This window comes from Aeromonas sp. 600948 (assembly GCF_049174875.1).
GTDB classification, from domain to species: Bacteria; Pseudomonadota; Gammaproteobacteria; order Enterobacterales; family Aeromonadaceae; genus Aeromonas; species Aeromonas veronii_A.
The window spans coordinates 1-46568 of sequence record NZ_JAAKTY010000030.1; the positions used below are offsets into that span (position 1 = coordinate 1).

The window sequence follows — 46568 nt, forward strand, 5'->3', positions numbered from 1 at the left end:
GGAATAGCTCAGTTGGTAGAGCACGACCTTGCCAAGGTCGGGGTCGCGAGTTCGAGTCTCGTTTCCCGCTCCAATCTCTCTTCGAAGCTTTCATAATCCCTCTGAATTGCCCTTCACATCGCGTTGCGATGCTTTGTCGTATCTGGCGTTTACTCAGCGAGTCTCCGCCGCCTTCTGCGAACAGGAAGGTGGTACGGGTTCATTGTGCGGGTTTTACGAGGGAAAGGTGGTTGGCAGGAAGAATTGCGGGCAAAAAAGAGGAGGGGCCTTGGCTCCTCCTGCATGATTCACTGGCGCGGGCTTAGACCAGAGTAACGTTCTCAGCCTGAGGGCCTTTTTTGCCCTGGGTCACAGTGAACTGGACTTTTTGACCTTCAGCCAGGGTTTTGAAACCGGTGCTCTGGATGGAGGAGAAGTGAACGAATACGTCCGGACCCTGGGATTGTTCAATAAAGCCAAAACCCTTGGTTTCGTTGAACCATTTTACTTGGCCGGTGCGAATGTCAGACATGTGCTAAATCCTATCAATAACAAAATGAAACTAAGCCCGTGCTGGGCTGCATTTGCCTTGCAAGCAGGGGTTGGCTCATGACTGACCACGTCTCTTTGTCCCAGTAGCACGTAGAACAATCCCTGTCTAAAGCACAAACGATTGTACGTTAGCGCCGGTCCTTGTCAATTTGACCCCTTTCGTTTTTTGAACAAGCTAAAAATATTGTGAAGTCAGTAGCTTATTTGAAGATATTTGACTGAAAAAAAACGGGAGGCCAGCGCCTCCCGTGTTGTTATTCCTTGAGGGCGAACCCTTCGCCCTGCCGGTCGTAGCGGTAAACCGCCTGACCGTAGGAGCGGATCTCCACCCGCTGGATGCGGCGGGTGTCGTCCACCAAGATGAAGATAGAGCGGCCCGATTGCAGGCGGGTCAGGGGGCGATCCGGCCCCTCGATGGCGATCAGGCGGCTCAACTCGGCACCGGGTAACTCGAATTTACGCCAGATGGAGTAGAGGGTCTCACCCGCCTGCACATCGTGTTGCAGCCAGGTACCGTTGACCTTCTCTTCGACCGGCTTGGCTGCCGCGGGGGCACTGCCTGCCGCGCCATTACCGACAGTTAGAGCTTGAGCAGGCACGGCCAGCGGCACTTCCAGCGAGCCGGAAGGGGCGGCTTTGGGGGCGGATGGTGCCGGCTCCCAGGCCAGCACCAGCAACCAGAGCGGGATCAGGATCAGCAGACCTATGGTGTTTTTGCGGGGCAGCGGGCTGGACAGCTTGAATTTGCCTGCTTTGGCATCCTGGCGGCGTTGACCGAGGTTGCTCATCCCTTGGCCAAAACGTTGGCGCAGGGACAGGGTCGCGGCATTGATGCGATGGAGCAGGGATCCTTGTGATTCGTCTTGGCGACGCTGCTGGGCTCGTCTGTTATGGCCTCGTGGGCGACGGTCCGGGGTGGGCACGGCATTTACCTCTCACTACATTGCCTGCCATCAGGCAAATTCGCCGCCTATGGTAAACGGACTCGCCCCCGAGGGGGAGAGTCCTGAGGCGGAAAATTATCAGCTGAGACGAAATTGACCCAGTAATTGCTGCAATTTGTCGGCCGCCTGACGCAATGCCTGACTGGCTTTGGCCGTTTCGGTCGCATCCTGAGCAATGTCGTTGGCCAGTGCGTTGGTTTTTGACAGGTTGCCGGAGACGGTTTCTGAGACCGAGCTCTGCTCTTCGGCGGCGGAGGCGATCTGATAGGTCATGTCGTTGATGGTGGAGATGGCCTGGTAGATGCTGCCGAGCGCCTCTTCCGCCAGATCCGCTTCGCTCACTGCCTGATGGGTCAACTGCTGGCTCTGGGTGATGGCGTTGACTGCATTGGTGGAGCTGAGGCGGATCTTCTCGATCAACTCCTGGGTATTCTGCACCGCCTGCTGGGTATTGCCTGCCAGTTTGCGCACCTCGTCGGCCACCACCGCAAAGCCGCGGCCTTGTTCGCCAGCCCGTGCAGCCTCGATGGCGGCGTTGAGGGCCAGCAGGTTGGTCTGATCGGCAATCCCCTGAATGACGGTGAGGATGCTGGTGATCTGGGCGCTGTCGTGGGCCAGCCCTTCCACCACTTCGGCCCCTTTGCCGGCTTCTGCTGCGACCTTGTGCATCGACTGGATCACCTGCTGGAAGCGCTCCTTGCCCTGATCGGCTGCGCCTTGCGCCTGTTTGGCCGAGTCGGCGGTGTTGTTGGCGTGGGTGGCGACCTCCTGACTGACGTAGGACATCTCCTGCACCGCGGTCAGCATCTGCTCCATTTCCGCCTGATGGTGCTGCAGGTTGTTGTCGGTCTGACCGGCGATGCGGTCGGTATCACCGGCATAACGGTTCACCTCGCTGGCAGTCTTGAGCACATCCCCGAGCAGCCCTTGCAGCTTGTCGATAAAGCGGTTGATCCCCTTGGCGAGATCCCCCAGCTCGTCGACAGATCGGGTTGCGAGGCGCTTGGTGAGATCCCCTTCCCCATCGGCGATGTCATCCACCAGGCTGACCATCTGACGGATGGGGCCAGTGATGCTGCGGGCAATCACCAGCATGGTGGCCAGCGCCAGCACCAGTACGATAACGGCGCCCACCAATTGCTGGGTCACTGCGGCCCGGTTCATCTCATTGAGCTGGCTCTCCAGCTGATCGGCCCCCGCCAGTACCACCTTGTAGGGCAGGGTGACGATGATGGCCCAGTTGCGGCTCATTCCCGGCACCATGATGGGGACGGAAATACGGAATGAGTCGTCCAGCTCCTGACGCTGAACTTCCGGTTTCAGGTACTGCTGCCACTGGTCGCCCAGCACCTTACTTGCGCTGCTACCGAGCAGGCTGGCATCACCGCTGGTGCCGGTGATGACACCGGCGGCGCTGACGATCAGGGTTTCGCCCTTGCCGTCATAGATGTTGCTGTTGAGGCTCTTGGCCTGACGGCTGATGGAGTCCACCGCCAGATCCAGCGCGGCGATCCCCTTGAACTGACCATCCACCATGATGGGGGTGGTGATAGTGCTCACCAGCACCTGCTGACCGTTGATATCCACCTTGAAGGGATCGATCAGACAAGAGCGCCCTTCCCGTTTCGGGCAGGCGTAGTAGTCGTTGGCGGGATTGCCGAATTCGTCCGGGTCGGTTTTTTCGATGGAGAGCAGCAGATCGGTACCGATTTGATCTTTGTCGCGATAGAAGTAGGGCACGAAGCGCCCTTTGTCGTCACTGCCCAGCGCACTCTGGCCAGCAAAGCTGGCATCCTGACCGTCGAAACCGTTGGGCTCGAAGCCGGCAAAGGCGCCATAGAGCTGGGGCTCCAACGCCAATTGTGCCTTGAGCAGGTCGGTGGCCTGCTGGCGATCCAGCGGCAGTTTGCCCTGTTGTTGCAGGGCGAGGGCGCTGGCCATCTGCTGGGTGTAGGAGAGCCCTTTTTGCAGCAGTTGGGTGATGGTGGCCGCCTCGGCGCGGGCATTGGCGCTGACCTTCTGCCATGCCTCCTGTTGCAGCGCTTCACGGCTGGAGCTGATGGTCAGTTGTTGGGTCTGTTGGCCGGAGTATTGGTTGAGCAGGATCAGGATGACCAGGGCTGCGGTCATGGCGATCCCGGCCATCACTAGAATGCGATTCTGGATAGAACGGAACTGCATCGTCTCTTCCTTGTTCGTGAGAAGTGTGGTGAGCGTTATTTGGGTATCGACCGGAGGAGGCAGCTCTCCAGCATTGTGCATAGCAAATCGGAAACGGGGCTTCTGTTTTGCGATCCTCTTCAAATATCGGGCTACAGATGCAAATGGCGACAGATTTACCCCCCTACTTTAGCCCGCAATGGCGTCATGGTTTTCCCATCCGTGATTGTCGGTGCTAAAATGCGACGGTTTTTTTTAACGAATTGGCCCAAGGCCCTCTACACAAGGCTTAAAGATGAAAGTCAAAACCCGTTTTGCTCCCAGCCCGACCGGCTTTTTGCATGTCGGCGGTGCCCGTACCGCACTCTATTCTTGGTTGTTTGCAAAGAACCAGGGCGGTGAGTTCGTGCTGCGTATTGAGGATACCGATCTGGAACGTTCCACTCAGGAGGCGATCGACGCCATCATTGAGGGCATGGAATGGCTGGAGCTGAACTGGGATGAGGGCCCCTACTACCAGACCAAGCGCTTCGATCGCTACAACGGTCTGATCGACGAGATGCTGGCCGATGGCCGCGCCTACAAGTGCTACTGCTCCAAAGAGCGTCTGGAAGCACTGCGCGAAGGCCAGATGGCCAACGGCGAGAAGCCCCGTTACGACGGCAAGTGCCGCGACCACGCCCACGATCACCCTGCCGATGCGCCGCACGTGATCCGCTTCCGCAACCCGACCGAAGGTTCCGTGGTGTTCGATGACCACGTCCGTGGCCGCATCGAGTTCGCCAACACCGAGCTAGACGATCTGATCATCCGCCGTACCGACGGCGCGCCGACCTACAACTTCTGTGTTGTAGTCGATGACTGGGATATGGAGATCACCCACGTGGTGCGTGGTGAAGACCACATCAACAACACCCCGCGCCAGATCAACATCTACAAGGCGCTGAACGCGCCGGTGCCGGAGTTTGCCCACGTCTCCATGATCCTGGGTGACGACGGTGCCAAGCTCTCCAAGCGCCACGGTGCCGTTTCTGTGATGCAGTACCGCGACGACGGCTACCTGCCGGAAGCGCTGCTGAACTATCTGGTACGTCTGGGCTGGTCCCACGGCGATCAGGAGATCTTCAGCCTGGAAGAGATGATCAAGCTGTTCAGCCTGGATGCCATCTCCAAGTCCGCCTCTGCCTTCAATACCGACAAGCTGCTGTGGCTGAACAACCACTACATGCGCAGCCTGGATCCTGCTTATGTGGCCAAGCATCTGGCATGGCACATGGAAAACCAGAAGATCGACACCAGCAATGGCCCGGCGCTGGCCGAGGTTGTCACCCTGCTGGCCGAGCGCTGCAACACCCTGGTTGAGATGGCTGCCCAGAGCCGCTATCTGTTCGAAGAGTACGAAGCCATTGACGAGGCGGCCGCCAAGAAGCACCTGCGTGGCGTCGCTGCCGAGCCGCTCACCTTGGCCAAAACCAAGCTGGCTGCACTGGATAGCTGGACCACCGAAGCGCTGCACGAGCTGATTGAAGCGACCGCCGCCGAACTGGGTCAGGGTATGGGCAAGGTTGGTATGCCGCTGCGCGTAGCCGTCACCGGTCTGGGTCAGTCTCCTGCTATCGACGCGGTAATGGCGTTGGTAGGTAAAGAGCGTGTTCTCGCTCGTATCGACCGCGCACTGGCTTACATCGAAGCCCGCATGGCTGCCGAGTAAGTGCTGCCGAGGTGGCAGGCGAGGGGATAACCTCGCTCTGCCATATGCTGAATAGCAAAAATCCGAAACCACTGGTTTCGGATTTTTTTATGGTCGGGAGCGGCGGCAGGGCACAACGCGGTCATGCCCGACCAGGGCGAGCAGTCAGGCGAGCTTGAAGGAGTGGATCTGGCTGTCGAGCTCCTTGCTGTGCTGTTCGACCAGCTCGGAGGCCTCTTGCAGCTCGCGCAGCACCACGACGGAGCCTTCGGCGATCTGCTTGACCTGTTCCAGATTGCCGCGCATCTCTTCGGCGACCGAGCTCTGCTGCTCGGAGGCGGCTGCGATGTGGCGGTTCATGTCGGCGACACCTTGTACCCGCTGCACTATGGTGGCGAGCTGGGTTCCGGCCTGGGTCACCTGTTCCACCCCCTTGTCGGCCTGGCGCACGCTCTGGGCCATCAGTTCGGCGGCCTGACCGGCATTGCCCTGCAGTTGTTCGATCATCTTCTGAATTTCGACGGTGGCAGCTTGAGCCCGGTTGGCCAGCTCGCGCACTTCGGAGGCCACCACGGCAAAGCCACGACCCGCTTCACCGGCGCGGGCCGCCTCGATGGCCGCGTTAAGTGCCAGCAGGTTGGTCTGCTCCGAGATGCCGCGAATGGTGTCGACCACAGATCCAATGCGCTCGACCCCTTGCTCCACCTGATTGACCACGGTGGCGGAGCGCTGGATGTTGTCGGAGAGGGTGTCGATGGTGCTGACGGTATCGGCGACGCAGCGGCTCCCCGCTTCTGCCAGCTGGCTGGTTTCGGCGGTGGCGTGAGAGGCCTGATCCGCATGGGCAGCCACTTCGCGAATGGCGCCGACCATCTGGCTCATGGCGCTCGCCAGCTGTTCGATCTGGGTGAACTCTTCGTTGATCGCTTCGTTGGCCTCCTCCATGCAGAGGGTGACCTGAGAGGCGATGTCGTTGAGCTCCTTGCAGGCGGCGCGCTGGTTGTTAAACACTGCTTTGAGGTTCTCCTGCGAGTGGGAGACCGCCTTGGCGATGTCACCGAATTCATCCCGAGATTTGAGCAACACCTTGTGACTGAGATCCCGCTTGGCGAAGCGCTCCAGCAGATCCACCAGATAGTGCACCTGCTTGACCATCAGGCGGGAACCGGTCATCAGCAGGATCACGAACAGCAGCCCCATGATGGTGGTCTCCATCAGGCCGCTCCAGAGCAGGCGGTCGGCAATGGCGTTGGCTTTGTCCGGATCAAGCCCCTCGCTGAGCAGGGTGGTCTCCAGATTGTTGGTATCAAACCAGAGTTTGGTCAGTAGCAAAATGGTACTCACCACCATCAGCAACACCACTTTCGGCACCAGCCGAATGTTGCTCATCCGCTTCTCCAGCAGGTTCAACTGCATCGTAAAATCTCCTTTGAATATCGCTTTTCCTTTGCCCTCAAGGCTATCGGCATTATCTTCTCTTTTATTAATTCGCACTGTGCTTAAAGTTGGAAAATGTATGCGACATCACTTAACTCATCTACGGGCGATGGATCTGCTGATGGCATTTCTGTCGATTGTCTCGGTTCTGCTGGTGACGGCCCGCTGGTGGGGCCACGAAACCCTGACTCCCCAGACCCTGCAGCTCTTCTATGACCTGGACAGTCTGATCTGCTACTTCTTCCTCGCGCATTTTGCTTATGGCTGGATCCGTGCTCCAGACCGCAAAGCCTACTTCAAGGCAAACTGGTTCTATCTGCCGGGTAGTCTGCCGATGGTGGAGCAGCTGCGTTGGGCCCGACTGCTCCAGTTGTGGCGGGTCTATCAACTGTTCAAGGAGCACCCGGATCTCTGGGCCATGTTCCGTCGCGAGCGCAACGAGACCACCCTCTCCGGCATCCTCTTCCTCTTCGTCCTGCTGCTGGGATTGGGCTCCGGCGTCATGTACTGGATTGAGTCGGGCCAGCCCGGCAGCCAGATTGAGACCCCCTATGACGCCTTCTGGTGGACGCTGGTGACCCTGTCGACCGTGGGCTATGGCGATCTGGTACCCAAGACCGAGGAGGGGCGTTTTGTCGCCAGCCTGCTGATCCTGTTCGGGGTCGGTCTGTTTGGTGCCATAAGCGGTTTTATGGCCAGCATCTTTTTGCAGCCTGCCAAGGAGAGCGAGACCGACAAGTGGCGTCATCACTACAACAACCAGCAAGAGGAGTTGCTGCGAGAGATCCGCGCCCTGCGCAGCGAGGTGCGGGAGCTGAAAAACAAGTGAGGCCAAGGGCGGGCAAGTTGCGAGGTGACTCGCAACTCCGCGCTTTATATCCGGGGGGAGCTGCTTTTTCTTTGCTTGTCCTTTAGCCTGCTGGCGGCTTAACATTCAACCTCTTGTCCACACCAGAAAAAGAGAACCGATCGACCATGCGCGCCCTTCTCGGGATTTTGATCTGCTTGTGTGCCCAACAGGCACTGGCCGATACCCGTTATGTTTCAGACAACATCTTTACCTATATCCACAATGGCCCGGGTACCCAGTACCGGATCCTTGGCAGCGTCAAGGCTGGTGAACCGCTGGAGGTAAAGGCGGTGAACAGCGAGGCCGGTTTCACCCAGGTGGTGGACGGTCGCGGCCGCGAGGGGTGGATCAAGAACAGCGAACTGCAGAGCCAGATCAGCCTGCGCGAGCGTCTGCCCCAGGTGGAAAAAGAGCGCGATGAGCTTAAAGATCGCCTGCAGAACCTCAACGGTGACAACGAGAAACGCTTCACCGAGAAGGATGGTCAGATCGCTGCCCAGAGCAAGGAGATCGCCGCCCTCAAGGCTCAGCTGGTCAGTCAGGGTGAGGAGATGAGCAATCTCAAAGAGCAGAATGATGCCCTGACCCAGAGCTACGACAACCAGGAGCACGACATGCAGATGGACTGGTTTATCCGTGGTGGTGCCATGGTGGGGGCCGGTATTCTGCTTGGCATCCTGCTGCCGATGCTGCCCCGTCGTCGCAGCCGCGGCGATCGCTGGATGAACTGACAGCATCTGGCTGAATGAATTGCTGAGAAGGGTCGCCGTGGCGGCCCTTCTTTTTTGGGGCGCATTGGAGACATCCACTATTGGACGGAATGCGTGACTGCTTTGCGACAGGGTGGTGGCAGATCGTATACAAAATGAAGTCAGATGACCCTCACGCTTGCTGGCGTATTGGCTTCAAAAGGGAGTTCATGGGGGGAATGAGCGATCTTTGTTAAAGATTGGCAACAAATTCATTTCATATAGGGTGCAATATTGTATACATTATCGGCGTTTCGGCGGCGCGTCCGCCTTTGTCGATATCAGCCCTAGGGCGTACAGGAAGACCCCATATGTTCAAAGCTACTCAAGTGCTTGCCGCTGACTATATCCCCTCCGATCTGGCCGCCCTGCGCGAAGCCATCACCCAAAACTACGTGGTGGATGAAAATGCCTATCTGGCCGAACTGTCGGCCATGCTGCCGGGGGATGGCGCCTCGCTGGAGCAGGTGACCCAGCGTGCCCGTACTCTGGTGACCAAGGTGCGCAAGGAGAGCGGCTCCGGTGACGGTATCGACGCCTTCCTGCAGGAGTACAGCCTCGATACCCAGGAGGGGATCATCCTGATGTGTCTGGCCGAGGCGCTGCTGCGCATTCCCGATGCCGAGACCGCCGACGCCCTGATCAAGGACAAGCTCTCCGGCGCCAACTGGTCCTCCCATTTCCGCAAGAGCGACTCTACTCTGGTCAACGCCTCCACCTGGGGGCTGATGCTGACCGGCAAGATCATCAAGCTGGACAAGAAGCTCGACGGCAACCCGGCCAACCTGCTGGGGCGCATGGTCAACAAGCTGGGCGAGCCGGTGGTGCGCTCCGCCATGTACGCCGCCATGAAGATCATGGGCAAGCAGTTCGTGCTGGGGCGCGACATGAAAGAGGCGCTCAAGGCGAGCCGCAAATCCCGCGAGCTGGGTTACACCCACACCTACGACATGCTGGGTGAGTCGGCACTGACCATGCAGGATGCCGACAAGTATCTGACCGATTACCGCAACGCCATCGAGGCGGTCGGCAACGAGCGGATCAGCGACGGCGGCCCGGCCCCCTCCATCTCCATCAAGCTCTCGGCACTCCATCCACGCTATGACGTGGCCAACCGCGAACGGGTGCTCGGCGAGATGTGCGAGCGGCTGGTGGGGCTGGTGCGTCTGGCCCGCGACAAGGATGTGGCCATCAGCATCGACGCCGAGGAGATGGACAGACTCGAGCTGTCGCTGGATCTGTTCGAGCAGCTTTATCGCTCCGACGCCAACCGTGGCTGGGGCAAGCTCGGCATGGTGGTGCAGGCTTACTCCAAACGCGCCCTGCCGGTACTCTGCTGGCTCACCGCGCTGGCCCGCGAGCAGGGTGACCTCATTCCGGTTCGCTTGGTAAAAGGCGCCTACTGGGACAGCGAACTGAAATATGCCCAGCAGGCGGGTCTGCCCGGCTACCCGCTATTTACCCGCAAGGCGGGCACCGATATCTCCTACCTCGCCTGCGCCCGCTACCTGCTGAGCGAGTCGACCCGTGGCTTTATCGCCCCCCAGTTTGCCACCCACAATGCCAATACCGTGGTCAGCATTCTGGAGATGGCCGGTGATCGCCAGTTTGAATTCCAGCGTCTGCACGGCATGGGGGAGGAGCTGCACAACGCCGTGCTGAACGACAATCCCGGCCTGCACTGCCGCATCTATGCGCCGGTCGGCGCCCACAAGGACTTGCTGCCCTATCTGGTACGCCGCCTGCTGGAGAACGGGGCCAACACCTCCTTCGTTCACAAGCTGGTGGATCCCAACACCCCGGTGGACTCGCTGGCCGAGCACCCGCTGCGTACTCTCAAGCGCTACTCCGGTTTTGCCAACGACCGCATTCCCCAGCCGGTGAACCTCTTCATCGACCGCAAGAACTCCAGCGGCGTCAACATGAACATCCTCTCCATCCAGCGCCCCTTCTTCGCCCGCTTGAAAGAGCTGGAGAGCAAGCAGTGGCTGGCGGGCCCCATCGTCGATGGCGAGACCCTCAAGCGCAGCGAGGCACGCACCGTGCTGAGCCCGCAGGATGTGAGCCTGACTGTCGGCAAGATCCACTGGGCCGACGAGCAGGCGGTGGAACAGGCTTTGGCATCTGCCCACGCTGCCTTCCCGCGCTGGCGTGAAACCCCGGTGAGCGAGCGTGCTGCCGCGCTGGAGAAGCTGGCGGATCTGTTGGAAGCGAACCGCGAGCAGTTCGTCTCCCTCTGTACCCGCGAGGCGGGCAAGTTGCTGCAAGATGGCATCGACGAGGTGCGTGAAGCGGTCGATTTCTGCCGCTACTACGCGGTGCAGGCCCGCGGCCTGATGGGGCAGGCAACCCTGTTGCCCGGTTATACCGGCGAGCAGAACGAGCTGTTCCTGCAGGGGCGCGGTGTCTTTGTCTGCATCAGCCCGTGGAACTTCCCGCTGGCGATCTTCCTCGGCCAAATTGCTGCTGCGCTGGCCACCGGCAACACCGTCATCGCCAAACCGGCGGAGCAGACCGGCCTTATAGCCCATCTGGCGGTGACTCTGGCCCATCAGGCCGGTATTCCGGGCGACGTGCTGCAACTGCTGCCCGGTGACGGTGCCACCGTGGGTGCCAAGTTGACAGCCGATCCGCGCATCGGCGGCGTCTGCTTCACCGGCTCCACCGAGACTGCCAAGCTCATCAACATGACCCTGGCCCAGCGCGATGGCGCCATCCTGCCGCTTATCGCCGAAACCGGCGGCCAGAACGCTATGATCGTCGACTCCACCGCCCTGCCGGAGCAGGTGGTGCGCGACGTGGTGAGCGCCGCCTTCCAGAGCGCCGGTCAGCGCTGCTCGGCCCTGCGGGTGCTCTACCTGCAGGAGGAGATCGCCGAGCGGGTGCTGGAGATCCTCACCGGCGCCATGCAGGAGCTGAAAGTGGGCAACCCGACCGAGCACAACACCGACGTCGGCCCGGTGATCGATGCCGATGCCAAGGCCGGTCTCGATGCTCACCTCGCCTACATGATCCCGCGTGCTCGCCTGATTGCCCAGGCGCCGATGCCCGCCGCGACCATGGAGGGACACTTCGTCCAGCCGACCGCGCTGGAGATCGGCTCCATCCGCGAGCTGGTGAAGGAGCAGTTCGGTCCCATCCTGCACGTGGTGCGCTACGCCACCCGGGATCTGGACAAGGTGATCAGCGACATCAACGGCACCGGCTATGGCCTGACGCTCGGGATCCACAGTCGCAACGAATCCCACGCCGAGGAGCTGGCAAGCCGCATCAATGTGGGTAACGTCTACATCAACCGTAACCAGATCGGCGCCATGGTCGGGGTGCAACCGTTCGGCGGCCAGGGGCTCTCCGGCACCGGCCCCAAGGCGGGTGGCCCCCACTATCTCGGGCGGTTTGTTACCGAGAAGACCCGCACCATCAACACCACTGCAGTGGGCGGCAACGCTTCCCTGTTGGCGATGGGCGATGCCTGATCTGCGTCGATAGAGGCCGGATACGGGATACCGGATAACAGCGGGCCGCCTTCGGGCGGCCTCTTTGTTGGTATGCTCCTCTTGCTCGCCAGTTTTGGCCCCGGCGGGGAGAAGATCGGAGACGATTTTGTTGTGGCGGCGGGGTCGTCAGTGGCGCTTGCCAGTCGTAAGATGGGGCCCATTCGCGCTATTTTGCCCCTGCTGCAGCCTGCTGTGACCGTGGCGTTGTTTAATCTGACTTAACGAGAGTGTTTATCCGATGTCATTAACCGAACAAGCCTGCTGGTTCGTGCTGGGGGGCGATCATCTGGTACTGCTCGATCAGCAGGGAGAGGTGCCACAAGGAAGTAAAGCGTGCCTGCCCACAGCGCTGGCTGACGCCCATTTCGAGCGTTTTGACGAGTGGCAGGGGCTGCCCTGCTATCTGCTCGATCTGGGTGATGAGGCTGACACGAGCGCTATGAGCCCCCTGCGCCAGTTGATGGTAGCGGGGGATGAAGAGGGGTTTCGTCTCGCGGGCCGTGCCTGGCAGCTCGTTACCTTCCGCCGTACCCACCGTTTCTGTGGTGAGTGCGGCGCCCCCATGACCCCGAAGGCGGGGGAGTGGGCGCAGGTGTGCCACCACGGCCACACGGCCTATCCGCGCATTTCACCCTGCATTATCGTGGCGGTGCGCAAGGGGGCGGAGATCCTGCTGGCGGCCCATCGCCGTCACTATCAGGCGGACGATCCCATGTATACCGTGCTGGCCGGCTTTGTGGAGGCGGGAGAGGACCTTGAGCAGTGCGTGGCACGGGAGGTGTTTGAGGAGAGCGGCATCCGGGTGCGCAATGTGCGCTATGTGGCGAGCCAGCCCTGGCCATTCCCCCACAGCCTGATGATGGGCTTTACCGCCGACTACGAGAGCGGCGAGATAATGGTGCAGGATGACGAACTGGTTGCCGCCGCTTTCTTTGTCGCCGACCGGCTGCCGCGTTTGCCGCCCCACGGCACCATTGCCCGGCGGCTGATCGAGTTGTCACTGGCGGGCGAGGGGTAACGAGGCGCTTATCTTTTCGCCAATCCTTTTGTACTTCTTGTTACAAGCGGGGCGGTCAGGTTTGCGCCCCTTCACATCTTTGCAACCGCGCGTCCATTTGCCACGTTTTGGGCAGTCCGATCCGGTGGGCAAAGTGGTATTATGGCCGCCATTTTATGCGTGATACGAACTCAGGAACTGGGATGAAAGAGCTGAAGAACGATCGATACCTGCGCGCCCTGCTGCGTCAGGACGTGGATATGACCCCGGTATGGATGATGCGCCAGGCTGGCCGTTATCTGCCGGAATACAAGGCGACTCGCGCCCAGGCGGGGGATTTCATGTCCCTGTGCCGCAACGCCGAGCTGGCCTGTGAAGTCACCCTGCAGCCGCTGCGCCGCTACCCGCTCGATGCCGCCATCCTCTTCTCCGACATCCTCACCGTGCCCGATGCCATGGGGCTGGGTCTCTACTTCGAGCAGGGTGAAGGCCCGCGTTTCGAGCGTCCGATCACCTCCATGGCCGACGTGCAGGCGCTGCCCATTCCGGATCCGGAAGATGAGCTGGGCTACGTGATGAACGCGGTGCGCACCATCCGCCGCGAGCTGAAGGGCGAAGTGCCGCTCATCGGTTTCTCCGGCAGCCCATGGACTTTGGCCACCTACATGGTGGAGGGGGGCAGCTCCAAGGCATTCACCAAGATCAAGCAGATGATGTACGCAGAGCCGCAAACTCTGCACCTGCTGCTCGACAAGCTGGCCGACAGCGTGATTGCCTATCTCAACGCCCAGATCAAGGCGGGTGCCCAGGCGGTCATGGTGTTCGACACCTGGGGCGGCGTGCTCACCCCGCGCGATTACCGCGACTTCTCCCTGCAGTACATGCACAAGATTGTCGATGGCCTGATCCGCGAGCACGACGGTCGCCGTGTGCCGGTCACCCTGTTCACCAAGAACGGTGGTCAGTGGCTGGAGCAGATTGCCGCCACCGGTTGCGATGCGCTGGGTCTGGACTGGACCACCGACATTGCCGACGCCAAGCGTCGGGTCGGCGACAAGGTGGCGCTGCAGGGCAACATGGATCCCTCCATGCTCTACGCTACCCCGGCTCGCATCCGTGAAGAGGTCGCCTCCATTCTGGCCGGTTTCGGTCACGGCAATGGCCACGTCTTCAACTTGGGACACGGCATCCATCAGGATGTGAACCCGGAACATGCCGGTGTGTTCGTCAACGCGGTACACGAGCTCTCCGCCCAGTACCACGGTCGCTAAGGCCGGGGCGAGAGAAGAAGAGTTTGCTTGATATCCGGGGCCGTCAGGCCCCGTTTTACATTTAAAAATGGCGCTGCGACGACGAGCGCGTGGCGTCCGTGCAGGAGGCAAGATGAGCAGCAAGTCACTGGATTGGGGTATCGATCTTGGCGGTACCAAGTGTGAATGCGTGGTGCTGGATGGCGACGAGGTGCTGCTGCGCCACCGCATCCCCACCGAGCGGGCGGGCGGTTATGACCATATGATCGGCCAGATCGCCAAGCTGGTAGCTGAGTGCGCCGAGAAGATTGGCCAGCGCCCGACCGTCATTGGCATGGGCACGCCGGGGGCGCGGGATCCGCAGACCGGTCTGATGAAGAACTGCAACACCACCGAGCTCAATGGCAAGCCGTTCAAGGAGGATCTGGAGCGCCGGCTCGGCGTGCCGGTGCTGATCGCCAACGATGCCAACTGCTTTGCGCTGGCAGAAACCCATCTTGGTGCGGTGCGCCAGCACCATCCCGATGCGAAAGTGGTGTTCGGCATCATCATGGGCACCGGAGTTGGCTCCGGCATCGTCATCAACGGCCGCATTCTCAATGGTCATCACGGTATCGCCGGTGAGTGGGGCCACAACGTGCTCTCTCCCGACGGCCCCGAGTGCTACTGCGGCAAGCATGGCTGCGTCGAGACCCTGATCAGCGGCCCGGCGCTGGAGGCCTGGTACGAGGCCAAGGCCAAACGTCGCCTCTCGCTGGCGCAAATCGCGGCTGCCACCGCCCACGATCATGTGGCCAGGCTCACCATCGACCGGCTGCATCTGCTGTTTGGTCAGGCGCTGGCCAACGTGGTCAACATTCTCGACCCGGATGTTATTGTCATCGGCGGCGGGGTAGGCAACGTGCAGAGCCTCTACAGCGTGGGACGGCAGACTATTTTGCCCTTCCTCTTTAATCCCCGTTTCAGTGCCCCCATTATTGCTCCAGCCCTTGGCGACAGTGCCGGGGTGTTCGGGGCGGCCCTGCTGGCCCGCGGTGAATTCAAGGAGGCCCTGCTGTCGTAGCCGGGGCTCCCGGGCGGCCGGTGTGCCGTCCTGTTGCTGGTTCAAGGAAACGGATTCTCGATGATCAAGATTGCCATCAATGGTTACGGGCGGATCGGTCGCAACGTGTTGCGAGCCCTCTATGAAAGCGGGCGCGACAAGACCATCAAGATAGTGGCCATCAACGAGCTGGCGGCCCCCGAGGCCATGGTGCACCTGACCCGTTACGATACCAGTCACGGTCGCTTCCACCATCCGGTGCAACTGGCGGGTAACAGCATGCTGGTGGGCGAGGATCTCATCTCCCTGTTTGCCGAGCGGGATCCGTCAAAGCTGCCGTGGCGGGCGCTGGGAGTCGATGTGGTGCTGGATTGCACCGGGGTATTCGGCTCGCGGGCCGATGCCGAGCTGCATCTGACTGCGGGGGCGGGCAAGGTGCTCTTCTCCCACCCGGCGGATGCCGATGTGGATGCCACCGTGGTCTACGGGGTCAACCATCATACCCTCACCGGAGCGGAGCGGATCGTCTCCAACGCCTCCTGTACCACCAACTGCGTGGTGCCGGTGATTGAAACATTGCATCGAGAATTCGAGATAAATTGTGGTACTATTACGACAATTCATTCGGCCATGCATGATCAGCAAGTCATCGATGCCTACCATAGTGACTTGCGCCGAACCCGCGCTGCCAGTCAGTCCATCATTCCGGTGGATACCAAGCTGGCAAAGGGGCTGGAGCGTATCCTGCCCCACTTCGCCGGCAAGTTCGAGGCGATCGCGGTGCGGGTGCCGACCATCAATGTAACAGCGATGGATCTCAGTATTACTGTTCGTAAAAAAGTGACAGTTACTGACGTAAATCAAGCCCTGCAACGGGCATCCAGAGGTACATTACACGGTATTCTGGATTACACGGAAGAACCGCTGGTCTCCGTAGACTTCAATCATGATGCACACTCCTGCATCATTGATGGTACCCAGACCCGGGTGAGCGATGCCAACCTCGTCAAGATGTTGATGTGGTGCGATAACGAATGGGGCTTCGCAAACCGGATGCTGGATACCACCCGGGCCATGATGGCCGCAGGCTGAGCCTGCCCCGGGCGAAAGGTTACTGTTTTTAACATTACCTGGAAAATATAGAGGACTGAATATGTCTGTTATCAAGATGACTGACCTGGATCTGGCGGGTAAACGCGTTCTGATCCGTGCTGACCTGAACGTACCGGTAAAAGACGGCAAGGTCACCTCCGATGCACGTATCGTTGCGACTCTGCCGACCATCAAGCTGGCTCTGGAAAAGGGCGCCAAGCTGATGATCACCTCCCACCTGGGTCGTCCGACCGAGGGTGAATACAACGAAGAATTCTCCCTGGCTCCGGTTGTCAACTATCTGAAAGACGCTCTGTCCTGCCCGGTTCGCCTGGCCAAGGATTACCTGGATGGCGTAGAAGTCGCTGCCGGTGAGCTGGTTGTGCTGGAAAACTGCCGCTTCAACAAAGGCGAGAAGAAGAACACCGAAGAGCTGGCCAAAAAATACGCCGCCCTGTGTGACGTCTTTGTAATGGATGCGTTCGGCACTGCTCACCGCGCCGAAGGTTCCACCTACGGTGTTGCCCAGTTCGCTCCGGTCGCTTGTGCCGGCCCGCTGCTGGCTGGTGAACTGGAAGCGCTGGGCAAAGCCATGCTGAAGCCCGAGCGCCCGATGGTTGCCATCGTTGGCGGCTCCAAGGTCTCCACCAAGCTGACCGTTCTGGAATCCCTCTCCAAAATCGCTGACCAGCTGGTTGTCGGTGGTGGCATCGCCAACACCTTCATCGCTGCTGCCGGTCACAACGTCGGCAAGTCCCTGTGCGAGCACGATCTGATCGACACCGCCAAGAAACTGGCTGCCGAGACCAACATTCCTGTGACCACCGACGTGGTTGTAGGTGCCGAGTTCTCCGAGTCCACTCCGGCCACCATCAAGTCTGTTAACGATGTGACCGACGGCGACATGATCTTCGACATCGGCCCGGATTCTGCCAAGGCTCTGGCTGACATCATCATGAACGCCAAGACCATCCTGTGGAACGGCCCGGTTGGTGTGTTCGAGTTCGACCAGTTCGCTGAAGGCACCAAGGTTATCGCTGAAGCCATCGCTGCTTCTCCGGCCTTCTCCATCGCTGGCGGTGGTGACACCCTGGCTGCCATCGACAAGTTCGGCATCGCTGACAAAGTCTCCTACATCTCCACTGGCGGCGGCGCCTTCCTGGAGTTCGTAGAAGGCAAGGTACTGCCGGCTGTTGCGATTCTGGAACAGCGCGCTAAAGCCTAATTGACCCGGAACGGGGGGCAAAAGCCTCCCGTTTCGTTTATCATGTGCCCGCTGTGCCGGTTCATGATGAACCCCCCATTTTTTATTAACGGCATACGAGACAGGACGATTAAACATGTCTAAGAAAATTTTCGACTTCGTAAAACCCGGCGTGATCACTGGTGATGACGTTCAGAAAGTGTTCGCCATCGCTAAAGAGAACGGCTTTGCTCTGCCGGCCGTAAACTGCGTTGGTACCGACTCCGTTAACGCCGTACTGGAAGCTGCCGCCAAGGTTAAAGCGCCGGTTATCGTTCAGTTCTCCAACGGTGGTGCCGTGTTCACCGCCGGTAAGGGTCTGAAGCTGGAAGGTCAGAAAGCTGCCATCCTGGGTGCCATCTCTGGTGCCAAGCACGTTCACGCTGTTGCCGAAGCCTACGGCGTGCCGGTAATCCTGCACACCGACCACGCTGCCAAGAAGCTGCTGCCGTGGATCGACGGTCTGCTGGAAGCGGGCGAGAAGCACTTTGCTGAAACCGGCAAGCCGCTGTTCTCCTCCCACATGCTGGATCTGTCCGAAGAGTCTCTGGAAGAGAACATCGACATCTGCTGCGAGTACCTGACCCGCATGGCCAAGATGAACATGACTCTGGAGCTGGAACTGGGTTGCACCGGTGGCGAAGAAGACGGCGTCGACAACAGCCACATGGATCAGTCCGCTCTGTACACCCAGCCGGAAGATGTTGCCTACGCTTACGAGCGTCTGTCCAAGATCAGCCCGCGTTTCACCATCGCAGCCTCCTTCGGCAACGTACACGGTGTATACAAGCCGGGTAACGTCAAACTGACCCCGTCCATTCTGGACGCTTCCCAGAAGTACGTTTCCGAGAAGTTCGGCGTTCCAGCCAAGTCTCTGGACTTCGTATTCCACGGTGGTTCAGGTTCCACTCTGGAAGAGATCCGCGAGTCCATCTCCTACGGCGTAGTGAAGATGAACATCGACACCGACACCCAGTGGGCAACTTGGGAAGGTCTGCTGAACTTCTACAAGAAGAACGAAGCTTACCTGCAAGGCCAGCTGGGCAACCCGGAAGGCGCCGACAAGCCGAACAAGAAGTACTACGATCCGCGCGTATGGCTGCGTGAAGGTCAGACTTCCATGATCGCTCGTCTGGAGAAAGCATTCTCCGACCTGAACGCCATCGACGTACTGTAATTCGTTACAGCACCTTGATTGCATGAAAAGGCGCCCTTCGGGGCGCCTTTTGCATTTCTGTGATCCGCACAGGTTGGTGAGTGGAGGAGGAACTGGGTATTATCGAAACAACTTTGCTTATTTTATTAAACAATTTGCAACCAAGGCAGGATGCTGAGTATGCAGGCAGGAAAGCACAACGGATATCAGGAGCACGTCGCCTCCTACTACGCGGCCACCCGTAACGACCCGCAACAGTGGCCCGAGCTGGAGGGGGAGCACAAGGCTGACGTCTGCATTATCGGCGGCGGTTTTACTGGCCTCAACACCGCCATCAATCTGGCTGATGCGGGCTACAAGGTGGTGCTGCTGGAGGCCAACCGCATCGGCTGGGGGGCGTCGGGGCGCAACGGCGGTCAGCTTATTCGCGGTATCGGCCACGATACCAGCCAGTTTGCCCGCTGGATTGGTGAGGATGGGGTGCGCGAACTCGACCTGATGGGGCTGGAGGCGGTGCAGCTGGTGCGCGAGCGGGTCGAACGCTTCAATATCGACTGCGATCTTACCTGGGGCTACTGCGACCTCGCGACCCGTCAGCGTCATCTGGCCGGCTTCGAAGAGGAGCTCGACCATCTGGCGAGTCTGGGGTATGAGCACGAGTTGAAGCTGGTGCCGCGTGAAGATATCCATAGCGTGGTGGGGTCGGATCGCTATATCGGCGGCCTCATCGACATGGGCTCCGGCCATCTCCATCCCCTCAATCTGGCGCTCGGCGAGGCACGTGCCGCCGCCAGCCTCGGGGTCTCCCTGTTTGAACACTCCAGAGTGACCCATATCGAGTACGGCAAGCAGGTGGAGGTGACCACCGCCCACGGCCGGGTCACTGCCGATTATCTGGTGATCGGCTGCAACGCCTATCTCAACGACCTCAATCCGGAGCTGGGGGGGCGGGTGCTGCCGGCCGGCTCCTATATCCTCGCCACCGAGGTGCTCGATCGCCGCTTGCGCCAGCGCCTGCTGCCGCAAAACATGGCGGTATGCGATCAGAACGTGGCCCTCGACTACTACCGCCTCTCAGCCGACGGTCGCCTGCTGTTTGGCGGCGCTTGCAACTACTCCGGCCGGGATCCCCGAGATATCAAGGCCTTCATGCTACCCAAGTTGTTGCGGGTATTCCCCGAGCTGGCTGGCACCGCCATCGAGTTTCAGTGGGGCGGCATGATCGGGATCGGCGCCAACCGGCTGCCGCAGATTGGTCGCTTGAAGGAACACCCCAACGTGCTCTACGCCCAGGCCTATTCGGGTCACGGCCTCAACGCCACTCATATGGCGGGCAAGCTGGTGGCCGAGGCGATCTGCGGCGAGAGCCGGGGTTTCGATCTCTTTGCCAGCGTGCCCCATATCACCTTCCCCGGCGGCCCGGCGCTGCGCTCTCCGTTGCTGGCTTTGGGTATGCTGTGGCACCGGATGAAGGATATCCTCTGACTCCGATTGTCAGCCTGTGCAGTGCTGGCTGAACGTGGCCCTTTTTGCCAACCCCTTGTTTATAGCGGGTTGGCACTATCGTTCCGCCCTATAGACCAAAAGATGCATTCGCGCCAATCTCGTCCCGTTGGCGCTATCTTTTAGGTGTGAGAGCGGTTATCTGCCAAGGGGCAAGGATTTGACAGATTGCCGAATATTTGCCGAGAAAGGGCTGGATACGGGGGGGGAGGACCAAGATGGAGATAAATGTGGTCGCGTCAGGCGGGCTCAGCCCGCTGGCGCAACGGCAGGGGTCTCCCGCTGTGCAGGCACAGGAGCGGACTGTGACCTCGCCATCAACGGGCGGCGACAGCCGGATGGTGCGCGACCTTGGTGCTGTGCTGGACGAACTGGGACTGTCACCGCAAGGGGAGAGCAGTGGTGGTGGCACTGTTTCAATTAGGGATTCGCTGGAAGCGTTCATCAACACCATGATGGGCTCCCTGCAACAGCAGCAGGAGCAACAGTTGGCATTGCAGCAACAACAGCGGCAAGAGCAGGAACAGCGCAAACTCGCCATCGCCGACAGCAGCGAAAACCCGCTCAAGCGGGATCTGGAGCGCCTGCTGGAGACGCTGGATCAGCAGGGCGGACAGGGAAAAGAGAGCGAGCAAGGAGCCGAGCGTGAAGCGGTCAACCCCTTGCAGAGCCAGCTGACCAAGCTGCTGGAGAGCAGTGGTGCGGTAGAGAGCGGGGTCACCCTCAAGGAGGTGCTGTCAGGGTTGGCCAGCAAGTTGCCGAGCGAACCTGCCGAGCGAAAAGGGTATCGGGTCGATACCCAGGTTTGAGCTGGTTGGCAACAGCAGTCCCGTAGTTGCAGTGCGTAAGGGGCGGGCAGCCCTTTATTGGGCCGGTTCCGCCAGTCGCCACCCCTGTTCGTCCTTCATCATCCACACCTCGGCCTCTTGTGGCAGCACCTGGCCCGCCTCGAACTCGCCATATTTGCGCTCGAGCTCCATCAGCCCCATCTCCTGCTGGAAGGGGCCAACCCGGTCGTAGACCAGGTCCTCGTCGTGCAACACCTGCAACTGATCGAGCCCCTGCTTGAAGTGGAGCTGGTAACTCACCTTGACCAGATAGACCCCCTCCATCCGCTCCTCCTTGCCGAGGATGGTGAAGTCGCTGATATCGAACAGGTTGGCGTCTGTCTCGGCCAGCAGCTTGGCGGTGACCTGCTGGCGGATATCCTCTTCACCGGGCCCTGCACTGCAGCCATAAAGCCAGAGGGCTAGCAGGGGGATGAACCACTTTTTCATCAAAACTCCGGACAAGTGCAAAACGAGAGGGGCGATTGTGCCACGCGAATGCGCGGCGGCAAACCTCGGCTCACGGTTCCAGTGAACGTTCCAGCACGATGGCCTCGGCCCGATAACCAGCCAGCTCGCGGCGATAGCACTCGGTGAACCCTCTGCGCAGCCAGAAGGATAGAGCACTCTCATTGCTGGCAATCACTGACAGGCGAAGCCGGGTAGCCCCCCATGAGCTTGCCAGCGTGCAGGCGTGAAGATAGAGCGACTGACCACGGCCACTCCCTTGCCAGGGTTCCCCCACCAGTAACAGACCCAGATAGGCGGTGTCTGGATTGGGGTAGCCGCGCAGCAGATCAATGACAGCGGTGAGTTCTCCCTGCTCCCAGCGGCCGATGAGATGTTTGTCGGAGCGGATGGGCAGGCGACAAGTTCCTCTTCTCCTGCCTGTGCAGAGAGAGGGTCATTGCTCACCGCCGCCTGATAGGAGGGGGCCTGCTCGAACAGCCGCTGCAAGGCAGGTGCATCGCTTGTCTGCAGCCGACGCAACTCAGTGTGCATCACTTACCATCTCGAGATGTTTGGCAAAGGGGATAGGCCCCATAAAGCCGGTGACCCGCTGCCCTGTCAGCTCCTTGCCCTCGTGGTCGAAGAAGATGAGGGTCGGCAGTCCCAGCACATTGAGGGTGTTGAGCAGCTCGATATCGGCATCGTCGTTGGCGGTGACATCCGCCTGCAGCAGCACCATCTGGCCGAAGCGCGCCCTCACCGCGGGAGCGCTGAAGGTCTTGTGCTCGAACTCCTTGCAGGCGACGCACCAGTCGGCGTAGAGGTCGAGCAGCACCGGCTTGCCGCGGGCGGCGGCCAGCTGCACCTTGAGATCATCCAGGGTCTTGATACGGACAAACTGCGGCGCCGTTTGACTGGCACCTGCCGTGAGGGCAGCAGGGGGGGTCGGTTGCAGCAGATCCTTGCCCACTACCACGGCGCTGATCATCGCCAGCAACAGCACGAAGCCGCGCACGCTTTTGGCCACCGAGTGGGGCTGGTGCTGGTTGTGGTGATAGAGATAGCCGCACAGCAGCAGCCCCCAGCCGAGCCAGGCGAGGGTAGTAACTTGATCGCTCCAGAGTCGTGACAGCAGCAGGATCGGCACCGCCAGCAGGGCAAAACCAAACAGCTGCTTGATCACATCCATCCAGGCGCCCGCTTTTGGCAGCAGCTTGCCACCCGAGGTGCCGAGCAGCAGCAGCGGCAGGCCCATCCCCAGTGACAGCGCATAGAGCGCCGCCCCGCCGAGCCAGAGATCGCCGCTCTGGGCTACGTAGATCAGCGCCCCCGAGAGCGGCGCCGTGGTGCAGGGGGAGCAGACCAGCCCGGAGATCATCCCCATGATGGCGACCCCGACTACCGATCCGCCCTGCTGGCGGTTGGAGAGACCGGAGAGCCGGGTTTGCAAACTGCTCGGCAGTTGCAGGGTGTAGAGTCCGAACATGGAGAGGGCCAGCAGCACGAACATCACCGATAGACCGATCAGCACATAGGGGTGTTGCAGCGCCGCCTGGAATTTCAGCCCTGCCGAGGCCACTACCAGCCCCAGCAGGGTGTAGGTGACCGCCATCCCCTGCACATAGACCAGAGAGAGCAGGAAGGCGCGACCGGTGGAGAGGTGATGGCCGGCACCGGCGATGATGCCGGTCAGGATTGGGTACATGGGGAAGACGCAGGGGGTGAAGGCGAGCCCCAATCCCAGGGCGAAGAAGGCGACTATGCTGAGCCAGAATCCCTGATGGCCGAGGGCGGCGGCCAGCTGATCCTGCTGGCTAACCGGTGCGACGCTTTGTGCCGTTTCAGCAGTGGACGCTGTGGTTGCCGTGACCAGCGGGGCCACATCGAGCAGCTTGTCGGTCGGTGGATAGCAGAGGCCGTCGGTACAGCCCTGATAGCGCACCCGCAGGGTGGCGCCGTCGCCCACTTCTTTGAGCGGTACCGCGATGCTCACCTGCTGGTAGTAGACCCGGGTCTTGCCGAAGAAGTCATCCTCGTGCTCGGTGCCTTCCGGCAGGGTCGGCTCGCTGAAGGTGAGGTTGTTCCCCTTGAAGCGCAGGCTGTGGCGATAGAGGTAGTAGTCGTCGGCGATGTGGAGGGTCAGCAGCAGCTGATCGCCACGCTGTTCGCTCTCGATCTGAAAGGCCTCATCGACCTGCAAAAATTTGGGTTTGGCGTTGGCCTCAATGCCCAGCGAGCTGAGCAGATCGGCGCCGCTGGCGTGGGCAGGGGCGCTGCCCACCGCTGTCATCAGCAGGGCACAGAGCAGCAGCAGGGGAGAGAGCAAGCGGGTGAATGTCATGAGGTCTCCCCATTGAGCCAGTCGAGATAGGCGGGTAGTCCGGCACTCACCGGCAGGGCCAGCAGCTCGGGCACCTCATAGGGGTGATTGGCTTGAATCCATGCCTGCAGCTCGGCAAAGCGCGACTGGCGGGATTTGATGATGAGCTGGATCTCGGTGGCGCGCTCCACCTTGCCTTGCCAACGATAGACGGAGGTAATGCCCGGCAGTTGATTGATGCAGGCGGCCAGCCGCTGGTTCAGCAGCTGTTCGCAGAGAAGGTCGGCACTGGTTTGATCTGGGCAGGTGCAGAGCACCACAATGGCGTCGGTCATAAAGCGGATCTTCACCTCGTTGGGGTAAACCGGGCAGGCGCCCTTGCCGTCTCATCCCTGTCTGCGGATGAAGGTGAAAAAAGCGCCCGAAAATCAGCGGCTACTATACCCCAGAGACGCTTCAAATAGCATCTGTAGCCATTTGTGAGCCAGCGCCAAAAATTTGTGGGGGGCATGAGATAGACGCTGTCATGGGGACAGGGCAGAATGAGCGGGCTTGTTCCCAATTGACGTAAGGAAATGTATGACCCAACAGAATGAGCAGCAGAGAAACCGCATGTTGAGCCTGCTGCGCGAAGGTGAGCGCCGCATGTTGGTTCAATTGGCCGGGCTGCTGCGCACGACCGCCGATGAAATCAATGCCGAGCTGGAGAAAGAGGAGCTGATGGCCACCCTGGAGCAGCCCATCACGGTGGAGTATCTCAACGGCGTGGTGCAGCACCATCTGTTCGAGCGCAAACACAAGGGAGATATGGCGGTTGCCCAGCAGATCCTGAGCGATTATCAGAGCGAGCTGGAAGCGCTGCAGGCCGCTCAGGCCCAGCCTGAAGAGGCTGCCGCTGCCGACGAGAGCGGCGAAGAGCTCAAAGCCCAGGCTTGAGCGACGGGCAGGTTTGAATCCTTACCTCTGAATCAGCCGGCCTGCCAGCGCTGACGCCTTTTGCGGCCCCATCATGTCTGCCATGATGGGGCCGTGTCGTTTCTTCTGTAGTCTTTCCTTGTTGACCTTCACTTCCCGGTTTCAATCCAACGGATTCGTGCCTTAGCGCGCCTCTTGGGGCATGCCGTGCGGCACTTCGCGGGGGATGGGGAACACCTTGTCATAGCCCCAGTTGTAGACGAAGGCATAGATCAGGTAGAAGACGACGAAGCCCAGATCCAGCACCAGCGCCTCCAGCAGGCTGACGCTCAGCCACCAGGACATGACCGGCAGCGCGACGATCAGCAGGCCGCCCTCAAAGCCGAAGGTATGCAGCACCCGTTGCCACAGGGTCTTGTGGGTATGGCCCTGATATTTGAGCAGCAGCTTGTCGACCCCGATGTTGTAGATGTAGTTCCAGACGGTGGCCAGCACCGAGAAGAACAGTGCCAGCGGGCCCATATGGTTGAGCCCTACCCCGGTAACCCAGCTGGCCAGCGGGGCGGCAATCAGCAGGCCAATGAATTCAAAGCCAATGGCATGGCGCAGGCGATCGTTACGGGTACGCATAAGTCACTCTCTCAATCAGATTTATTCACGGATTGCTGGTTAATCTATAGATCTTTAGCGATAGATTCATGTTGGTATCCATCGCTAAAATAGATGGATGAGAGAGCTTGCCGGAGGGCCATAAGATGACGCCATCACTGGAACAACTGAGGATCTTGCTGGCGGCCGCCGAAAACGGCTCGTTTTCCGCTGCCGCCCGCAAGCTGGGCAAGGCGCAGTCGGTGGTGAGCAGCGCTATCGCCAATCTGGAGATCGATCTGGCGCTCACCCTGTTTGACCGCAGCGGCCGCTATCCGCAGCTGACGGAGGCGGGGGCCCGCATGGTGCAGGAGGCTGGGATCCTGCTGGCGCAGAGTGAACGATTGCAATCCATTGCTGGGGAGCTGGCGGCCGGGGTGGAGACGCGCCTCACTCTGGCCATCGATGATGACTCCCACCTGCCCTGGCTCGGCACCCTGCTGGAGGAGTTCGCCACTCGCTACCCGACCGTGGAGCTGGAGCTGCTCTTCCCGCTGATGGAGGATGTGACCGAGATGCTGGTGACCGGCCGGGCCCAGCTTGGCATCAGTTATCAGAAGGTGCATCCCCAGCGGGAGATTGTCGCCCATTCGCTGGGGGAGGTGACCATGCCGCTGGTGGTGTCACCGGATCATCCGCTGGCCCGCAAGCAGCCGCTGCGGGAGGTCGATCTGCAGGGGGCACGCCAGCTGATGGTCACCGGCCGACGGGAAGGGAGCGAGCGCCAGCGTTTTCGCATCTCGGCCCAGGTGTGGTGGGTCGAGGGGGATCTCGGGGTGCTGGAGCTGGTCAAGCGGGGCCTTGGCTGGTCCGCGATTCCGGAATTTCTGCTACATCAACCGTTGAAGCGGGGCGAGGTGGTGGTGCTGGAGCCGGACTTTATCGCCAGCCATGCGTTGGCGCTGGAGTTGCAGTGGCATCGCGCCCGCCCGCTGGGGCAGGCGGGGCGCTGGCTGAAGGAGGCACTGCTGGCGCGCGTGCCTCGCTAGCCGACCTTACTCGGTCAGGGCGTAAGGCAGGGGTTGCAGGGTGAGGCGGGAGCCTTCGTCCTGCTTGAGGCGGAATTGGGCGTCAGCCTCGGTATCTTTCGGCAGTACGGCGGTGAGCCACACCTGCCCGGCCTGTTGCCAGGCGTTGAGCACCATGCCGCTGCGGCGCCAGTTGTCACCCAGTTGCAGCTCCAGGGTATCGCCCGCATTGACCGGCTCACTGGCACTGCCCGCCAGCAGGAACAGGGCGCGGTTGTTGGCGCCGCGATATTTGGCGCGGGCCACCGTCTCCTGCCCCATGTAGCAGCCCTTGTTGAAGCTGATGCCGTCCAGTGCCTGCAGGTTGAGCATCTGCGGGATGAACTCCCCCTGATGCACCGCTTCCATATGTGGCAGACCCGCCTTGATCTCGAGCCCCCACCAGAGTGACTCGTCACCTTGCGGCAGGGCATCGGCTTGCTGATTGCTGACCAGCAGCCAGCGATCCTGTTCAATCTTCACCGCCATGCCGCCGTCGATCAGACCGCTCTGCTCAAGGCCGAACTGGGCAGAGATCCAGCTATCGCTGCCCGTACCGGCGATCCCGGTGGCGTGACGCTCATCGGCGGCGATCTCGACCTTGGAGAAGACGGCAAATTTCTTCAGCTCCGGCAACTGACGCTCCAGTACAGAGGGGCTGGTCAGCAGCAGCAGACTGTCGTCGAGGCAGAGCAGGCGGAAATTGCTCCACAGCTTGCCCTTGGGATCACAGTGGCCGCCCGGGGTCTGTTGCCCCGGTTGCAGGGCGTTGACATCACAGGTGACCTGACCTTGCAGATATTTGACGCGATCCTGGCCGCTGATACGGGTGATGGCCAGCTTGGTCAGGGAGAAGCGGGTCGGCTCGGCAGGAAAAACAGGTGGTTGCAGGCTCACGATGGTATTCCAGAGAGAAAGTATGTGAGCTGCATGGTAAAGACGTAACTAATGTTTGTCAGCCGGAAAATCCAGCTGGTACCATCCCCCGGTCTTTGTAAGGAGAGTGCCATGTTGAGCCCAGTTGAAAAATCCCGCCTGAAGTGGGCCTGCCGTCGCGGTATGCTCGAGCTGGATGTGATCTTTATGCCCTTTTTCGAACACGAGTTCGACTCCCTGAGCGAAGCCGATCAGCAGACCTTTATCCGCCTGCTGGCGAGCGACGATCCGGATCTGTTCAAATGGTGCATGGGTCATGGTGTCCCTGCCGATCCCGCATTTGCCGCCATGATCCCGATGATCCTGGAGCGCAATCAGGCGCGCCACGACCGCCAGGCCTGATGCCGTGGAGCGGGTGATCATGACGGTTCACCCCTCCCGCCATCAGCAATGTTTGCTGGTGGCCCTCTTTCTGTTGCTGCTCTGGCCGGTGGCTGGCCTGATTGCCGGTTGGCAGTGGGCGCTGTTGCTGCCCGTCTGGCTGGCGGCGCTCTGGTTGAGCTGGCGGGCGCTCGCCGAGCCCCCGTTCGAGCTTGTCTGGGATGGTCAGTGGCTACAGTGGCAAGGTTGCCGCTATCAGCTCGGCAAGAAAAGCCGCATTTTGCCCGGCGTGCTCAGGCTGGCGCTTTGCCCCGAGCCGGAAGGCTCTGAATCGGCGTCGCCACGGCAATTGTGGCTCTTCTCCGATGCCCTTCCCCCCGAACATTACCGCCTGCTGGCGCGAGCCATCCACTTTCTGCCGTCTCGGCGCTGACACCTGCTTTCCGTGATGACTATGCGCTGATTTACCGCGATAAGCTGCTGCCATGTGGCTGGCGGCACTCTTTTTGGGGCTGAAAAGCGGTTGAAAACAAGTGACCCCGCCGGGGCGGGGTCACTGATAGCTGCAACGCTTGGCAGGAAGGGGGATTAATCCCGCTCCGGGGTCAGCACGGTCGGTTTGGAGTCCGGCAGCATATCCGGATAATCCAGGTTGTAGTGCAAGCCGCGAGACTCCTTGCGCTGCAGGGCGCAGTTGACGATAAGCTCGGCCACCTGCAGCAGGTTGCGCAGCTCCAGCAGGTTGTTGGAGACGCGGAAGTTGGCGTAGTACTCCTGCACCTCCTGCTTGAGCAGGTCGATGCGGCGCTTGGCACGGGCCAGGCGTTTGTTGGTACGCACTATTCCCACGTAGTCCCACATCATCAACCGCAGCTCGTGCCAGTTGTGCTGGATCACCACCAGTTCGTCGGAATCTTCCACCTTGCTCTCGTCCCACACCGGCAGGCGCGGCGGCTCCACGCTCATCGGCAGCTTGGCCAGAATGTCGGCCCCCGCCTGATGGGCATAAACCACGCATTCCAGCAGGGAGTTGGAGGCCATGCGGTTGGCGCCGTGCAGACCGGTGTAGGTCACTTCACCGATGGCGTAGAGGCCGGGAATATCGGTCTGGCCGTTGTTGTCGATCATCACGCCGCCACAGGTGTAGTGGGCGGCCGGCACGATGGGCATCGGCTCCTTGGTGATGTCGATGCCGACCGCGAGGCAGCGCTCATAAATGGTCGGGAAGTGCTTGATGATGAAATCGGCCGGTTTGTGGCTGATATCCAGATACATGCAATCCGCCCCGAGCCGCTTCATCTCGTGGTCGATGGCGCGGGCGACGATATCCCGCGGCGCCAGCTCGGCCCGCTCGTCAAACTCCGGCATAAAGCGGCTGCCGTCCGGGCGGCGCAGATAGGCTCCCTCGCCACGCAGCGCTTCGGTCAGCAGGAAGTTGGGGTCGTCCGGGTGAAACAGGCTGGTGGGGTGGAACTGGTTGAACTCCAGGTTCGCCACCCGGCAGCCGGCCCGCCATGCCATGGCGATGCCATCGCCAGAGCTCACATCCGGGTTGGAGGTGTACTGGTAGACCTTGGAGGCACCACCGGTCGCCAGTGCCACGAAACGGGCGCGGATCACCTCGACCTGCTCGGCGTTGCGGTTCCAGACGTAGGCCCCCAGTACCTTGTTGCCCGGCAGGTTGAGCTTGCGGGTGGTGATGAGGTCGACCGCGTTGAAGCGCTCCATCAACTGGATATTGGGGTGGGCACGAACCTGATCGATCAGGGTGAGCTGCACCGCTTTGCCGGTGGCATCCGCCGCGTGGAAGATGCGGCGATGGCTGTGGCCGCCTTCCCGGGTGAGGTGGTACTGGGATTCACCATCGGCGTTCTCCTCCTGATCGAAGGGGACCCCTTGCTGAATGAGCCACTGGATGGACTCGCGGGCGTGGCGAGCGGTGAACTCGACCACTGCCGGGTCACACAACCCGGCGCCCGCGTTGAGCGTGTCGCTCACGTGGGATTCGATGCTGTCGGTTTCGTCGAAAACGGCAGCGATGCCTCCTTGCGCATAGAAAGTGGCCCCTTCACTGATGGGCCCCTTGCTCAGAACCAGGACTTTGGCGTGGTCTGCCAATCGCAACGCGAGGGACAAACCAGCGGCACCGCTGCCAATGATCAGTACATCGCAAAGGTATTCAACACTTGCTTTCATAAGTATCATTGGCCTGGATTAAGAACTGGCACCATGGTAGCCCAAGCGAGGGCGAGGATGCAGCCTGCATCACATTTTTTTCAATTGAAGCGAACTTTCTCTGATTCTCCCTGTCTGAACTTGTGCGCTTAGGAAGGGCCGGAAAAGAAAAACGATAACCTGATGGGGGTTTTACGGCTCTGATGAGCGACCAGAATCTACTGGACGAACAGCTGGTTGAACGGGTCCAGCGCGGCGATAAAGCAGCTTTCAACCTGTTGGTAAAAAAATACCAGCATAAGGTGGTCAACCTGGTTGCCAGGTATGTCAACAATCCCGGTGATGTGCCCGATGTGGCGCAAGAGGCCTTTATAAAAGCCTACCGTGCATTGCCGACATTCCGTGGCGAAAGTGCTTTTTACACCTGGTTGTACCGAATTGCCGTGAACACGGCGAAGAATTATCTCACCTCCCAGGGGCGCAGGCCGCCCAGCAGTGATGTGGAGGCTGACGAAGCGGAGTCTTATGGTGGTGGTGAAGCCTTGCAAGAGGTCTCAACCCCTGAAAACCTGGCGCTGACTGACGAGATCAAACGCACCGTGTTTTCAGCCATAGAGGCATTGCCGGAAGACCTGAGGACAGCTATCACCCTCCGCGAACTGGAAGGGCTGAGCTACGAAGAGATTGCCGAAATCATGGATTGCCCTGTGGGTACGGTCAGATCCCGTATCTTCCGGGCGAGGGAAGCAATCGATAAAAAGCTGCAACCTCTGATCGAGAATTAACTGGGGAAAGACGGGTTAACTTATGGCAAATAAAGAGCAAATCTCTGCCCTGATGGATGGTGACCTGAGTGACGCAGAGGTACTGAACGAGCTGGAGATGGACTCCGACTTGCAAGATACCTGGGGTCGTTACCACCTGATCGGCGATGCCATGCGGGGTGACCTGCCGGTCAATCTGCAACTGGATCTCAGTGACAGCATTATGGCTGCGCTGGAGGATGAGCCCACCATACTGGCACCCAAGCCGGTCGAGACGGCTCCCGTGCTGCAACCTGCCGTTGCGCCGGTCAAGACAGATGCCAATGTGGTTCCGTTGTTCCGCCGTGTCGGTCAGCAACTGGGGCAATACGCCATTGCCGCCTCCGTGGCCGCCGCTGTTATCTTCGGAGTGCAGCATTATCAGGGACAGGATGGCGTTCCGGCCAATCCGGTGCTCAATACCATTCCAATCGGTGGCAGCGCGGCGCCTGTGAGCGTCCATTATCCGCAACAGGATGGTGCCCGTGCCCGTCAGCAAGGTCTGACCGAACAGCAGATGCAGGAACAGCGGGAGCGGATCAACGCCTTCCTGCGTGACCACCAGTTGCAACAACGCCTGTTGCAAGACAGGCAGAACCAACAATAACGAGTCGTCAGGGATATCAACGTGCGCCAGTACAGCCGTATTTTACTGGCCTCTCTCCTGCTGATCAGTGCCAAGGCCTCGGCCGACGATAAGTCGGCCGAGGCCTTGTTGCAGCAGATGCAGAGTGCCGTGCAGCAACAGAACTTCGAATTGTCCATGGTCAAGGCCCGTCAGGGACGTCTTGAACCGATCCGCATCAGCCATGCCGTGATCGATGGCAAGGAGGTAGCCCATCTCAGCTATCTCGATGGCAAGGCGATCGAGTATCTCCAGCGTCAGAACGAGTACACCTTCTTTGAAAACAGCCATGATCCCTACACCCTGAAGGATGCCCGCTTTCCCGGTATCTGGTCGACCCTGGTGAAGATGCCGTTGGCACAGGTGCTGGAGAGTTATGATCCTGTGCTTGCTGGCCGTAGCCGGGTGGCCGGCGAGGTCGCTCAAGTCGTCAGGTTGGTTCCCAAGGAAGCTGACAAATATGGCTTTGTGCTCTGGATTGACGAACGTAGTCACCTGTTGCTGCGAGTCGACATGGTGGAGCGGGAGGGCAATCTGGTGGAGCAGATGCTGGGGGTGGATCTGCAATTGCAACAAAAACCGTCCCCATGGCTGGTAAAGCTGGCCAACAGCAAGCAGCCCTCGGCGCTGGCGCTGGAGGATGCCTATCCTGCACCGCAACAGCAGTTGAACTGGCAGATCACCTGGTTGCCCGATGGCTTCAAGGTGCTGTCGCAAGACCGGCACCAGCTGGTGACCACCAGTGTACCGGTGGATTACATGATGCTCTCCGATGGCCTGGTGGATCTCTCGGTCTACGTCTCTCGGGTCGATCCCAAGCAGGCGGTGCGCCAGCAGCTGATCCGCCAGGGGGCGACCTCGCTGGTGAGCTACGTCAACGAGGTGGGGGTCGAGATCACCGTGGTTGGGGAAGTGCCTGCCGAGACAGCCAAACGCATCGCCGAGTCGGTGCAGCCGCTGGCTCGCAACGAAGCGGTGCAGTGAGTCCATGTTCTGGGTTCACAGTAGTGTGCGGCTTGCCGTTGGCTGTGAGTCGTGTTCAGATCCTGCCATTGCATGAGCACGAGGTGTTGCCGTGAATGAGATGAGTGAAGAGCTGGCGACCGTGGTGGCCATTGAGGGTGACCATGCCTGGGTGGAGTGCGAGCGTCGCTCCGCCTGCAGTGGTTGTCAGCAGCAATCCAACTGCGGTACCGGCACTGTGGCCAAGGCGTTTCCCCTGAAAGCCCCCCGCTTGCGAGTCAGGCTGACCGCCGAGGTGCGGGTTGGCCAGCAAGTGAGGCTCGGTATCCCGCAGGAGAGTCTGCTGCGCGGGGCTGCGCTGGTCTATGTGCTGCCGCTTTTCTGTCTGTTGGCCGGCGCCTTGCTGGGGCAGCTCTGGCTGGCGCCGCTGCTCTCGGGCGGGGAGGGGATTACCATTCTCTGCTGCCTGCTGGGGGGCGTGCTGGGCTTTTTACTGGTTCGTTACTTTTCCAACCGCCTGGATCAGGGGCGTTACGGCCCGCAGATGCTCGGCGTTGTCGTCCCTGTCCGCATCCTCCCCTGACCGAACAGGCGCTATTTCACTGGCGCTGGCGACTAAAGAATGGCCGTCAGCCGGGTTATCCAGTAAAATCGCGCCTCCATAACTGACCTTAACTAATTTTGAGTGACTCTTGCTCGATGAAACACATTCGTAACTTTTCGATTATTGCGCACATCGACCACGGTAAATCGACCCTGTCGGACCGTCTGATCCAGACTTGCGGTGGCTTGTCCGACCGCGAGATGCAGGCTCAGGTGCTTGACTCCATGGATCTGGAGCGCGAGCGCGGCATTACCATCAAAGCACAGAGTGTGACCCTGAACTACCAGGCACAAGACGGTAACACCTACCAGCTGAACTTTATCGACACCCCGGGCCACGTGGATTTCTCCTACGAGGTCTCCCGCTCTTTGGCGGCCTGTGAAGGGGCGCTGCTGGTGGTGGATGCCGGCCAGGGGGTTGAGGCACAGACTCTGGCCAACTGCTATACCGCCATGGAAATGGATCTGGAAGTGGTGCCGGTGCTGAACAAGATTGACCTGCCGGCCGCAGAACCCGAGCGGGTTGCCGAGGAGATCGAAGACATCGTCGGTATCGACGCGGTTGATGCGGTGCGCTGCTCCGCCAAGACCGGTCTGGGTGTTGACCTGGTGTTGGAAGAGATCGTTGCCAAGATCCCGGCGCCGGAAGGTGACCCGGATGCCCCGCTGCAGGCGCTGATCATCGACTCCTGGTTCGACTCCTATCTGGGCGTTGTCTCTTTGGTGCGGATCAAGAACGGTTCCCTGAAGAAGAACGACAAGATCAAGGTGATGAGCACTGGTCAGGTGTGGGGTGTCGATCGTATCGGTATCTTCACGCCCAAGCAGGTGGATACCCAGGGTCTGGGCTGTGGCGAGGTAGGTTGGGTTGTCTGCGGTATCAAGGACATCCACGGCGCGCCGGTGGGCGATACCCTGACTCAGGCCAAGAACGGTGCCGACAAGGCGCTGGCTGGCTTCAAGAAGGTGAAGCCGCAGGTTTATGCGGGTCTGTTCCCCATCTCCAGCGATGACTACGAGTCGTTCCGTGACGCCCTCGACAAGCTCTCCCTGAACGATGCCTCCCTGTTCTTCGAACCGGAGAGCTCCACGGCGCTGGGCTTCGGCTTCCGTTGTGGCTTCCTCGGCATGCTGCACATGGAGATCATTCAGGAGCGTCTGGAGCGTGAATACGATCTGGATCTGATCACTACGGCGCCGACCGTAGTGTACGAGATCGAGCTGACCGACGGCTCCACCATCCACATCGACAGCCCGGCCCAGATGCCCGCCATCACCAGCATCAAGGAGATGCGCGAGCCGATCGCCGAGTGTCATATCTTGCTGCCGCAGGAGTACATGGGCAACGTGATCACCCTCTGTATCGAGAAGCGTGGCGTGCAGACCAACATGGTCTACCACGGCAAGCAGGTGGCGCTGACCTATGAAATCCCGATGGCGGAAGTGGTGCTCGACTTCTTCGATCGTCTGAAATCCACCAGTCGCGGTTACGCCTCGCTGGATTACGGCTTCAAGCGTTTCGAAACCTCCGACATGGTCCGTCTGGACATCATGATCAACGGTGAGCGCGTCGATGCCCTGGCCATCATCACCCACAAGGACAACGCCCAGTATCGCGGTCGTCAGGTGGTGGAGAAGATGCGCGAGCTGATCCCGCGCCAGATGTTCGATATCGCCATTCAGGCGGCCATCGGCAACCAGATCATCGCACGCAGCACCGTCAAGGCACTGCGTAAAGACGTAACCGCCAAGTGTTACGGTGGTGACGTGAGTCGTAAGAAGAAACTGCTGAACAAGCAGAAAGAAGGTAAGAAGCGGATGAAGTCTCTCGGCCGTGTCGACGTGCCGCAGGAAGCCTTCCTCGCGATTCTCCACGTCGGAAAGGATTAATAGATGGCAAGCACGTTTTCCCTGATCCTGGTGGTGGTCTGCGCGATCACCGGTGTTATCTGGTGTCTGGACAAGATGATTTGGTCCAAGCAGCGCGCCGCCAAGATTGCTGTGGCTCGTGCCCATGGCGGTGCCCACCTGGATGAGAAGACCCTGGCCAAGGTCGCCCCCGTGCCGGTCTGGATTGAGCAGACCGCCGGGGTGTTCCCGGTCATCACCTTTGTGCTGATCCTGCGTTCGTTCATTTTTGAACCGTTCCAGATCCCGTCAGGTTCCATGATGCCCACCCTGCTGGTGGGCGACTTCATCCTGGTGGAAAAATTTGCCTATGGTCTGCGGGACCCGGTGACCAACACCAAGTTCCTCGAGACTGGCGAGCCCAAGCGTGGCGACGTGGTGGTGTTCAAGTATCCCCTTGAACCGCGCGTTGACTACATCAAGCGGGTGGTCGGCATGCCGGGTGATCGGGTCATCTATCGCAACAAGGAGCTGATGATCCGGCCCAAGTGCGAAGAGCAGGAAGGGAAAACGTGCCCGGGCTTCAAGAAGCTCGACGTCAAGTTTGAACAAAGAGGCGAATTTACCCAGATGGGGATCCCCCTTGATCGCTATACCGAGCAGTTGGGCGATGTCTCCCACGAGACCCTGCGCAATCCGCTGATGCCCGACATGGTTGGCCGTTACTATCGCCAGCCCGGCACCTACCCCGACGAATGGGTGGTACCGGAAGGCCAGTATTTCGTGATGGGCGACAACCGCGACAACAGCACCGACAGCCGCTTCTGGGGCTTTGTGCCCGAGCAGAATCTGGTCGGCAAGGCGGTCGCTATCTGGATAAGTTTTGAATTCGAGCGCGAAGAAGGCTCCCTGCTGCCAAGTTGGGTACCGACAGGTGTGCGCTTCAACCGCATTGGCGGAATCAAGTAAATGAATATCAAGATGAACAGACTGCAGTCCCGTCTCGGGCATGTCTTTGCGGATCTGGAACTGCTGACCCGGGCGCTGACTCACCGCAGCGCCGGCTCTCGTCACAATGAACGACTGGAATTTCTGGGTGACTCGATTTTGAGTCTGGTGATTGCCGACGATCTGTTCCACCGCTTCCCGCAAGCGGCGGAAGGGGATCTCAGCCGGATGCGCGCCACCCTGGTGCGCGAGAAGACCCTGGCCGAACTGGGCCGGGAGTTTGACCTCGGGGATCACCTGATCCTCGGTCCCGGCGAACTCAAGAGCGGCGGTTTTCGCCGCGAATCCATTCTGGCCGACACGGTCGAGGCGGTGATCGGTGCCGTCTATCTGGATACCAATCTTGAGACGGTGCGGACACTGTTGCTGAGCTGGTATGCCAGCCGCCTGGAAGAGATCAAGCCGGGCATCGAGCAGAAAGATCCCAAGACCCGTCTGCAAGAAATTTTGCAGGGAAGCCGCAAATCCCTGCCGACCTACACCGTGACCAACGTCAAGGGCGAGGCCCACAACCAGGAGTTCACCGTCCAGTGTGACGTGGAAGGTCTGGATGGTCCCCTCGTCGGGGTCGGCACCAGCCGTCGCAAGGCCGAACAGGCCGCGGCGCAGCAAGCATTGGAAAAACTGTCATGACAGATACCACCTACTGCGGCTTTGTCGCCATCGTGGGCCGCCCGAATGTGGGCAAGTCCACCCTGCTTAACAAGCTGCTTGGCCAGAAGGTCAGCATCACCTCGAAGAAGCCCCAGACCACCCGTCACCGGATTTTGGGGATCGACACCGAGGATAACTACCAGACCATCTATGTGGATACCCCGGGTCTGCACATTGAAGAGAAACGGGCCATCAACCGTCTGATGAACCGTGCCGCCACCAGTTCGCTGGGGGATGTGGCCATGGTGGTGTTCATGGTCGACGGTACCCACTGGACCAAAGACGACGAGATGGTGCTGGGCAAGCTGCGCAATCTCAAGTGCCCGGTGGTGCTGGCGGTCAACAAGATCGACAACGTCAAAGAGAAAGAAGATCTGCTGCCCCACCTCGAGTGGCTGGGCCAACAGATGAACTTCGCCCATATTCTGCCCATCAGTGCCGAAAAGGGCACCAACGTGGAGAAGATCCGCGAGTGGGCCAAGGATCTGCTGCCGGAAAACGTCCATTTCTTCCCGGAAGATTACGTGACCGACCGCTCCTCCCGTTTTATGGCTTCCGAAATCATCCGCGAGAAGCTGATGCGCTTCACCGGTGAGGAGCTGCCCTACTCGGTGACGGTGGAGATCGAGCGCTTCAAGGTGGAAGAGAACGGCCTCTACCACATCCACGGCCTGATCCTGGTCGAGCGCGATGGCCAGAAGAAGATGGTCATCGGCAACAAGGGCGAGAAGATCAAGACCATCGGCACCGAAGCACGCCTCGATATGGAGCGGCTGTTCCAGAACAAGGTGCACCTCGAGCTGTGGGTCAAGGTCAAGTCGGGCTGGGCTGATGATGAGCGCGCCCTGCGCAGCCTCGGGTATGGCGACGACTGATTGCTGACCCCGGCTTTCGTCATCCACAGTCGGCCCTATCGGGAGACCAGCCAGCTGGTCGAGGTCTTCACCCAGGATAGTGGCCGATTTACTCTGGTGGCTCGCGGTTCTCGCGGGCCACGCTCCCTTCTCAAGGGGCTGCTGCAACCCTTTACCCTGCTCACCATCGCCTGGCGCGGCAAGGGGGATCTCAAGAACCTCACCCAGGTCGAATGCCCGGATCACTCCCTGCGTCTCGGCGGCGATCGCCTCTTCTACGGCCTCTATCTCAACGAGCTGGTTTACTACCTGCTGGAAGCGCACACCCCGTTCCCCGAAGTATTCGACGCCTATGCCCGTGCCATCATGGCGCTGGCCGATGGCGAGACGCCGGAGCTGCCGCTGCGTCGCTTTGAGTTCCTGCTGTTGCAGGCGCTCGGCTATGCGGTCGATTTCGAATACACGGCGGACGACGAGTCGCCCATCGAGCCGACCTTGCTCTATGGCTTCGAGCGTGAATTGGGCTTTGTTGCTTGCGAGCGGGCGCCGGATCCCCGTACCCTGTTTCTCGGTGCCCACCTGCTTGCCTTTGCCGAGGGACGTTTCGATACCCCTCCCTTGCTGCAGGCGGCCAAACGTTTCAGCCGATTGGCACTGCAACCCTATCTGGGCAAACGCCAGTTAAAGAGCCGGGAGCTGTTTTTAAAACGCAAAGCCAGCATCCAAGGCTGACACAGATTACAGACATACGGATATTGGCGCGGTGTGATTCGCTGACCGCGCAGTCAACAGATGAAGCCTTTCAAGGAGTTCTCAATGAGTGAAATCTATCTGGGTGTGAACATCGACCATATCGCGACTCTGCGCAACGCCCGTGGCACCCAGTACCCGGATCCGGTACAGGCCGCCTTTGTGGCCGAACAGGCCGGGGCCGATGGCATTACCGTGCATCTGCGAGAAGATCGCCGCCACATCACCGACCGCGATGTGGAGATCCTGCGTCAGACTATCCAGACCAGAATGAATCTGGAAATGGCGGTGACCGAAGAGATGATCGGCATCGCCTGCCGCATCAAGCCCCACTTCGTCTGTCTGGTGCCGGAGAAGCGCACCGAGGTGACCACCGAGGGCGGTCTGGACGTGGCCGGTCAGCTGGACAAGGTGACTGACGCCGTTGCCCGCCTCTCTGCTGTGGGTGCCCAGGTATCCCTCTTTATCGACGCCGATCCCATCCAGATCGATGCGGCTGCCGAGAGTGGTGCCCCCTTTATCGAGATCCATACCGGCCGTTACGCCGATGCCACCACAGATGCCGAGCGCAACGCCGAGTTCAAGCGTATCGCCGCCGGCGCCTCCTATGCCGCAGGCAAGGGCTTGAAGGTCAATGCCGGCCACGGTCTGCACTATCACAACGTCAAGGCCATCGCCGCCATCCCCGAGCTCTATGAGCTCAACATCGGCCACGCCATCATCGGCCGCGCCGCCTTTGATGGTCTGGCCAAGGCTGTGAGCGATATGCGCCTGCTGATGCAGGAAGCCCGTCAGGGGATCTGACCCACCAGACAGGCGGCCTGATGAAGTCTGCCAAAAATAACAAGGGACGCCACGGCGTCCTTTATTATTTCTGGCCCTGTTCAAGCAAGGGCAATGGGTTGGCGGCTATAGAGCTGTAATAACCCAGCACAATCGGCTATAAGCAGTTGATGTCAAAAGGGTTACACTGGTTGACCCTGTGAATTGGACGAGATTGTTATGGATCACCCCCTGTACCACCCCGATATCACCGAACTTGAACCTGTCGCTCGCGCGGCGGGAGCGGCCATCATGGCTATCTACAGCCAGCCCTTCGCGGTGGAGTACAAGAGCGACGAGAGTCCGCTGACCGCGGCCGACAAGGGGGCTCATGAGGTGATCGTTCAGGGGTTGGCGCGGCTGACTCCGGATATTCCCGTATTGTCGGAGGAGTCAGGGCCCGAGGTGATGGCTGCACGCCACGGCTGGTCCCGCTACTGGCTGGTGGATCCCCTCGACGGCACCAAGGAGTTTGTCTCCCGCAACGGCGAGTTCACCGTCAATATCGCGCTGATTGAAGGGGGGGCGCCGCGCTGGGGGCTGGTCTATGCCCCTGTGCTGGACAAGCTCTGGTATGGCGGAAAGGGTCTCGGTGCCTGGCGCATCGCCGATGGCAAGCGCGAGCCTATCCAGACCCGGCCTCATCGTGAAGGCGAGGCGTGGCGAGTGGTGGGCAGTCGCAACCACCTGTCGCAGGAAACCCTCGATTTCTTGGCTCCTTTTGGCGAGATCGAGCTGGTTTCCATGGGCAGTTCGCTGAAGTTCTGCATCATTGCCGAGGGGGGCGCCGAGCTCTATCCGCGCCTCGCACCTACCTGCGAGTGGGATACCGGCGCTGCACAGGCGGTGCTGGAGGGGGCGGGTGGCAGCGTCACCCAGCTCGATGGCTCACCCCTTGCCTACAACAACCCCGATATCCTCAATCCCTGGTTTGTCGCCAGAGCGTGACCTTGTTGGTGCGCTGAGCATCGCGCAATAAAAAGAGGCCGGAGCGGGTTGTACATCCGTTCCGGCCTCTTTGTATTTGACGCAGTTTTAAAAGACTTTCTTGAACGGCTTGATGGTCACTTTGGCATAGACGCCAGCTGCCACATAGGGATCGGCATCGGCCCAGTCTTTGGCGTCAGCCAGCGAGGCAAACTCGGCGATGACGGTGCTGCCGGTAAAGCCTGCATCGGCCGGATCCTCTGCATCGATAGCCGGGTTGGGGCCGGCGGTCAGCAGGCGCCCTTCATCCTGCAGGGCTTGCAGGCGAGCCAGATGGGCAGGGCGAACTTGCTTGCGCAGTGGCAGGCTATCGGGGACATCTTCGGAGTAGATGAGATACCACATGAGACAATCCTTTTCTGATGAGGGTTACTTTTTGGGTTCGTCTTTTTGCTGGGACAACTGCTCGGCAGGGATATGGCGATAGAGATAGACGCCGCTCAGCAGGGTAAAGACCAGCGTCATCCCCAGCAGGCCGAATACCTTGAAGTTGACCCACATCTCTTGCGGCAGGTTGAACGCCACGTAGAGGTTGAGCAGGCCACAGACGGTAAAGAAGCCGACCCAGCCGAGATTGACCTTGTCCCAGACTGCATCGGGGGCTTGCAGCTCCTTGGCCAACATCTGTTTGATCAGATTCTTGCCAAAGCCGTAGCGGCTGATGAGCAGGCCCAGTGCGAACAGCACGTTGATGACGGTCACTTTCCACTTGATAAAGGTGTCATCGTGGAAGAAGACAGTGAGGCCGCCGAAGAAGCCAACCAGCAGGAAGGTGAATAGCTGCATCTTCTCGACTTTGCGATAGCGGATCCAGCTATAGGCGAGCTGCAGACCGGTGACCACCACCAGTGCGCCGGTGGCCATATAGATGTCGTAGAACTTGTAGACCGCAAAGAAAACGATAAGTGGAATAAATTCAATAAATTGCTTCATTGTTGGCGCCTAGTCCTCAAAGATGGCCTGCAAATTTCGCCCAGTCTACCTGTACAGCAGACAACGGCAAATGAATAAGACCGCTCATTTTTACGCCGGTTCCGCGCTGTCGCCAAACAGTTGGCGTGCAATCGAGATCCCCAGTCGCTGCTGATCGGCCAGCAGGTCGCGGATATGGCGCTCTTCGATAAGCGGGTTGAGCAGCACGGCGCGCAGCAGGGTGAGCGGTTGGGCACCGTAGCGTACCACCGCCCGCTGGGTACGGGAGACAAAGCTGTGCCCTTCGGCGCGCTGGGCTTTTTGCAGCGCCACGTTGAAGGCATTGATCTGTTCGTTGGCCGTCTCGTCCAGCAGCTTGCCCTGTAGATGGGGCGGGATGCAGCGGTAGGAGAGCAGGTTCATCACCGGAGCAGACATCAACTCGAAGGCCGGATTGCTGGTGATAAGCTCGGCCATCAGTCTGGCTCGGTCGTAGTTGGCCTCGAGCAGGTCGGCATAGCCCTGCTGGCCGAACAGCTGGAAGGCGGCATCCAGATAGAGGGCGTTGGCCGGGCGGGTGCCCTCCAGGGTAAAGCGACCCTGATCGAACGAGGTGGCACGGATGGCGTAAGGGGCCTCCCGCTTGACCGCCATCATCAGGTCTGGCTGGCGGCAAAGCAGCATGCCGGTACCGAGCGGCACCAGCAGTTGTTTGTGGCCATCCAGGGTGACGGTATCGGCTCGCTCGATCCCGGCCAGCAGGGTTTGATAGCGGGGGGAGAAGAGGGTCGGGCCACCCCAGGCAGCATCCACGTGGAAGTGGATCTGCTCGCGTTCGGCGATGGCCGCCAGCTCCGGCAGCGGATCGATGGAGCCAAAGTCTGTGCTGCCCGCCACGCCGACCAGCGCCAGTACTTTCAATTTTTGCTCTTTGCTCTGGATCAGCGCCTGCTCCAGCGCGGCCAGACTGAGCCGGTTCTGTTCGTCGGTCTCGAGGCGCCAGACGCTGCGGGCGCCCAGTCCCAACAGATCCATCCCCTTGTCGAAGGAGTAGTGCATCAGCCGGGAGCCCAGAATGACGGCGCCGCGATAGCCCTGCTCATAGAGGGCGAACAGGTTGTCGCCGCAGGCACGGTTGCGGGCTAGCCACAGCGCCGTGACGTTGGCGATGGTGCCGCCGCTGGTCATGACGCCGAGGGCGGCATCCTTGGCATGCATCTGCTCGCCGTAGAAAGCATCGTCCCTGCCATAGATCAGGCGGTGCAGCTTGGCCAGCACCTCCCGCTCCAGAAAGCTGAGCAGTCGGGAGGACTCCATCTTCATCGGATTCTGGTTGAGCATCACCAGCAGGCGCGACAGCTCGGCAGTGAAGGCCGGCAATGGTGCTGTCATATGACCCATGTAGCGTGGCGAGGTGAGATGGGATGCGCCGGGTACCAGGGTGGCCAGCCGCGCCAGATACTCATCGATGGAGAGACCGACCGCAGGCATTCGGGATTGAGCGAGCTGGTGGGTGAACTGGTCGCGCTGGTAGATAGCCTGACTGTCGTCGGAGTGGTGGAAGCTCTCCAGCAAGGTGTTCATCGCCTCGCCAAAGGCGGGATCCGCTTGTGTAAACAGCTCAGTCAACGTCATCAGGTTCTCCAGACCAGGTCACCGGTGTTGGTGTCTATGCCGCTTCTGTCGGGCATCGGCGGCAGAGCATACACCAAAGGGGGGCGGGTGACAGCCACTCCATTTTTTAAGCGAACACTTGTACTCCGAAATGGCGCTGGGTAGAGTGAGCCACAGTTATTGTGGAGTCGATGTTATGAGTGGTGTGATGGATTACTCCCCCCGGGAGGAGCTGGCAAACCGGCTGAGTCACGGTGCGGGATTGTTGCTGGGGATTGTCGGGCTGGTGCTGTTGCTCATCAAGGGATGGGGGCAGGGTACGCAGGCGCTGGTGAGCTACAGCCTTTATGGCGGCAGTCTGGTGCTACTCTATCTTGCCTCGACCCTCTACCACAGCATGGCGGAAGGGCGGGCCAGACGCTGGTGCAAGGTGTTTGATCACTGTGCCATCTATCTGCTGATTGCCGGCACCTATACCCCCTTTCTGCTGGTGGCGCTCGATACGCCGCTGGCAAAGGGGTTGATGGTGGTGATCTGGGCCCTGGCGCTGGCTGGCGTGGTGTTCAAGTTGGTATTTATCAACCGCTTCAAGAAGTTGTCGCTCTTTACCTACCTGATGTTGGGCTGGTTGTCGCTGGTGGTCATCTACCAGCTCTATATCCATCTGGCCGGTGAGGGGCTGCTGCTGCTCGGGCTTGGCGGCCTTATCTACAGCCTCGGGGTCATCTTCTATGTGGCCAAGCAGATCCCCTATAACCACGCCATCTGGCATCTCTTTGTGCTGGGTGGCAGCGTTTGTCACTTTATGGCCATTTACGGCTACGTCGCCTAACGTCTTGCAACTAGCCCTTAATTGGTATTTTTAGCGCGTAAAAGGATAAATTCGTGCGGTATCACACAGTTGGCATCAGCGTTTGCTGACAAGCTAGGGCCAGTTCAATTCGCAAAGGATGCACGAAATGAGTGAAATCGCGCTTTCCATCAGCATGTTGTCGCTGGTGGCAGTGCTGGGACTCTGGCTTGGAAACTGGCGAGTCTATGGCGTTGGGTTAGGGATCGGTGGGGTGCTGTTCGGCGGCATCATAGTGGGTCACTTTGCCGGGGTGTCAGAGCTGGCGCTCGATGAGCAAACACTCCATTTTATTCAAGAGTTTGGCCTGATCCTGTTTGTCTATACCATCGGCATTCAGGTCGGCCCCGGTTTTTTCTCGTCATTGCGCAGCTCCGGACTCAAGCTCAATGCCTTTGCTGCTTTGCTGGTTATCCTGGGGTGCATCGTTGCGGCGGCACTTCATCAACTGTTTGATGTGCCGCTACCGGTGATCCTCGGGGTCTTCTCCGGTGCCGTGACCAATACCCCATCTCTTGGTGCGGGTCAGCAGATCCTGGCGGAGCTGGGAGCTCCCCATGGTTCAACCGGGCTGATGGGGATGGGATACGCAGTGGCCTATCCATTCGGCATCTGCGGCATTTTGCTCACCATGTGGCTGGTCAGGGTCTTCTTTCGCATCAAGATCGACGATGAAGCCGCCCAGTTCGAGTTGCAGACAGGTAAAACCAAGGAGAGCTTGCAGACCATCAACATCGCGGTACGCAACCCCAACATGCATGGCTTGATGCTGAGCGAGATCCCGAGTCTCGACGAGTCTGATGTCATCTGCTCACGCCTCAAGCGTGGCGACGAGCTGATGGTGCCGCGCCCTGATTCCCGTATCGAGCTGGGCGACCTGCTGCACCTGGTTGGTGAGCGCCATGCACTGCACAAGGTGTTGCTGGTGCTGGGTGAAGAGGTCGACACCTCCCTATCGACTCGCGGTACCGACCTGAGGGTGGAGCGGGTCGTGGTGACCAACGAGCAGGTGCTGGGCAAGAAGATCCGCGATCTTGACATCAAACAGCGCTATGACGTGGTGATCTCGCGCCTCAACCGGGCCGGTATCGAGCTGGTACCGACCAGCCAGACCAGTCTGCAGTTTGGTGACATCCTCAACCTAGTAGGTCGTCTCGATGCCATCGAGGCCGTGACCAATGTGGTCGGCAACGTGCAGCAAAAACTGCAACAGGTGCAGATGTTGCCGGTATTTATCGGGATTGGCCTCGGCGTATTGCTCGGCTCCATCCCCTTCTACCTGCCCGGATTCCCGGCCGCTCTCAAATTGGGTCTGGCGGGGGGGCCGCTGGTGGTGGCGCTGATCCTGTCGCGGATCGGCAGCATCGGCAAGCTCTACTGGTTCATGCCCCCCAGCGCCAACCTGGCGTTGCGGGAGATCGGGATCGTGCTGTTTCTGGCGGTGGTTGGCTTCAAGTCAGGGGCCGGCTTTGTTGATACCCTGATCAACGGTGATGGCCCCTCCTGGATGCTATATGGGGCAGCGATTACCCTGATCCCCTTGCTGGTGGTCGGGGTGCTGGCGCGTCTCTATGGCAAGATGAACTATCTCACCCTCTGTGGCTTGCTGGCTGGCTCCATGACGGATCCTCCCGCATTGGCCTTTGCCAACGCCATGCACCCGACCAGTGGTGCCAGTGCGCTCTCCTATGCCACTGTCTACCCGCTGGTGATGTTCTTGCGGATCATCTCGCCGCAACTGCTGGCCATCATCCTCTGGGCCGGTGCATAGGGTTAATTCTGACAGGAGCATGCCTTGTCATGCTCCTGTCATGATAATGTAATGTATTGATAATTTTAGTTTTTATTTTTCGGTAATCCCCTCGTCACCCTTCTGTCTGGCTGAACGGTCCAGCCTCAAATCAGTCTATTCTTTCGAATTTTCGAACTGGTTATTTGCTCTCTCTCTGTGCAGAGTAGGCTGTGGCTTTTTGCATGCAAATCAGGATTCAGGAGAGAACATGATTACCAATTCCGTTACTCTGGAACAGGGCGTAACCGTCACCCAGCTCAAAGGTCAAGTTTATCAGGTGGCTGCAGATGGTAGCCGCAAGTTGCTGGTGGAAGGGGATGTGCTGCCGAAAGGGGCGGTGATCATGTCGCCGGATGGCGCCAGTTTCATGGGCGGCGGACAGTCTTTCAATGTGCAACCTGCAAGCGAGCAGAGTGAGCCTGCCGAAGAGGAAGATGCTCCCCAGCTGGCGCAAAACAGTGCCGCAGGCACACCCGATGATATCAGTGCCCTGCAAGAAGCCATTTTGGGTGGCGCTGACCCGACCCAGGCCTTTGAAGCCTCCGCCGCAGGCGGTGCACCTGCTGCCGGTGGTGGTGGTGTTGGTGGTGTCGCCGGAGCCAGTGGCAACGGCGGTTTTGTCACCATCGACCGTACCGGTTCCGCAACCATTGCTGAAGCCACCTTCGATACTATCTACAACGCCAATGGCGAGCCACCGCTGGATGCGGCTGGAGAAGATGAGGTATTTGACCTTACGCCTCCAACCATCTCCGTGGTAGCGCCAGACAATACCAATGACACCACTCCGACCCTGACCGGAACCACGGATGCGCCTGCAGGCAGCACGGTGACCCTGGTGGTGACCGATGTCAACGGCAATCAGCAGACCCTGACCGCTATTGTCACACCTAATGGCACCTTCACCGTGGATGTGGTTACCCCACTGGCCGAGGGTTCTTATACCGTCACCGCCACAGTGACCGATCCTGCGGGGAATACCGGCAGTGCAACTGATGATGGCAGTGTGGATGTAACCGCTCCAGTGATTACTGTTGATGCACCTGACAATACCAATGACACCACCCCGACCATCACGGGTACTACGGATGCACCTGCTGGCAGCACGGTCACTCTGGTCGTGACCGATGCCAATGGTAACCAGCAAAAATTGACCGCCACGGTACAACCTGGTGGCAGCTACAGCGTAGATGTCACTACTCCGCTGGCCGAAGGCAGCTATGAGGTGACAGCCAGCATCACCGATCCGGCTGGCAACACAGGTACCGCTACCGACGATGGCAGTGTTGATAGCAAGGCCCCTGACCTGGCCATCACCCTGGATGCCGACATCACCGCCGACGACGTCATCAACGCCGCCGAAGCGGGTCAGCAGATCCCGGTCAGCGGCACCGTGAGCGGCGAGTTCAAGGCAGGGGACACCGTCACCCTGACCGTCAACGGCAAACCGTTTACCGGTCCGGTGGATGCCGATGGCCGCTTCACCATCTTGGTGGCGGGCAGCGACCTGGCGGCCGATGGCGACCGCACCATCGATGCCAGCGTGACCAGCACCGACGTGGCGGGCAACAGCGCCACCGCGACCGACAGCGAAGGTTATGAAGTGGATACTGACCTGCCGAGCATCGACCTAGCGGCGATTGGCGATGGCAACCTGTCGGTGGATGAAGCCAAGGCGGTCGAGCTCAAGGGCACGACCAGCAACGTGGAAGATGGCCAGAAGGTCACCCTGACCGTGACCGA

At 59.9% G+C, this 46568-nt stretch carries 43 protein-coding genes and 1 pseudogene; 30 read left to right on the forward strand and 14 right to left on the reverse strand.

All coding sequences use genetic code 11. The features are described 5' to 3' along the window. Positions 1-301: 301 nt before the first annotated feature. From G5182_RS18705 to G5182_RS18715, 3 genes are all read right to left on the reverse strand, one after another. Entirely contained in the window at positions 302-511 is a 210-nt protein-coding gene (locus tag G5182_RS18705; RefSeq protein WP_005338972.1) for a cold-shock protein, read from the reverse strand. A 274-nt stretch (positions 512-785) separates the two neighbouring features. Continuing rightward, positions 786-1454 carry a LysM-like peptidoglycan-binding domain-containing protein gene (locus tag G5182_RS18710; RefSeq protein ID WP_103250429.1) on the reverse strand — a complete coding sequence of 223 codons (669 nt, stop codon included), beginning with the start codon at positions 1452-1454 and terminating at the stop codon, positions 786-788. Between the two features lie 99 nt (positions 1455-1553). After that, positions 1554-3656, reverse strand: coding sequence for a methyl-accepting chemotaxis protein (locus G5182_RS18715; protein WP_227342005.1), 2103 nt, complete (start codon positions 3654-3656; stop codon positions 1554-1556). A 274-nt stretch (positions 3657-3930) separates the two neighbouring features. Between G5182_RS18715 and gltX the strand changes: the two genes are divergently transcribed. Next, on the forward strand, positions 3931-5346 hold the full coding sequence (gene gltX / locus G5182_RS18720; RefSeq protein ID WP_206876676.1) for a glutamate--tRNA ligase: 1416 nt from the start codon (positions 3931-3933) through the stop codon (positions 5344-5346). A gap of 144 nt (positions 5347-5490) precedes the next feature. Here gltX and G5182_RS18725 read toward each other — a convergent pair whose 3' ends face one another. Continuing rightward, a complete protein-coding gene (locus G5182_RS18725; protein ID WP_421252602.1) occupies positions 5491-6741 on the reverse strand; it encodes a methyl-accepting chemotaxis protein in 1251 nt (416 codons plus the stop codon). Positions 6742-6772: 31 nt separating this feature from the next. Between G5182_RS18725 and G5182_RS18730 the strand changes: the two genes are divergently transcribed. From G5182_RS18730 to G5182_RS18780, 11 genes are all read left to right on the forward strand, one after another. After that, the gene (locus G5182_RS18730) at positions 6773-7591 is read left to right on the forward strand and encodes a potassium channel family protein (RefSeq protein ID WP_304520555.1); all 819 of its coding nucleotides are present in this window, start codon (positions 6773-6775) and stop codon (positions 7589-7591) included. A 146-nt stretch (positions 7592-7737) separates the two neighbouring features. Continuing rightward, positions 7738-8343, forward strand: coding sequence for a TIGR04211 family SH3 domain-containing protein (locus tag G5182_RS18735; RefSeq protein WP_005335443.1), 606 nt, complete (start codon positions 7738-7740; stop codon positions 8341-8343). A gap of 329 nt (positions 8344-8672) precedes the next feature. Continuing rightward, positions 8673-11837 carry a bifunctional proline dehydrogenase/L-glutamate gamma-semialdehyde dehydrogenase PutA gene (gene putA, locus G5182_RS18740; RefSeq protein WP_227342007.1) on the forward strand — a complete coding sequence of 1055 codons (3165 nt, stop codon included), beginning with the start codon at positions 8673-8675 and terminating at the stop codon, positions 11835-11837. Positions 11838-12096: 259 nt separating this feature from the next. Then, on the forward strand, positions 12097-12876 hold the full coding sequence (nudC, locus tag G5182_RS18745) for an NAD(+) diphosphatase (protein WP_227342008.1): 780 nt from the start codon (positions 12097-12099) through the stop codon (positions 12874-12876). Between the two features lie 182 nt (positions 12877-13058). Next, on the forward strand, positions 13059-14126 hold the full coding sequence (hemE, locus tag G5182_RS18750; RefSeq protein WP_005335440.1) for a uroporphyrinogen decarboxylase: 1068 nt from the start codon (positions 13059-13061) through the stop codon (positions 14124-14126). A 112-nt stretch (positions 14127-14238) separates the two neighbouring features. Further along, positions 14239-15168, forward strand: a complete 930-nt coding sequence (locus G5182_RS18755; protein ID WP_227342009.1) for an ROK family protein — start codon at positions 14239-14241, stop codon at positions 15166-15168. 60 nt (positions 15169-15228) lie between these two features. Then, a complete protein-coding gene (gene epd / locus G5182_RS18760) occupies positions 15229-16239 on the forward strand; it encodes an erythrose-4-phosphate dehydrogenase (RefSeq protein ID WP_108614224.1) in 1011 nt (336 codons plus the stop codon). Between the two features lie 61 nt (positions 16240-16300). Beyond that, positions 16301-17464 (forward strand): phosphoglycerate kinase, encoded by a 1164-nt coding sequence (locus G5182_RS18765; RefSeq protein WP_005340965.1) that lies wholly within the window; start codon positions 16301-16303, stop codon positions 17462-17464. A 115-nt stretch (positions 17465-17579) separates the two neighbouring features. Then, positions 17580-18659, forward strand: coding sequence for a class II fructose-bisphosphate aldolase (gene fbaA / locus G5182_RS18770; protein ID WP_005340963.1), 1080 nt, complete (start codon positions 17580-17582; stop codon positions 18657-18659). Positions 18660-18818: 159 nt separating this feature from the next. Next, positions 18819-20123 carry an NAD(P)/FAD-dependent oxidoreductase gene (locus G5182_RS18775; protein ID WP_227342010.1) on the forward strand — a complete coding sequence of 435 codons (1305 nt, stop codon included), beginning with the start codon at positions 18819-18821 and terminating at the stop codon, positions 20121-20123. Between the two features lie 236 nt (positions 20124-20359). Beyond that, on the forward strand, positions 20360-20950 hold the full coding sequence (locus G5182_RS18780) for a hypothetical protein (protein ID WP_227342011.1): 591 nt from the start codon (positions 20360-20362) through the stop codon (positions 20948-20950). Between the two features lie 54 nt (positions 20951-21004). Here G5182_RS18780 and G5182_RS18785 read toward each other — a convergent pair whose 3' ends face one another. From G5182_RS18785 to cutA, 4 genes and pseudogenes are all read right to left on the reverse strand, one after another. Then, positions 21005-21418, reverse strand: coding sequence for a hypothetical protein (locus G5182_RS18785; RefSeq protein WP_042080037.1), 414 nt, complete (start codon positions 21416-21418; stop codon positions 21005-21007). A gap of 70 nt (positions 21419-21488) precedes the next feature. Then, a pseudogene (locus G5182_RS18790) lies at positions 21489-21970 on the reverse strand (GNAT family N-acetyltransferase). Then, on the reverse strand, positions 21960-23759 hold the full coding sequence (locus G5182_RS18795; protein ID WP_227342012.1) for a protein-disulfide reductase DsbD: 1800 nt from the start codon (positions 23757-23759) through the stop codon (positions 21960-21962). The pseudogene G5182_RS18790 and the gene G5182_RS18795 overlap by 11 nt, the downstream one beginning before the upstream one ends. Beyond that, the gene (gene cutA, locus G5182_RS18800; RefSeq protein ID WP_227342013.1) at positions 23756-24073 is read right to left on the reverse strand and encodes a divalent-cation tolerance protein CutA; all 318 of its coding nucleotides are present in this window, start codon (positions 24071-24073) and stop codon (positions 23756-23758) included. The genes G5182_RS18795 and cutA overlap by 4 nt, the downstream gene beginning before the upstream one ends. A 244-nt stretch (positions 24074-24317) precedes the next feature. Between cutA and G5182_RS18805 the strand changes: the two genes are divergently transcribed. After that, entirely contained in the window at positions 24318-24674 is a 357-nt protein-coding gene (locus tag G5182_RS18805) for a hypothetical protein (protein ID WP_005362699.1), read from the forward strand. Positions 24675-24836: 162 nt separating this feature from the next. Here the strand turns inward: G5182_RS18805 and G5182_RS18810 are convergent, their stop codons facing one another. Further along, complete coding sequence (locus tag G5182_RS18810; RefSeq protein WP_047436069.1) at positions 24837-25283, reverse strand: PACE efflux transporter; 447 nt, start codon at positions 25281-25283, stop codon at positions 24837-24839. A gap of 125 nt (positions 25284-25408) precedes the next feature. On the opposite strand from G5182_RS18810, the gene G5182_RS18815 reads away from it, so the two are divergent. Beyond that, on the forward strand, positions 25409-26290 hold the full coding sequence (locus tag G5182_RS18815; protein ID WP_216950229.1) for a LysR family transcriptional regulator: 882 nt from the start codon (positions 25409-25411) through the stop codon (positions 26288-26290). Positions 26291-26296: 6 nt separating this feature from the next. Here the strand turns inward: G5182_RS18815 and ygfZ are convergent, their stop codons facing one another. Further along, positions 26297-27205 (reverse strand): tRNA-modifying protein YgfZ, encoded by a 909-nt coding sequence (gene ygfZ / locus G5182_RS18820; RefSeq protein WP_064341344.1) that lies wholly within the window; start codon positions 27203-27205, stop codon positions 26297-26299. Positions 27206-27316: 111 nt separating this feature from the next. On the opposite strand from ygfZ, the gene G5182_RS18825 reads away from it, so the two are divergent. Both G5182_RS18825 and G5182_RS18830 read left to right on the forward strand, forming a co-directional pair. After that, entirely contained in the window at positions 27317-27586 is a 270-nt protein-coding gene (locus tag G5182_RS18825; RefSeq protein WP_064341345.1) for a succinate dehydrogenase assembly factor 2, read from the forward strand. A 19-nt stretch (positions 27587-27605) separates the two neighbouring features. Further along, positions 27606-27998: a protein YgfX gene (locus tag G5182_RS18830; protein ID WP_107683480.1), complete on the forward strand. Its 393-nt coding sequence runs from the start codon at positions 27606-27608 to the stop codon at positions 27996-27998. Between the two features lie 155 nt (positions 27999-28153). On the opposite strand, the gene nadB is transcribed toward G5182_RS18830, so the two are convergent. Continuing rightward, positions 28154-29761: an L-aspartate oxidase gene (gene nadB, locus G5182_RS18835; protein WP_005354382.1), complete on the reverse strand. Its 1608-nt coding sequence runs from the start codon at positions 29759-29761 to the stop codon at positions 28154-28156. A gap of 182 nt (positions 29762-29943) precedes the next feature. On the opposite strand from nadB, the gene rpoE reads away from it, so the two are divergent. From rpoE to cysQ, 11 genes are all read left to right on the forward strand, one after another. Beyond that, positions 29944-30525 carry an RNA polymerase sigma factor RpoE gene (gene rpoE / locus G5182_RS18840; protein WP_005335411.1) on the forward strand — a complete coding sequence of 194 codons (582 nt, stop codon included), beginning with the start codon at positions 29944-29946 and terminating at the stop codon, positions 30523-30525. Between the two features lie 22 nt (positions 30526-30547). Beyond that, complete coding sequence (locus tag G5182_RS18845) at positions 30548-31150, forward strand: RseA family anti-sigma factor (protein WP_227342014.1); 603 nt, start codon at positions 30548-30550, stop codon at positions 31148-31150. A gap of 21 nt (positions 31151-31171) precedes the next feature. Further along, positions 31172-32152, forward strand: coding sequence for a MucB/RseB C-terminal domain-containing protein (locus tag G5182_RS18850; RefSeq protein WP_216980206.1), 981 nt, complete (start codon positions 31172-31174; stop codon positions 32150-32152). A 100-nt stretch (positions 32153-32252) separates the two neighbouring features. Then, a complete protein-coding gene (locus G5182_RS18855; RefSeq protein ID WP_040068038.1) occupies positions 32253-32714 on the forward strand; it encodes a SoxR reducing system RseC family protein in 462 nt (153 codons plus the stop codon). A gap of 116 nt (positions 32715-32830) precedes the next feature. Next, positions 32831-34624, forward strand: a complete 1794-nt coding sequence (lepA, locus tag G5182_RS18860; RefSeq protein WP_005335396.1) for a translation elongation factor 4 — start codon at positions 32831-32833, stop codon at positions 34622-34624. A gap of 3 nt (positions 34625-34627) precedes the next feature. Further along, positions 34628-35551, forward strand: coding sequence for a signal peptidase I (gene lepB / locus G5182_RS18865; RefSeq protein WP_005335395.1), 924 nt, complete (start codon positions 34628-34630; stop codon positions 35549-35551). Beyond that, positions 35552-36223: a ribonuclease III gene (gene rnc, locus G5182_RS18870; RefSeq protein WP_005335394.1), complete on the forward strand. Its 672-nt coding sequence runs from the start codon at positions 35552-35554 to the stop codon at positions 36221-36223. Next, a complete protein-coding gene (gene era, locus G5182_RS18875; RefSeq protein ID WP_005335393.1) occupies positions 36220-37119 on the forward strand; it encodes a GTPase Era in 900 nt (299 codons plus the stop codon). Before rnc ends, era begins: the two co-directional genes overlap by 4 nt. Continuing rightward, the gene (gene recO, locus G5182_RS18880) at positions 37120-37830 is read left to right on the forward strand and encodes a DNA repair protein RecO (protein ID WP_421254639.1); all 711 of its coding nucleotides are present in this window, start codon (positions 37120-37122) and stop codon (positions 37828-37830) included. It begins immediately after the preceding gene. Between the two features lie 84 nt (positions 37831-37914). Then, entirely contained in the window at positions 37915-38652 is a 738-nt protein-coding gene (gene pdxJ / locus G5182_RS18885; RefSeq protein WP_005335389.1) for a pyridoxine 5'-phosphate synthase, read from the forward strand. Positions 38653-38850: 198 nt separating this feature from the next. Beyond that, positions 38851-39618 (forward strand): 3'(2'),5'-bisphosphate nucleotidase CysQ, encoded by a 768-nt coding sequence (gene cysQ, locus G5182_RS18890; protein WP_408082986.1) that lies wholly within the window; start codon positions 38851-38853, stop codon positions 39616-39618. Positions 39619-39705: 87 nt separating this feature from the next. Here cysQ and G5182_RS18895 read toward each other — a convergent pair whose 3' ends face one another. The 3 genes from G5182_RS18895 to G5182_RS18905 form a co-directional block, all read right to left on the reverse strand. Next, positions 39706-40002 (reverse strand): YciI family protein, encoded by a 297-nt coding sequence (locus G5182_RS18895; RefSeq protein WP_227342015.1) that lies wholly within the window; start codon positions 40000-40002, stop codon positions 39706-39708. A gap of 24 nt (positions 40003-40026) precedes the next feature. Next, the gene (locus tag G5182_RS18900; RefSeq protein WP_005354349.1) at positions 40027-40590 is read right to left on the reverse strand and encodes a septation protein A; all 564 of its coding nucleotides are present in this window, start codon (positions 40588-40590) and stop codon (positions 40027-40029) included. A 90-nt stretch (positions 40591-40680) separates the two neighbouring features. Next, positions 40681-42204 carry an aminotransferase class V-fold PLP-dependent enzyme gene (locus tag G5182_RS18905; RefSeq protein ID WP_421210072.1) on the reverse strand — a complete coding sequence of 508 codons (1524 nt, stop codon included), beginning with the start codon at positions 42202-42204 and terminating at the stop codon, positions 40681-40683. 175 nt (positions 42205-42379) lie between these two features. On the opposite strand from G5182_RS18905, the gene trhA reads away from it, so the two are divergent. From trhA to G5182_RS18920, 3 genes are all read left to right on the forward strand, one after another. After that, positions 42380-43015, forward strand: a complete 636-nt coding sequence (gene trhA / locus G5182_RS18910) for a PAQR family membrane homeostasis protein TrhA (RefSeq protein ID WP_005335337.1) — start codon at positions 42380-42382, stop codon at positions 43013-43015. A 127-nt stretch (positions 43016-43142) separates the two neighbouring features. Further along, positions 43143-44804 carry a putative transporter gene (locus tag G5182_RS18915; RefSeq protein WP_216952965.1) on the forward strand — a complete coding sequence of 554 codons (1662 nt, stop codon included), beginning with the start codon at positions 43143-43145 and terminating at the stop codon, positions 44802-44804. 229 nt (positions 44805-45033) lie between these two features. Then, on the forward strand, positions 45034-46568 hold a 1535-nt coding region (locus tag G5182_RS18920), incomplete at its 3' end, for a retention module-containing protein (protein ID WP_421254640.1).

What these genes read in the sequence shown, in the direction of transcription:
- G5182_RS18900 (WP_005354349.1), bottom strand. Translation starts at nt 40,590, where the DNA reads ATGAAGCAATTTATTGAATTTATTCCACTTATCGTTTTCTTTGCGGTC.
- G5182_RS18805 (WP_005362699.1), top strand. Translation starts at nt 24,318, where the DNA reads ATGACCCAACAGAATGAGCAGCAGAGAAACCGCATGTTGAGCCTGCTG.
- gltX (WP_206876676.1), top strand. Translation starts at nt 3,931, where the DNA reads ATGAAAGTCAAAACCCGTTTTGCTCCCAGCCCGACCGGCTTTTTGCAT.
- rnc (WP_005335394.1), top strand. Translation starts at nt 35,552, where the DNA reads ATGAATATCAAGATGAACAGACTGCAGTCCCGTCTCGGGCATGTCTTT.
- lepA (WP_005335396.1), top strand. Translation starts at nt 32,831, where the DNA reads ATGAAACACATTCGTAACTTTTCGATTATTGCGCACATCGACCACGGT.
- G5182_RS18815 (WP_216950229.1), top strand. Translation starts at nt 25,409, where the DNA reads ATGACGCCATCACTGGAACAACTGAGGATCTTGCTGGCGGCCGCCGAA.
- G5182_RS18735 (WP_005335443.1), top strand. Translation starts at nt 7,738, where the DNA reads ATGCGCGCCCTTCTCGGGATTTTGATCTGCTTGTGTGCCCAACAGGCA.
- hemE (WP_005335440.1), top strand. Translation starts at nt 13,059, where the DNA reads ATGAAAGAGCTGAAGAACGATCGATACCTGCGCGCCCTGCTGCGTCAG.
- cysQ (WP_408082986.1), top strand. Translation starts at nt 38,851, where the DNA reads ATGGATCACCCCCTGTACCACCCCGATATCACCGAACTTGAACCTGTC.
- cutA (WP_227342013.1), bottom strand. Translation starts at nt 24,073, where the DNA reads ATGACCGACGCCATTGTGGTGCTCTGCACCTGCCCAGATCAAACCAGT.
- rpoE (WP_005335411.1), top strand. Translation starts at nt 29,944, where the DNA reads ATGAGCGACCAGAATCTACTGGACGAACAGCTGGTTGAACGGGTCCAG.
- lepB (WP_005335395.1), top strand. Translation starts at nt 34,628, where the DNA reads ATGGCAAGCACGTTTTCCCTGATCCTGGTGGTGGTCTGCGCGATCACC.
- nudC (WP_227342008.1), top strand. Translation starts at nt 12,097, where the DNA reads ATGTCATTAACCGAACAAGCCTGCTGGTTCGTGCTGGGGGGCGATCAT.
- G5182_RS18785 (WP_042080037.1), bottom strand. Translation starts at nt 21,418, where the DNA reads ATGAAAAAGTGGTTCATCCCCCTGCTAGCCCTCTGGCTTTATGGCTGC.
- epd (WP_108614224.1), top strand. Translation starts at nt 15,229, where the DNA reads ATGATCAAGATTGCCATCAATGGTTACGGGCGGATCGGTCGCAACGTG.
- G5182_RS18905 (WP_421210072.1), bottom strand. Translation starts at nt 42,204, where the DNA reads ATGACGTTGACTGAGCTGTTTACACAAGCGGATCCCGCCTTTGGCGAG.
- G5182_RS18780 (WP_227342011.1), top strand. Translation starts at nt 20,360, where the DNA reads ATGGAGATAAATGTGGTCGCGTCAGGCGGGCTCAGCCCGCTGGCGCAA.
- G5182_RS18830 (WP_107683480.1), top strand. Translation starts at nt 27,606, where the DNA reads ATGACGGTTCACCCCTCCCGCCATCAGCAATGTTTGCTGGTGGCCCTC.
- G5182_RS18825 (WP_064341345.1), top strand. Translation starts at nt 27,317, where the DNA reads ATGTTGAGCCCAGTTGAAAAATCCCGCCTGAAGTGGGCCTGCCGTCGC.
- era (WP_005335393.1), top strand. Translation starts at nt 36,220, where the DNA reads ATGACAGATACCACCTACTGCGGCTTTGTCGCCATCGTGGGCCGCCCG.
- G5182_RS18845 (WP_227342014.1), top strand. Translation starts at nt 30,548, where the DNA reads ATGGCAAATAAAGAGCAAATCTCTGCCCTGATGGATGGTGACCTGAGT.
- pdxJ (WP_005335389.1), top strand. Translation starts at nt 37,915, where the DNA reads ATGAGTGAAATCTATCTGGGTGTGAACATCGACCATATCGCGACTCTG.
- G5182_RS18795 (WP_227342012.1), bottom strand. Translation starts at nt 23,759, where the DNA reads ATGACATTCACCCGCTTGCTCTCTCCCCTGCTGCTGCTCTGTGCCCTG.
- fbaA (WP_005340963.1), top strand. Translation starts at nt 17,580, where the DNA reads ATGTCTAAGAAAATTTTCGACTTCGTAAAACCCGGCGTGATCACTGGT.
- G5182_RS18810 (WP_047436069.1), bottom strand. Translation starts at nt 25,283, where the DNA reads ATGCGTACCCGTAACGATCGCCTGCGCCATGCCATTGGCTTTGAATTC.
- G5182_RS18725 (WP_421252602.1), bottom strand. Translation starts at nt 6,741, where the DNA reads ATGCAGTTGAACCTGCTGGAGAAGCGGATGAGCAACATTCGGCTGGTG.
- G5182_RS18755 (WP_227342009.1), top strand. Translation starts at nt 14,239, where the DNA reads ATGAGCAGCAAGTCACTGGATTGGGGTATCGATCTTGGCGGTACCAAG.
- nadB (WP_005354382.1), bottom strand. Translation starts at nt 29,761, where the DNA reads ATGAAAGCAAGTGTTGAATACCTTTGCGATGTACTGATCATTGGCAGC.
- G5182_RS18915 (WP_216952965.1), top strand. Translation starts at nt 43,143, where the DNA reads ATGAGTGAAATCGCGCTTTCCATCAGCATGTTGTCGCTGGTGGCAGTG.
- G5182_RS18765 (WP_005340965.1), top strand. Translation starts at nt 16,301, where the DNA reads ATGTCTGTTATCAAGATGACTGACCTGGATCTGGCGGGTAAACGCGTT.
- putA (WP_227342007.1), top strand. Translation starts at nt 8,673, where the DNA reads ATGTTCAAAGCTACTCAAGTGCTTGCCGCTGACTATATCCCCTCCGAT.
- G5182_RS18775 (WP_227342010.1), top strand. Translation starts at nt 18,819, where the DNA reads ATGCAGGCAGGAAAGCACAACGGATATCAGGAGCACGTCGCCTCCTAC.
- trhA (WP_005335337.1), top strand. Translation starts at nt 42,380, where the DNA reads ATGAGTGGTGTGATGGATTACTCCCCCCGGGAGGAGCTGGCAAACCGG.
- G5182_RS18715 (WP_227342005.1), bottom strand. Translation starts at nt 3,656, where the DNA reads ATGCAGTTCCGTTCTATCCAGAATCGCATTCTAGTGATGGCCGGGATC.
- G5182_RS18895 (WP_227342015.1), bottom strand. Translation starts at nt 40,002, where the DNA reads ATGTGGTATCTCATCTACTCCGAAGATGTCCCCGATAGCCTGCCACTG.
- G5182_RS18855 (WP_040068038.1), top strand. Translation starts at nt 32,253, where the DNA reads ATGAGTGAAGAGCTGGCGACCGTGGTGGCCATTGAGGGTGACCATGCC.
- G5182_RS18705 (WP_005338972.1), bottom strand. Translation starts at nt 511, where the DNA reads ATGTCTGACATTCGCACCGGCCAAGTAAAATGGTTCAACGAAACCAAG.